The organism is Vibrio sp. AND4, assembly GCF_000171815.1.
Taxonomy (GTDB): Bacteria; Pseudomonadota; Gammaproteobacteria; order Enterobacterales; family Vibrionaceae; genus Vibrio.
The window spans coordinates 230686-276201 of sequence record NZ_ABGR01000004.1 but is presented as its reverse complement, the minus strand read 5'-3'; the positions used below and the strand labels follow the sequence as shown (position 1 = coordinate 276201).

Sequence of the window (45516 nt, the reverse complement as noted above, 5' to 3'; positions counted from 1 at the left end):
AGCGGCCAATTCCAATCTTCTACTATCAGGAGTGCCCAAGGTAAGTTGTTTGCAGTTTTGAAGTATTTACTCTGCGCAGGGTCACTGTCATCAACACCGAGGCCGAACAGGTTTTGGTCGTCAAACTGCTCTGTTGGTGCTTGGTCTGCTAAGTGTACTTCCCACGCACGACCAGGTTGGAAGGTAATGCCTTCACCATGATAAGCCCCTGGGGTCGCGAAGATAAACGGGTCATATGGCATGGCTTGTATCCCTGAGCGGTCGGAATCTTCGGTGAAGTAAACGTTGAGGGTAAAGTTAAGTGAGACACTGTCATTGCAGCCAGATTCAGTTCGGAAGTAGTCACAGCTGCTAGTGGCGTATTCACTCAGATCTTCACTGATGATGAAAATGGCTTCGTCAGAAATGCTTTCCAACCCGTTTGATGCCTGCTCTACGCCATTGAAGGACAAGGTAGTGAGGCCATTTTCTATGATGCTTCGTGAAATACCTGGTAACCGTATGGCGAAACCGTTTTTGTAACTCGCACCATAAGCAGCTAAGTTACCGGTTATGTGGATGTTTTCAACGTGACTCGCAAGGCTGGTTTCTGTGATGCGGAACTCCACTACCACGTCATTCATGTCATAATCGGCGGTATAAGGCCAATTATCCTCGTACGCGACGGTGGCGTAGTCTTCTGCGCTCGGGAAATATTCCACTGTGTAGCCGTTGCCAGTGATAGTAATTGGGTGGTCTTCCACCTCACCTGAAGTAGAGCCGCCGAAGTAATTCAAGCCAGTTTGTTGACTAAAGCGGAATCGACTCCAGCTTGCGCCTGCTGTTGCGGCGGTCGAAACCACAAATGGAAGCGGATTGTTACCAGCAGAGAGCGCCTCGTCGGTAAAGACTTGTTCGCCGGCGTCATCGAAGTCGCCATCGCGATTCCAGTCAAACCACGCAGAGAGATACCCTGATGTAGATGCGGTGACATTAATGATGGAGCTCAAACCCGGATCAAGAGCCGATACGAACCCAACCCCATCTTCATCCGCCACTCCTACAGCGTTGTCATCCGCTTGGCCATCAGCATCACCATCTGGCTCTAACGTACCTAACCAAGTGATATCGTCGATTTCATGTCTTGGGCCATTGGATGCGAGTGTGGTGCTGTAGGTGTCGGGGGCATCACCAAAATCGATAGGGTCGTCTTCATCAATGACGGGCGCATTCGCACATCGAGCACCATCATTTTGGTTTGAGCTTGGGCCGTTAGAGACAAATTCAACAGCAGGTACAATGCCCGCAGCAATGTTGGCTGCGTTGCCCGCAGACAAGTCTACCCGATAGATCTTACCGTCTTGATTTCGTGACACGTAATAGTTGCCATTGACGTCAAAATAGCCTGCACCAAATGTGCCTGTTTCGCCAGTATCGCCGACCGCGGTCGCGTTGCCGTTGCTGGGGTCAAACTCATACAGAATGCCCGAGTTATTATCGATACCGAAAAGGGAGCCATTACCCGGGTGAAAAGCAAAATCCGTGAGGGTAATGGTTGCTGTTGAAGTTATTTGTACAATGTTGAGCGTCGCATTAGGGTCTGTATCTAAAGGAGAGAGATCTATCGAAAACAGGCCCTCGCCTTTGCGGTATAAGTAGTAGACATGGTCGTAGACGTCACCTACGTAAAACGTGTAAGAGGTAGACAAGCCTGAAACATTGAGCGTCTCGGCCTGAAAGTCTTGACCCAACCTAACGATTTTCATGTTCGTCGTGTCATAGCCATAAATATATCGATCAGTGAAGTTAAAACCTACGCCGTTTATCCCCGAAGCCAATCCAGTGTCGTCCTCTAATAGGGTCGTTGAACCCGTTACCAAGTTGACGCCATAGATTTGGACTGGGGTTGACTGAAATAGGTATGCCTTGCTTGGACACGTATCGAAAGGAGCCGCCTGTGCGTAGGCGCTCGCTGCCAAAGTCCCAAGTAATAGTGATATCCTTTTCATAATCTACCCTCTAGTTATTTGATGAGATATGCAATGAAAGGAACGTGCCAGATTTTAAATTACTGATTCTTAATTGCTTTTATTTGGTGAGGGGGTGGGTTTTAATTCTGATTGTCAAAATGAGAAAGTCCAACATTGAGCTGGACTATTTGGGAAGGAGCGGAAATATTTGGCTAACGGCTAGCCACAAACCGGGCAGGCTGGCATTTTCATTAGATTCATTTCTCGCCAAGACATACACAGCGCATCCAAAATCAGAATTTTTCCTTGCTTTGGTTGCCCGAAGTTAGCAATCACTTTGATCGCTTCCATCGCTTGAACCGCACCGATAATACCGACAACAGGCGCCATTACACCGGCTTCCACACAGCTTAACGCGCCACTGCCAAAGAGCGTACTCAAACACTGGTAACATGGTTGCGAAGGCTCATCGTAAGTAAACACACTGACTTGGCCCTCCATACGAATCGCCGCGCCTGAAATTAGCGGTGTTTTGCTCTCAAAACATAAGCGGTTAAGTTGATTACGTGTGTCTACGTTATCTGATGCGTCGACGACGATAGTGTGCTGCTCTATGAGCGTTTTAAGCTCTGTATCATTAAGACGTTTGGCGATGGTGTCGATGCTAATGTATGGGTTAAGTTCATGCAGCGCCTCGGCCGCCGATTCGACTTTTTTGCGGCCGATATCGGCATCGTGATGCAATACTTGACGCTGAAGATTAGACAGCTCAACAATATCATCATCAATCAGTGTTATTTTGCCGACACCAGCGGTGGCCAAGTATTGGCTTGATGCACAGCCTAGACCGCCCGCACCAAGCATCAATATTGACGCTCGTTTGAGCGCCTCTTGCCCTTCAAAGTCAAATTGTCGAAGAATGATTTGACGGTTGTAACGCAGCATTTCCTGATCGGAAAGAATATCCACAACGATTTCCTAGTATAGGGTTGAGTTGAAGAGTTGAATCTGAACGGTCTCGCCTACTTCAACCCGGCCGCGTTCGCGTTCTAAAACGACAAAACAGTTTGCTAGGCTCATTGAGCGGAATGCGCCAGAGCTTTGGTTGCCTGTTGTCTCAACCACAAACTTGCCATCTTCTAGTGCATAGATACCACGTTGATAATCGGTACGCCCCGGTGCTTTCTTAAATGCACTTTTGCTCGTGGCAGGGATAGATTCAGGTGCTTTCCATTCAGTGTGACCAGCCAACTTTGCTAGCATTGGCTGAACAAGCACATACATGGTGAGCATGGCAGAAACAGGGTTTCCCGGCAGACCGCAAAACCAAGCAGTACTTAGCTTACCAAATGCAAAAGGTTTGCCCGGCTTGATTGCCAACTTCCAGAAGCCAATTTCACCAAGCTCTTCAAGAATGTCTTTGGTGTAATCCGCTTCGCCGACGCTGACGCCGCCAGAGGTAACAACAACATCGGCCAGCGTTTGTGCTTGTTCAAAGGTTGTTTTGAGTGTCTCTGGACAATCTGGAATGATACCAAGATCAATCGCTTCACAGCCGAAGTTTTCAATTAGTGGCTTAATACCGTAACGGTTGCTGTCGTAGATTTGGCCTTCGTCTAGCGATTCGCCCAGTGGTTTAAGTTCATCACCGGTGGAGAAAAAAGCGACTTTAGGTTTACGAACCACAATCACATGGCTGACACCGAGAGACGCAATCATAGGAATATCACGTGGCGTGAGACAGGCACCTTGTGCCAGCACGATGTCGCCTTGCTTAATATCGTCACCTGTTGGGCGGATATTGTTTCGTGGTTTCACGTCCGTTTGGAGGAACTGAATACCTGCATCCGTGACACTTGTGTTTTCTTGCATGATCACGGCGTCGCAACCCTCGGGGATTTTTGCGCCAGTCATAATACGAACACAGGTGCCTTGGGGCCATTCCCCTTCAAAAGGTTGCCCCGCGAATGATTTACCCGTCAGAGGCAGAACCGTAGACGACTCAAGATCTTGAATGCGAATGGCGTAACCATCCATTGCTGAGTTGTCGAATGGAGGCACATGGATAGGAGATAAAATATCTTCAGCCAGTACAAAGCCAAGAGCATCAGCAAGTGGAAGGGAAAGCGTCGTTTGGATAGGTTTGATTCGCGATAGCATTTTTTCCATCGCATCTTCAATTGGCATCAAGCCAGGTGCGTCGCAGCAGCCCATTGATTAAATCCTATGTTCTTTATTCTGGCGAAATTTTACCATAAAAAGGGAGGGGAGTAAGAATGCCCATCGATAAAATATGGGTGTAATTATGCAAAAATCCAAGTATCCTTGTCAGCCATCCGAAAGGGGTAAATAAACCTGCGGAGCGCAAGAAACTCAGCCTAGAGCCTTCATTTGATGTGGCTTGGTGTTAAAACACAAGCTGAGTAGCTCATAGCAGAAAGTATGAATGCAATTTTGGTTGAATTTGTGCAACAAGCTGAAGCAACAAAATTGGCTGAAGCAACAAAAGAGGAAGTGGAATGTCTGGTCTTAGCGAGTCAGCGAAGTTAGTAAAAGCAGCGCTAGAGCAACGTGGTTTGGAAACGCCAATGCGGCCAAACAACGTAAGCCGTGAAGAGAAGAAAGAAAAGATCGAACATCACATGCGTGAGATCTTAGGTTTGCTTCAACTTGACCTTACCGACGATAGTCTAGAAGAAACTCCCCACCGCATTGCTAAGATGTATGTGGACGAGATTTTCTCCGGCTTGGATTACGCCAACTTCCCAAAAATCACCGTGATTGAAAACAAGATGAATGTGAGTGAGATGGTCCGTGTGAAAGACATCACGGTGACCAGTACTTGTGAGCACCACTTAGTCACGATCGATGGCAAAGCTGCGGTCGCTTATATTCCGCGCGGGAAGATCATCGGCCTATCTAAAATCAATCGTATTGTTCGCTTTTTCGCGCAGCGTCCGCAAGTTCAAGAACGAATGACTCAGCAAATTCTCGTTGCACTTCAAACCCTATTAGAGTCTGATGACGTTGCGGTGACCATTGATGCAACGCACTATTGCGTCAAATCTCGTGGTGTTATGGATGCAACCAGTGAAACAACAACAACAGCATTGGGCGGCATTTTCAAAAGCAATTCCGCCACGCGTGCCGAGTTTCTTCATGGTTTACGGTAAGTGACGAGTCAGTCGAGTTTACGAAAATGACAAATTAATTGATAAGAGGATGGCAAACACCATCCTTTTTTTGTCGATAAATGAAGATTTCCGGGACTAGACCAAGGGATTCTATTTAGGCACCCATATTAACTTAAGCTTGGTTTTCTGGTAGGTCTTGTTGACGTAGTTTGTCGTTTTTAAGTGTACGATGTAACAACTGGCTGTAAATCGGTTGTCCACCAAGCAATTGTGCGATGATAACCGCGCCCAAGCTGGTGATTATGAGTGGTAAAATCAGGTCGTAGTTATTGGTCATCTCAATAACCAACAAGATGCCCGTAATTGGTGCACGTACTGTCGCGGCAAACAATGCCCCCATGCCCGCAATGGCAAATACACCCGGCTCGATAGTCAATGAAGGTAACAGCATGTCTGCCGTTGCGCCGAATGCGTAGCCAAACAATGTACCTAAAGCCAGCATAGGAGCGAAGATACCGCCCGGTGCGCCAGAGCCAAAACAAAGTAAGGTAGTAATGACACGGCCAACAAACAGGATCACCAAAATCGAGATTGAGTAGTTACTGTTGGTGATGTCTGGGATCAAACCAATGCCGCCACCTGTCAGCTGAGGCACGTAAAGTAGCAGCAAACCAAATACTCCGCCCAAAACGGTCCCCGTAATGAGATAGCGTTTGCGGTTGTTTCTGTGTAAGGCAACAAAGCCATCTTGTGCAACGGTGATCAGTTTATTGAATACGACACCAAATACGCCAAATAAAGAGCCGAGGAGCAGAAAAAGCCACAGGGATTGCAGCTCTGGGGATGGGTATTGTGGCATGGTGATAACGGCATTTTGGCCATTGATGGCACGAAAGACAATGTTTGCCATAATGGCAGAAATGATCACGGCGCGGATCGAAATCAATGAGTATCGAAACTGAGGACGCATCTCTTCGACCACGAACATAATGCCTGCTAACGGTGCGTTAAATGCCGCCGCCAAGCCACCTGCTGCACCGGATGCGAGTAAAGAATGACGGGTATCCTCGTCTTTGATACGAAAAATATCAGTGACCATACGACCAACGGCACCACCCATTTGAACTGTTGGGCCTTCGCGTCCTAAGACCATGCCTGAGCCAAGAGCCCCCATGCCGCCAAAGAACTTGACTGGGATCACTCGCCACCAACGAACAGGACGAATGTTATCCATCGCCCCTTCGATTTCCGGGATGCCAGAGCCTGACGCCTCCGGCGCAAAACGGTGCACAAAATAGTAACCAATGAATGCCAGGGCGCTACTGATCAAAATGGCAGCAAGCCATAAAGGCAGCATGTTACCAATTTCACTCTTTAACCATTCGGTACGAGTTTCAGAAACAAAGTGAACAGCAATTTCAAAATAAGTGCCGACAAGGCCTGCTAACGTCCCAACAATCGCCGCCAAAAAGAGAACGGAAAAGGATGTTGGCGTTGACCCTCGAGAGACAAACTGGTTAATCGCGTCTTTTGAGACGTGCGCTAACACAGATTTCACAATTCTCTCGCGTTTGGACATTAACAGGTTCTCCTAGACTACTGATTGGAAGGGGCAAAAGAATTATACGCCCAGCAGAGTCTAGACCTAATCAGTAAAGATGCAATTTAGCTTTCCACTATTGAGTGGTTGAAGTTCCTGAGGTCTAAGTATTGATCGTGGCAGTGCTATTAACTGCATATTTAACAAGATATTTTTTTGCGAAAACTTGTTTTTTGCACAAAATGAACCATGCTTTAAATGTAAAGCAACATGATTGCTTCAAAGGAGGGACGTGAGGTTTTACACACAATTTGGATGGAATCAAAACTCTACAGAAATTCCTCGTCATTTGTTTGGGATGCATCAATAGACTTCCCGATTCGCATACTCACGATTGAGTCACGAGGCAGAGGCGCACGCACATGTGCGCCTTTTTAATGCCTGATTAACCGCGAAATTTCCTCATAAACGCATGCAATATTGAGTCATATCAAGGGCATTAGCTTGTCTTTTTCTAATAATGGCTTTGACCGCTATTAAAAATAGATAGCGGTCAGAAGCACCGACAATTTTCATCCTCGACCCTCAAGGGTAACATTCAAGTGGAAGGTAAATTGGAAGGTAAATTGGAAGGTGAATAGGAAGTAGACCCGTTGAGTAAGCAGCAGAACAAGATTAGGATGAACGCAGTTGAAGAAAGGAGAGATACCTATGGTTGCGAAAGTGGTGACTGCACCAAACGGTCCAGAGTTTTCAGAGTTGGTTCAAGGATATTGGCGAGCAGCAGATTGGGGGATGACTGCGCGAGAGCGTTTGTCCTTCCTCAAGCAACACATTGAGTTAGGCATTACCACTGTCGATCATGCAGACATTTATGGTGACTACGAATGTGAGACTTTGTTTGGTGAGGCATTAGCCCTCGACAAGAGCGTTCGAGAGCAGATTCAGATCGTAACCAAATGCGATATCAACTTGTGCAGCGATAAAGCGCCAAATCGCAAGATTAATCATTATGATACGAGCGCTGCACATATCTATCAATCTGTTAATAATTCACTTGAGCGACTTAACGTCGATGAGATCGATGTATTATTGATTCACCGTCCAGATGTACTGATGGATGCCGATGAAGTGTCAGAAGCGTTTTCAGAGCTTCATAAAGTGGGTAAGGTGAAGCACTTCGGTGTGTCCAACTTCACGCCACGTCAATTTGAGCTGCTGCAATCGCGCTTGAGCAAGCCTCTAGTAACAAACCAAGTGGAAATTAACCCATTGAATTTTGAAGTAGCACACGATGGCACGTTAGATCAGATGCAAACTCTGCGTCTGCGTCCAATGGCGTGGTCTTGCTTGGGTGGCGGCTCTATCTTCTCAAATCATACCGAGCAAGTTACCCGTGTTCGTACAGAGTTAGAGGCCATCCGCGAAGAGACGGCAGCAAACAGCATTGATGAAGTGATCTACGCTTGGATACGTCGTTTACCTTCAAAGCCGATACCTATCATTGGCTCTGGTAAAATCGAACGGGTTCATGCAGCGGTGAATGCTCTTAATATCGAGTTGACTCGTGAACAATGGTACCGAGTTTGGGTCGCATCGAACGGTCATGGTGTGCCATAGAGGTTGCTTTAATCAAACAGCCACTTAAACACCGAGACACTTAGACACTTAGACACTTAGACACTTAGAAACTTAGACATATAGAAACTGGGCACTTTTAACATGGTGCCTTTTTATTTTCTGATTCCGCTGAAAAAGCAAACCACAAACAAAAGCAACCTCTTGCGTATCAGGGGCTGGATAAGTTTTCATTACTTAGGCGCAATGTCACTAAATGTGTAGGGAAATTTGGATTTTAGTGTCTGACCGGTTCACTCGTCCACTTATATTGCGTATGCTTGCACGTTAACAGTAAGAAAAACTCCTCGTCAGTTTCTTCGTATTTTATGCGGTATCAGCCAGGCCGATTCCTGAGCAGGTTGTTGAATATTAAAGGTGGTAGAATGTCGTTTCCTGTCCTCATCTGTGATGATTCAGCGTTAGCACGCAAGCAGATGGCAAGAGCACTTCCGGAAACATTGAATGCAGACGTGACATTTGCTATTCATGGTAAAAATGCGCTTGAAGAGTTAGCCCAAAAAGAATTTAAATTGATGTTTCTCGATCTCACCATGCCAGAAATGGATGGGTTTGAAACATTAGAAAACATAAAGCGATTAGGCATTCAAACCCCTGTCGTAGTTGTATCCGGAGACATTCAGCCAAAAGCGAAAGAGCGCGTCTCTGCACTCGGTGCAAAAGCATTTATTCAAAAGCCCATCGGTAAAGAGGAGCTTAAGGCTGCATTAAAAGAGCTGATAGAGCCTAGTGACCGTCCCCAAGTCATCACGCCGACAACGATTGAGTTACCAATTTTGCGTCGCCGCGACATCTATATGGAAGTTGCCAACGTCTCTATCGGTCGTGCGGCGGACGCTCTGGCCCGTCACTTCGATGTATTTGTTCACCTTCCGCTGCCAAACGTGAATATTTTTGAAGTGAGTGAACTGCACATGGCGCTGCGAGACTTAGCCTCACAGGACAATGTCTCGGGTGTTTGCCAAGGTTTTTGTGGTGAGGGTATTGCGGGAGAAGCGCTCGTCATTTTAACTGACTCCAGTGTTTCCGATCTCAAAAAACTGATGAATGTGCCAGCAGACACTGAAGAATTGGAAGAGCTTGAGCTGTTGATGGACGTCTCTAATATTTTGGTAGGTTCATTCTTAAATGGCTTGGGTGAGCAATCAGAGGTTCGCTTTTTCCAGAGCTCACCCGTACTGCTTGGTCAGCATATTTCCATTGATTCCATTATCGAATCCACCACGGGGGCATTTAGCCGTACCATGACGTTCGAAGTGAGTTACAACATAGAGGGCACATCGATCCGCTGTGATCTACTGTTTATGTTTGTGGATGAATCATTGCCATTGTTGGACAACAAACTGTCGTATTTAATGGAGGACTTTTAATGCTGAATTTACCTGCAGAATTTGAACAATTCCATTGGATGGTCGACATGGTACAGAATGTCGACATGGGGTTAGTTGTGCTCGACAGAGACTACAAGGTACAAGTGTGGAATGGATTCATGACGCATCACAGTGGCATGCAATCTCATGACGCCATTGGTCGTACGATCTTTGATATCTTCCCTGAGATCCCCAAATCGTGGTTTCAGTTAAAAACCAAGCCTGTCTATGATTTAGGGTGCCGCAGTTTCATCACATGGCGTCAGCGCCCCTATTTATTCCGCTGTCGTAACGTTCGACCAGTGACGCAACAGGCTGAGTTTATGTACCAAAACGTAACGCTTAACCCGATGCGTACCCCAACTGGGAAAATCAACTCATTGTTTTTGTCGATTCAAGATGCAACAGCAGAAGCTCTGATGTGTCCACAGCAAAACTAAAGCTGGTGGAATAAACATACAAAAGCCGAGGTTCGCCTCGGCTTTTTCGTACTCGTCAACCATACCTATTAAACCGCAGAAGATCAGTTTTGCGCCTAACCACATCCTTAAGTTCTAAACATGTGTGCCTACAGGCTGAAGATGCGCGCAATAAAATAACCAAACAGTGACGTTAAGCGCAGAAAAAACACCAATTCAAATGTGGATTGAACCCAAGATGAAGGGCTGTTTGATGTCATTTTGAGCATTTATGAGAGGTTAAACCGTTATGTGTTGTTTATCTAACGCAAAGGTTTGCGCAAAGGATTAAATAATAGAGTGGTTTAACTTTTTGATATTGTTAATAAAGTTATTAGATTAGGGCGGAGAGGGGTGTTTTTGGTATGCACTTTACAAGATGGTATCACAAAAAAAATTCAAATATCAGACTTGTAGGAAAGAAATCACAGCCTATAATGCTGAAAACCGGAGCGTCTGCCAACGCTCCGGTTTTTTTGTGTCCGAAGAACAGTGAACTCGTCTGCCAACGATGCCACTACGCAATCTGGGATGACACATATACATATGAATCAAGGAATTACACAATGCGTATCGAACAAGAACTTAAGTTAGGTTTCAAAGATGTACTGTTTCGCCCGAAACGTTCTACCCTTAAGAGCCGTTCTCAAGTAAATTTAACCCGCAATTTTACATTCAAGCACAGTGGCCGTCAATGGTCTGGTGTCCCTGTCATTGCGGCGAACATGGATTCGGTTGGTAGCTTTGCAATGGCGAAAGCGCTGGCAGAGCATGGTGTAATGACCGCTGTTCACAAACACTACACAGTAGAAGACTGGGCAGAGTTTGCAAAATCGGCAGACAAGGCAACCCTAAACAATGTCATGGTGTCGACGGGTACGTCTGAAGCTGATTTCCAAAAAACCAAAGACATCATGGCCATCTCTGATGAGTTCATCTTTATTTGTATCGACATCGCGAACGGTTACTCAGAGCACCTAGTCGAATACGTTCAACGTGTACGTGCCGCATTCCCAGACAAAGTCATCTCTGCGGGTAACGTAGTAACCGGTGACATGTGCGAAGAGCTTATCCTAGCAGGCGCAGACATCGTTAAAGTGGGTATTGGCCCAGGTTCAGTATGTACAACTCGCGTTAAAACAGGTGTTGGTTACCCTCAACTTTCTGCCATTATTGAGTGTGGTGACGCAGCACACGGCCTTGGCGGTGTGATCATCGGCGATGGTGGCTGTTCATGCGCAGGTGACGTGGCAAAAGCATTTGGCGGCGGCGCAGATTTTGTCATGCTAGGCGGTATGCTAGCAGGCCACGAAGAGTCAGGCGGTGAAGTCATCGAGCAAGACGGTAAGAAGTTCATGAAATTTTACGGCATGTCATCACAGTCGGCGATGGAGAAGCACTCAGGTGGTGTTGCTAAGTACCGCGCAGCTGAAGGAAAAACCGTACTATTGCCATATCGTGGTAGCGTAGATGGCACGATTTCAGACATCCTTGGCGGAGTACGTTCAACGTGCACATACGTAGGCGCAGCAAAGCTTAAAGAGCTAACCAAGCGTACGACTTTCATTCGTGTACAAGAGCAAGAGAACAACGTATTCGGTAAAGAGAACTAATCCGACATTTCGGAAAAACCGAACTGTTAAGAGCCGCTTTTTGCGGCTCTTTTTTTGCCTAAAATTTGGTAAGTGGCAGCAAAGTGGCAGCAGAGAAGTATTTTTTATGGCAGCAAGCTACAAATGAGTGATCGGATTATGGCTTATTGCTTCGGATAGGTGATCTGGTGCGAAGTGGGCATAGCGCATAGTCATGCTGATATCGGCGTGACCGAGAATATCCCTCAGCACTAAAATATTGCCGCCATTCATCATAAAGTGACTTGCGAATGAATGACGCAAAACATGGGAAGCTTGGCCAGAGGGCAGGGTGATGCCTAGTTTGTTCTTCAATATGTAGCAGAACGGTGTATAGCACTCTTCAAATAGCTTTTCTGAGGTTGGTTTGTATATCTCGTTGTAAAGCTCCTCAGAGATAGGTACAGAGCGGTTCTTTTTGGTCTTAGTATTGGTGAACGTCACTTTATATTTGCTTAGCTGAGAGCCTTTTAGCTGCGCGGCTTCATTCCAACGCGCCCCTGTAGACAAGCACAGTTTAACTATTTTTATCATATCAGTGCGTTGGTGTTTTTCGACTAGTTCAAGCAAAAGAGTGAGCTGCTCTTTTTGTAAGAAAGCCATGGTTCGCTCGTGGTCTTTAAATGGCTTCACTTCCTCGAGAGGGTTTGGTCCTTTCCACTCACCAATTTCCTTTAACTTACTAAACATACCTTTAAACCTAGCAAGTTCAGAATTAAGAGTCGCGATACTTGGTGGCCCTTTTTGCCAACGTGCGTCTACAAAATTAATTGCACCAGCCATGCGCTCACTTCGAAACTCGGAATAAATTCTAGAGGTGAAAACTGAAGCAATGGGATTGCCCATTGCTTCGGCCATCTTTAGAAATTTACTATAGATGTTCTGACCATTCGAAAGAGTAGCTCCGTAATGCGCAAACCAGATTTCTATTAACTTAGAAAGCCTGCGGTGATCTGGCTTTTCTGCCATCCACGGTTTTTCATCTTTCTGTTTTAATAAGTAGATTTCATAAGCAGCAGCCTCACCTTTGGTCGCAAAGCGCTTACGTATTCGTTTAGCATCTCTTCCATTCGGGAAGCACTGGCATAACCAAGGTTTCTTAGAACCATCTTTTAAGTTACGGATAGACATACTAAAGGCTTAAGTTAACTGTATATAAAAACAGTATAATTTGGCGTAAAACGTAAGACAATGTTTTATCTCGCTCGAAGGGTACAATATGTTACTTTATGCATTTGAGTTATTGGATGAGGCTTAAAGATGAATTATTGGTGGGTTAGTCAGAAACAAACTTTTAAGCAAGAGTTTGAAGGCGGCTATATGTGGTCCCCTAAACAGAATAGAAACGGCACGCAAAGCCACTATTACAACAATATGACGCTTGTTAAGCCTGGCGACGTAGTGTTTTCTTTCGCCAAAGGTTTGATCTTGTCGATAGGTATAGTTCGTTCACATGCTTACTCATACACCAAGCCAACTGAATTCGGTGCAGCAGGAGATGATTGGGCTGATGATGGTTGGAAAGTTGACCTTGAATACCACTTAGTAGAAAACAAAATTCGCCCTAAAGCGCACATAGATTCTATTCGTCCTCTCTTGCCCCAAAAGTACTCGCCATTACAGGATAACGGGAATGGTAACCAAGCATACTTATTTCTCGTCCCATTGGACCTTGCATCGAAAGTTGTTGAATTAATAGGAAGCGAAGCTGAAGAGATAATCTTTGGTTTTGCAGATACAACAGAAAATGCAACAGCTTCAGATGTAATTGAACATCAAATCTTCAATGATGCGTCTATCGATGAGACTGAAAAGCACCAAGTGGTGAAGTCGAGAAGAGGCCAAGGTATTTTCCGTAGTAGGTTAGAGCAAGTGGAGTCATTGTGCAGAGTGACAGGGGTTCAATCAAAGAATCACTTAATCGCGAGCCACATAAAACCTTGGGCAGCGTCAAGCAACCAAGAACGTCTCGACGGACACAATGGCCTCCTTCTTGCTCCTCATGTCGATCACCTATTCGATAAAGGGTATATCAGCTTTGAAGATAACGGTGAAATGATAGTTAGCAAGAAGCTCAACCTTGATGTACTTAAAGCATGGTCAATTACACAAGGTAATTATGGTCACTTCTCCAAACTCCAGCAAGAATATTTAAGTTACCATAGGTTGCATGTCCTGAAGTGATTTTAGTGAAGCTTACCTACAAACGGATGAGTCTTTTCAACAGTACCTTATCGTTCGAAGTGGGTAAATTACCCTATAACAATAGTGAGTAAAAAGAAAAAATGGAACAAATAATTCACAATTTGAAGGACCCTTCTTGGTGGTTTACAGGTATCTTCTTTATAGTTTTGGGAATTGTATTGACTTGGCTCGCACCAAAAATATCAAGATTGCTCCCATATTATAAGGTTGAGTATGGTAGATGGCAGAATTTTAGACGACTAAGTTTTATTCATAAAAATCGTCAACATAAAGTGCTTATCAATTGGCATATTGCTAGGTATTGGGCAATCGCAACACTCAGCACGTTATACATGGTTTTTGCAGCGTTGATGTACATGATTTCTCCTGAAATTATCTCAAACGGGTACAATCGACTTGCTCTTTCGGCGCTGGTCTTACCTGCCTATATATTAAACTTTATTGTTATAGAAACCAAAAAGGAAACTTTAAGTTTAGTTCAGGCGCACATAGCTTGGAATCAGCGGGGTAATAGAAATAATCTTTGAAATAGACGTTTGAAAAAATGATAAGATTGTTACGTAATATTGGGATATTTTTAAGGTGGCGTGCGGGGGCATCACAAGTGTGTTGCTTCCCGCTTTATTTTATATTTATAAGTGATGTTCTATGATTATACTCCAGCATATTATTGATTATTTACCTTTAATAAATGCGCTTTCTATTCCGTTTTTTTTACTATTTGGACAATCTTATTTTAAGAAAAAAGGTGAGCTTAAAGCTCTCAGAGAAGAGTTCCGTGAAATCCATAAACAGTTAATACAAAACACAGTGGCCACTGAAGAAATAAAATACAAAACTCAGAGGAAGGCTGATGCTAGAACAAAGGCAATGAATGAAATTTTAACAGCTTTAGCGGAGATTGATGTTACTCGAAGAAACTGGCAGTTTTTTGTTTATTTTCGTAAAAAAAAGCTTACTGAAACAAGTATTGAAGAAATCGGTATGTTGGATCTTTCAGACATATCAGAGCAATTGAATCAGTACCTTCTTGTAGTAACCAGGAATACAATTCACTTTAATGATGAGGTGAAAATGCTTGCTCTAAAATGGTTTGAGCAAGTTTATAACATCCTATATAGAATGGAAGCCGTATATCGAGCATCTGAAGACTATCACAAAGATAAAATCGTTACTGACGGTGATAAAATCACATGGATGTTGAAACTGTTAGAAACAGAAGTTTCTCCACTTGAAGATGAAATAAGTCAAACTAAAAGTGTATTAACTGAAATGATATCTGTGGATTTCAATTCCCATGTCTAAGGCTCCTTTCAAGACTATTTACTCTAACTATAGCTAATTGTAGGTGGGCCCTAACTGATGTTTTATATTGTTAAGTAATACGAGCCGAGCCCCATTTACTAAAAGGCTTGGCTTTCCCCAATCCCTGAGGTTATATCAGCCTGACCGTCATGATATCAGTACCCAAGATGAGTATTTCGATGCGCTCCGCGATTTCCGTCCCTAACCTTTATCACACTACTTACCTTTTTCGATTCACATCAGCTTTACCTCAGAATGTCCGAACAACTCGATCTAGATTTAAAGGAACAACAATCAATAAATCTTTATTAAACGATAAATAATTTCAATTGAATAAGGTTCTTAGTTTGGGTACAGTGTACGGATTGTTCATGGGGGGATAAAGAGTGATATGGTAAGCTTTATTTTTGCGGGAAGTTGTAAATGTATAAAAATCCAACCGATTTAGAGCTGCTTGAATGTATATACAACAACTATAGATCTGAGTTCGAATTGTATGATTCAGATGAAAAAATCAAGGAAAGAAGTATATATGTTCACATAGACTGCAATTTAATTGCAGAAAAATTGAGTTCAGATCCTCAATTGGTTTTTGGTCGATTGTATTACCATTTAGCAAATATATATAAATACCAGCATTCCAGAGGTGTTGAGGTTAAGTTGTTTGAGTTTAAAATAGATGATCAACACCACTGTATACATTTTCCTGTTTTGGCCTCAGCTGTAGCTAATCTAAAATCTGAATATAAACGTTATCAATACACACTTATAGCTTCGATATTAGCGGTAATAGTGGCCGTTGGCGCGGCATCAGTAACGGCATACGATGTATTGTTTTCAAAAATATAACAACGTTATATTATTGAATAAAAATTCGTTTCTTTAGGCGGTATGCCTGAATCTAAAAGGTTTCTCTGCGCCGCGTAAAATAGATTTAATAAATCTAAAACCTATTTCTAACCGAAATTATTTTACAGTAAAATTTATTCACAGTGTAATGATTGGGTTTTATTAAATCTGAAATAATTTTGATTTTTGAATAACTGATATAAACAAAATTTACCAAAATCGTAATGCAAAATACAAATAAGTATGTGCAATATGATTGTTTTATTGATATTAGGAGTTGATATGCTGGCACCAGTTATAAGTTTTATAAATATGAAAGGAGGAGTTGGGAAAACAACGCTTTGTATTAGTGTTGCTGATTATCTAGCTAACACCCTTAAAAAATCTGTTCTAGTGATAGACATAGACCCTCAATTCAATGCAACTCAATCTTTTTTGAATAAGTATGATCGTATTGAAGAGTATCTTAGTGAACTAAAACCTAATAAGAAAACGATTCGAAGCATATTTGAAGTTCCAACTCAAGTAATGGAAAGAGCTAAAACAGCAAGTAAAGATGACGTCATTATAAACCTAGCCGATAACCTTGACATGATTCTTGGTGATCTTGATATAATTTTCGATACTGGTTCTGAATCGATAAGAGTTCATAAAGTTCAACGATTCATTCAAGATCACAATCTTAGAAATCATTATGACTACATTCTTATTGATAGCCCACCAACAATATCTTTATTTACGGACGCAGCACTTATAGCATCTGATTATTATTTAGTTCCGGTGAAAATTGATCATTATTCGGTGCTTGGTGCTGCGAGTTTGATTAGTGTTGTCGAAAATTTGAAGTTCAATTACTCTCACACTATTAAACCGTTAGGGTTTGTATATACTAACACTGATAATACACTTACAGACAAGACTAAGGGTATTAAGGAAGAATTTGAGAGTATGCAAAAATCCCATAACATTAAAGATGATTTATATTATTTCACATCAAGACTATCACATGTAAGAGATCTTATGGTTGGTGTACAAGGTAATATAGCCTCTAGTTATTCTAAATCACGGACTGATATTAGATCCATTTGTTATGAACTTATTGAAAGAATAAATGTTCTAGAGGAAGGTAAAAATGGAAATCAACAAATCTAGTAATTATTTCATAATTAAGCTCAAGAGTGATAATCTTTCAAAAGAAACGTTTTTAGGTATCATCGTTCTTCTTTTGATGAACAAGTCTATCTTTGTTAAAAACTCTTATGTTTCTGAATTTATAGAGGGTATATTTGACTTTAAAGTACCTTATTATGCAACCAAATCTCGAACGTTGATGGTTGCTAAGATATGTCGAATTATAATAGGTCTTGATGACAAAAAAATAATATTAAGTCATAAAAAAGCTCTATCTTATCTAAATGAAATGTTGGATTCTGATGTTGATAGAAATATCCATAACAAGAAAAAAAGTAAAAACTCACTATCTAACATGAATAAATGGATGGGCGGAATCTTGGACAAGAATGGATGATTTCTCGTTATCCATTTGGTTCGCAGCAGGAACTTAAAGTTTTCATGATTGTAGTGGAAGATAAATTTATAGATCTTCAAGATAGAAATCTACTTGCTAGTTCTTTTAAGTTGATATTTTTTTTAAAGTTAATGGTTGAACATAATCATAATATTAATCATAAAAGAAATATTAATGGGGCTATTTATGACTCATTGAATGGAATAGTCTCTATCTTTAACTCAAGAGAAAGGTACTTGTACCTCAACCTCAGGTCACTAATTGAGCATATAGCTAGGATTGCACTTGATAAAAGATACGGTTCCAAAGATTTTGATTGTAGTGTAAGGAGAAATGACTTTTTATATTTAAAAAGTGAAGTAGCCAGTGAAAATTGGAAGTATATGCATGAAACATATAGCCGAGCATGTCATTATATACATGCTTCTCCTAAAGTAAATTTAAACATAAACGCTACATTTACTGATTTATTATATAAAGACAGTACATCAACACAGTCGAAGCAGATTCGTCTATTTCAAAAAGTGTTGTCTGAGACGATTAAAATATTCATTTCTTATTATTATATAGATATTTCAAATACATTTTTTCGGGCGCAATGGGAATTGAAATTTCTATTAGGTAATAACTTATATAAGGAATATAAAAAAATGAATAATCATTAATCTAGTTAATCTATTAAGATTTTTTGTTTGAGGTACTTTTCCCAAAAATATCTCAGTGTGACCTCGTGCTCTGAAGTGGCAAAAACACCAATCAAAAAAAGGCTGCCAATCTGGCAGCCTTTGTGGTTTGCAAGCAAAGTTGTTATTGCCCTCTCCCCGTGGGCAGAGTGATAATAATCTAGTTGAATATTCGTTCTACCCTAAACTAGAACGGCTGCGAGTCAGCTCAAAGAAAGAATTCCGCTGTTAACACTTTTCCATAACCAATGCGACTCGCCCTACAACTCTCACTTCATCTTCATCAACGGTTAACGTTGAGCCATTAAAACTGATCGCCAGCTTCTTGCCTGGCAAACGCTGAATATCGTTTAGCGAGAGTAGGCCGTCCATGTCTATAAGATATGTACCACTAATAGCTTGCTGATTCTCTTTATCGACAATATACGTATTTCCACCATCACGAATAGCCATTGGATTTGCTACTTCAATATCATTTAAATATGACTTATCGAACGTGAGGGTTTTTAGGTTTACTAGCTTTCCTCGAGTAATGTTGAACGAGTCAATATCGAACAAGAATTTTGTCTCAAGACGTTTCGATTGATGTTTTTGGGATTCTCTGTTCGGAAATGGCTCGCCTTCTCCAAGCGTAAGCCACTTTAATGATGCACCTGTGTACATGTGTGCTCTCAATACGATTTCGAATGGGCAAAGTTCACGTTTATGCCAGGTAGCTATTGTCGAGGCAGAAACGTCTAGCTTTTCTCCGAGCTCTCTTATTGTCCTAGTTCCCAATATTTCATGGAGCCTATCTGTGACAAGCTTCCCACCTTGATAATCAAAAGGGGTCATTTTGACTTGATCTGTTCGCATATACGATCAATAATCCAATTCAAATGGACTGCGAGCTGCAACTCATAAGTCCGGTGTTCAACATTCAATAACGTAAAAGGATAGCATTATGCTCTCATATCAAGTAGTCCTAAATACGCCTTTCATGACGTACGACCAATACTCTCAATTCTCTGGCATGCCAAAACGCACCATCATGGATTGGGTTGCCGATGGTCGCTTACCTATTAAAACCAAAGCAAAAGGTAAAGAAACACCGTTGATCAACATGGTGGCTTTACTCGAAATCGCGACTCGTGAAGCCATGCAGAACTTAGGTTGATAACCATGCGCTTATCTTCCCTGATTCCAACCAAAGAGTATTGCCCACTGTGGCTCAATATTCTTGGTTGGGCTTTTGTTTTCGTACCGTTTGTCTTCAATTGAGTATTGGCTATGAACAATATTGACTCAATGTGCGAATTCCGTGGCTCTAAACAAAAAGCGTTTAACGAAGCGTGTTGTGCATTTGCAAACTCGGAGAACATGACCAAGTTAGCAAAGGCCGTAGGCATGAATGCCACCATGCTGCGTAATAAGCTCAACCCAGAACAGCCGCACATACTTACCAATGTAGAACTTGTGATGATCACCAAGGCGAGTGGCAACTTCACCATTCTTAATAGTCTTTTGCTTGGCCTCGGTGTGGTGACCGCACAAATCCCTCATGATGCGAGTGAAGAGACTTTCATTAAACGTGCATTAGAAAACGCGGTGCACTCGGGTGATTTATCTCGCATGGCTTTAGAGCATGCAGGAAAAGATCGCCTTAGCCGCACGAACAAACACGCGATCATCCAGAAAGCACAAGCTGGCATCAGCAACCTTGTGCTTCTTATCAACGATATAGAAAGCCGCACGAAAGGCGTTTCCCCATTCTTAGCTATGAGTGTGGATTTGGTCGCCAATGGTTCAGCCATTCCCGGTTTAAGTTAAGGAGTTCCAATGTCAGAGGCTATCCCAGTTTATTCCGCACCGTATCACTTACCTTGTCCAGATATGGTGGCATACAGCTTAAACCAAGAGCAGAAAGCCAAAGGGCTAGAAAAGCTGCAAGAAGTAAGAGCGAGCCTAAAAGAAAAGCGCTTAGATGCACTTCTTTCTGAGCGTGCTGAGTTAGTCGCTCAAGGTGAAAGTACACAAAGTTTTATTGAGCAATCGAAGCTCAAACGAAAAATTATACTTATTGATTTAGAAGCCAGCCGCCTAAAAGAACGCTGGAGTTAGACCCCTTATATACCTAGCCATTTGGCACTTTTGCCTACGCCCTTATCCCTCTTTAGGAATATCGAGGGAGGGCTTCTTTTATCCAAAACTAGAGGAACTGAATATGAGTAAGGTACATGTAATTAAAGTCCAATCTGAACATTTTAGTGAAGTATTGGCTCACCGTAAGACAAACGAAGTTCGACTCAATGACCGAGATTATCAAGCTGGCGACTGTTTAAACCTGCGAGAAATCGATTCAAGCGGACAAATTACAGGGCAGGAAGTGAACGCAGAAGTAAGCCACGTTTTGCAAGGCGGTCAGTTTGGTGTAGCAGAAGGTTGGTGCGTCTTGTCCTTGAAGAATGGGACTAATGAATCGGCTTCTATCTTGATTTCATTACTGCGCGATCGCCTTCAAGAGACTTGTGATTGTATCGATGCTGGGCATGACATTGTCCGAAACGCTGGACACAGCACAACTGATGCAGAAAGAACCGCTAATGATGCTCGAGAATTCATCGCATTTGCTGACGACTTTCTTACCAAGATTGGTAAGGAGTAGGTATGCAAACTTACGTAGCAGTGCAGTTAGATATTGGAGGTTGCGTGGTTCGCCATGAGGAGACGGCTCAAGTTATGAATCGGCTTGTAGGTGAGTTTGCGAACTTCGATGATGCAGTAGGTGCGGCATGCGTGCAATTAGACTGTAAGCAACAGATGAATGGCGTGCTCGTTAAAGGTAATCACACCGGTGGCCACATGATTGTGACCACTCAAGAACTGGAAGCGTTATGAAGCACTCAAAACTCGCTTCGCTGGAAGTAAACGGTGATCGATTAGAGCTGTTTGAAGGACGAGCGCGTCGCCATGAAAAGTGCGTAGTCGTTTATTTTGTTGGGCCTGAAGGGTGGGGTATAACGATGAACATTCGCCCTGACAGCTTAGAAACTTTCAAAGGTGACGAACAGCTTCAAAGAGATTTTATTAGGCTTGCAAAAGATAAGTTAGGGTTGGAGTAAGTGCAAACCTATTACCAACCGCTCAAGCCACTCCGTAATATCTACATGCGCCCTCTCAATCCAATCGATGAGGGGGCTATTTGCGTTCTGCGTGGTTATCACCCTCCTACTGACGTCGAGCCAAATAACCAAAACTTCATTGAGCGTGATCTATATCAGCTCAATCCGCATGATCATGTTTGGCGTACTGAAAACAAGTTCTTTAGCGATTTACCGCTTTATCTAACCAAGTACTTTGCCAAACGCTACAAAGCTATTTTTGAATCAAATGGGCGTAATGCAGCGAATGTCTATTTGCGCACCAAAGCTAAGCCAGCGGCAGAACGCGCGCGTTTAGTTTTATCTAAATACAACAAATTACCGACAACACAGAAAGTCGCTTTGCTGAGTGAAGAGTATGAAACCACTGAGCAAAGTCACTTTAGTGCCAATCAACAGATTTACTTTGATTTTGAGCAGGCAGGGAAAAACCGTAAGCCTGTGCAATTTCGCCTAATTGCAGAGTTAGAGCAAGATGAACTCAAAGAGATGGCCAATCAAATTGCAAATGTTGTCGACGGTTATATCCAACTAGAAACTGCGAAATACCATTCAGCAACGGACTTGGGCACGACAATGGCAGTTGTTTTTACCTATGAACAAGCCGCAGACTTTGTCGCTAATAACTTTGGTATCAAGCCGCCACGTAAATATAAAGACCAATCTGAGCTTTCAGCACTTCAAGATATCTCTAGACTAATCAGCGATAAGTGGTGGCTTAACCGATTAAAGAAAGTTCGCAAGATCATGCGAGAGCACCTTGCTATTGCAATGGGCCAGGTATCGTCGAAAGCCTCTCCTTATTCGTCGTGGGATTGCATCCGAGAATATAAAGCACAACAAAAGCGCAACTGGGATGCTATTCAGAACATGCTGATACGTGATGAAGAAACCGAAGAAGAATTTGAACTTAAAGATATGGTTCTTAAAAGCGTTTCTAACCCAGCCATTCGTCGTCATGAGTTGATGGTGCGTTGTCGTGGCTGCGAAGACATTGGTAATGAGCTTGGTCTACAAGGTCTGTTTTTAACTCTGACTACGCCATCGCGTTTTCATAATAGCTATAAAAAGGGTGGTTTTATCCCTCATTGGGACGGTTCAAGCCCTCGTGATGCACAGCAATACCTGAATACTATTTGGCAACGCATACGCACGAATCTTTGTAACAAAGATATTCGTTGGTTTGGTGTACGTGTTGCTGAGCCACATCATGATGGAACGCCGCACTGGCACTTGTTGATTTGGGTAAAACCTGAGGAGAAGAAGCGTGTCACTGAAATTTTTATTGATTATGCCACTCAGGAAGATAAGCAAGAACTCTTTATTAACGGTGAGTTTGACCACAAACCTCGCTGTGATGTTGAAGAAATTGATCCTGAGAAAGGCACTGCTACTGGCTACATCGCTAAGTATATTTCAAAAAATATTGATGGATTTGCGATGGATAATGAGGTGTCTGATGAAACTGGCCATTCAGTAAGAGAAATGGCGAAGAACGTGAGTGCTTGGAAGAACCGTTGGAACATTCGTCAGTTTCAGTTCTTTGGTGGTGCACCTGTTACGACTTATCGAGAGCTACGCCGATTTGCTAACAATGATAAAGCAAGTTTCGTTAAGTACCTTACCCAGCTGGGTTACAACGAGCTATTCAACATCTATGAAGAGTTAGACCTTAAAGTCGGTAGAAAGCTTGTTGGCCCACCAGTTCCTAGCGCCGTAATCCGAAAATCGTCAAAGTACGATAGTAAATATTTGTTCACGTTACTTGGTGAGCTCTATCAACCTGATATGGAGCATGAAGATGGTACTGTGGTAGGTGTCATGAAAGCAGCTGATCATGGTAACTGGCACGGTTACATTATGGGGCAGGGCGGTCCTTTTGTTAAACGCCGTGACCTGCTGGTGAGGAACATTTATGAAGAGCTCCCATTTGCATCACCACATGGTGAAACGGTCAAAAAACTAAAAGGCTTTGATGCTTTGGGCGTGTATTTGAAAACTCGCTTAAGAGACTTTGTCATCACAACAAAAGAGAAATCAGAGCTCAAAAAACAAGTTAAGTATGAGTTCGATAAGCCGAGCTCAAACCCTGCTTCTTGGAAATTCAAAAAGCGCACCATTACATTTGTTGAAGCATCTAAAGCTGAAGCTAGCGCCCATGGGAGCGAAGCGACCGCTTTTGGAGCCTCTGGCTCCTCTCGGAGTTCTGTCAATAACTGTACGTTGGAGCCTCAGCAAGGTGCAGGTCGGGTATTAAACCCAGATATTGAATACGAAATATCGCGGATAATTCGAGAGTATGACTTAGCCAGCAGCTTTAGAAGTGACCTTTTAAACGGTAGGTGGCTGATGTTGAGTCAAACGAAGAGCATAAAACTCAGGTTCGGAGCCAATGAGCGGCAACCTGATCACCTTGTTTATCGAAATACAGAGCAGAAAGAACCGAGTTGGTTTGATGAAGTAGAGCCAATTGAATCTACACAACCCAATAAAGATGAATACATTCAACCGAACCTGTCGACTTTTTCTAGTTCTGCACCGATTTTGGTGGATGAATGGCCTCTAATTTAGAAAAGGCAGTATGAGTAAACAAATTCAGCGGTACATAACGCTGGCGTTTATCCTTGGTTTTGCGTCTACTTTGGGGTGAACTAATTCTCGTAACCGATGCCTGTAAAAAAACACCTGTTTACCACTGTATTAATATACAGTAGTATTCACATGTCGTTGTAGAGGGTATTGATATGTCTGATAAAAACCAGTTATTCCAGCAAGCACTGGAACTCATCATTGATGGAGTCGCATTAAGTACAGAGGCCGAAAGCCGAGCGCAGGTCGGAGCGTATTTGATGGGATTGGTGGTAGCAGATAATCAAGGCAAGCTTGATAGCGATAAGGTGGAAGCCATTAAGATGATCATTCAAATGGCCGATGAGGCGGATAGCCCTGAATTTAAGCTATAGCATTGAGATCTGCTGCTTCAGTTCTTTCTGTTGTTCTGGGCCTAGTGCTTTAACCAGGCTAAAGGCCATTTGCGAAGTTGTTTTTGCAGAGGGGCTAAGGGAGTGGCTAAAAGAAAGATTCATTACGAACGAGTGGCCACATTCTGGGTCACTACAACTACAATATAAGTCGCTATAATTCGCTGAAATACGGTTTGTTTTTTGAATGCGTGCTTTCTCATCACACTCTGGGCAAATCACTCTCATATAACACCATGAACCTATCTAAATGACGGGTCCATGGTACTAAATTATGGTGAGGATTTATACAGTTCGATTGTTCTATTCTACGCTAGGAAAGATCTATTATTTCTTGCAAAGTGATGGGTCAGCAGCAAACCTCTTAGCGTAAAATGGGAGGTGGCCTATCGGAGTACCCGAACACGCTTGTAGACCAGCCTTTTCATACCTGGACTCATAAATTGAAGGGGTTATTAGTATTAAAACAAAGGCAATTCCGACGAATGCTAATGAAGATAGCGGTATTGTTCCACCATATCTATCTTCCCAACGTTCCCCTGTAATGATGAAGAAAGTGCTGATTATGGTCATTACAAGTGTAAAAATACCCATAGGAATTAGGGCAAAATTGAATCTTGAGTATGTTTCTACATCACTGATAGGGTCCCAGAATTCTATGATATTTAAGCATCCCGCGTAGAGTGAATACACGGTAATTGCAGCAAAAATTAAGATTCCTGCTGTAAGGGTACAAATTGGTTTAAGTTTATTTATAATGGATCTCATATTCATATTGGTTTCAATATTAATTCGTTAATAGATTGTTTAATGAAACGTTTTAGTTCAGCCTCGATTACTTTTTTCCCAGTTTCCAGAGTTCCTTCTAGAAGCATTTCAGTAGTGTCTAGTATACCGTCATGTACTTCTTTTTTTAGCTCTCGCCCTTTCTCGACAGCTTCTTGCTGAGCTTTTTCTAGCAACTCAATAACCTGTGCTGTTATTCCAAAGTGCTCATCTAGTTCATTAAGTGCAAATGCCGCAAGAGAACCAACAATAACAACGGCAGCTAAATGAACAGCAACGAAAGATGTCGCTGTTAATGCAATTGCTCCAGCCATACCTGCAACTAACGAAGATATCCCAATTTTTACAATGTCAGTAGCTAGGGAACCGATTAGGGTAGTTAAATAGACCTCATCATTCAGTATGTAGTCAAGAACTCTGAAGCCAGCCGCGACATAAAACGTTAAGACCGTACCTGATTTTATTGAATTGGCCAGTCCGTACTTTCCTATGCCCAGTTGTACAATCTGAGGGTTGTCTAATCTGTATCGTGTTCCTGTGAGAATCCGTCTCAAGCCAGAATATCCACTCAGTTTAATAATCTCATTACCTAAGTGATTGAGAGATACTGCCGCTTTCATACCGAGGGTTGCTTTTATTCCCAGCTTAGTAGCTTTGAGGCCGTGCACATTAAACTGAGCAATTACCATGGAAGTGGTCACTACATCTTTACCATTCACACCATAATTTATCATCACTTGGGCCCCTGTCGGGGTAGTGACTGATTTCCAAGTATCCTTAGTATCTTTCCAGCCCCAGCTTTGAAGTACCTTAAACGCTTCTTCCAATGTTAAGATCATTACTTCAGTGTGATTATTCTGCAGTTCTAGTCGTAGAGTATTGTCTGGAAGTTCTTTGGTGTTGATGTACTCACCTTTAGTAAAATCATACGGTGGCCAATACATATTCTCTGGTGCGATATTTACTGTTTTAGCTGGCGCTGTTTGTTGAGCTGTTGCCGGCGCATACTTGGATTTCTTTAATGGTGGCAGAAAACCTTGACCGACTCCCGGTGTGATTCGAGATGCTCGAGCTTCATTTTGGAAGGCCATAGAGGTTTTGGGGAAGAATGAGTCTACGTTAGCATCTGAGTTTACTACAGGTGCGTTATTCATCTCTGCTTCATAAGCCATCGAACCTTCAGGGAAAATACTTTTCTTATCACTCATTATCTAGCCACCTAAATTAAAAATGATCTGTGATTCTAGGAGCGCTAGAAAAAAAATTGACCTAAATACATAGTGATTTTTACTAAACCATTGCGGTTGTGAAGGACCTCACAACTTACGAGTCACCTCTTCTTTCCAACCTTGAGGAGCGATACTCCATATAGCCACCGCACCCGGTGGCTTTTTTGTGCCTGCCACACAGCGCCACCGAAAGCATGCCCAACCCACGGAAAACGCACTACTCCTCCCCACCTGAAGCGTTTTCGATCTCATTTTTTCGCAATTCTATTTCAGCGAAATTCTGCCATCGCTAAGAAGGGTTAACGAGCCGTTAGCCCTTTTGGAATAACGGGGCTTGCCGAAAGTTAATGGTGCTCAGAATGGCTTATATTGCGTCTAATGAAATTGCGAAGAGTGCAAAAAATTGCAAGAAAGTGAAATTCTGACGATCATTGTTGATCTGATGTGGTTTGTTAAGTTGCTGAAATAAAGATGTTTTTGTGTTTTAGGTCGGTTTTTTAATGATCTTTTGTGTTTGTCTGACGATCATTTTGATAGTGCGACAGCCCTTAACAGTAAAGGGCTGAGCGCAAATCAGAGAGAAAAACAAAATTGCAAAAAATATCACTGCTCTTAAGTCGCAACGTTGTCGAGATTAAAGGCTAAATGCAGGTGTTTTGGTACCTCTGGGTCACTGTTTACGGCATCCATAAACATCTCACACGCAGGGATAACCTCGTTTTTGCAATACACGTAGTCAAACTTGATTGGATCACCACGTGTGCCTCCATTGGGGATAATTGCAGCCAGCTCAACAGGAAAGCGGTGCCCGGTGATCACCTCTTGCGCGGTCACATTCTTTATCTTTTCGTATTCATCTTTTGTGGCAATATCACCGACAGGGATAAGTTGAATCCCTTTCTCATTGCCGTTTGGGATATTAATAAACATCGAACGGAAGTTACCCACGCCGCGGCTTGAAGCCATCTTTTCCTTCAGGTCATCTTCATCTTCTTTACTCAGATTTGGGTCGGTCGCGTAAAAGATAAAGCCCATGTGCAAACCGTTCTTATAGTAACGGCGGCGAAAGGTGGTTGAGTCCTGGCTCAGGAGTGCAGATTGAACACACCCCAAGTAATCAGGCCCGCCATAAACCTGCTGAACAGGGTCATATTGCTTGATGAAAATGATGTCTTCTTTCTTGTATCGTTTTTGTTTGTTATCACGTTCTAGAAAAGCGAAGTCGCCGTTCTTACGCTTTCGCAAATACATGGTGGGTATTGGCCATAGTCCGACGACTTTCCCAAAATAGTCTCGAAGCTTAAGCAAAGCTGTATCACCAAACTCCAAGAAGTCATGCACAGCCGATTGCATTTGTTGTTTCAGCATTCCCCCTTGAGTGTAACGGCCCGCAATCATATTCCGGCGAGCCATTAAAATGGAGCCGTGATAGGCGTTGGCTCGTGTGAGTTTGTTTAAGCCAGCTCTATCAAGCGGCGGTTCCCAGTAGTCGCCATCTTCGTTGTAATACAACTCGCTGTAATCGTAATTGGTAAAATCACGATTCATGATTTCAGGCTCACCAAAGCTAAACATCAGGCTTTCATCTTTGGTGGCTGTTTCGTTTATTTGTTCAGTCATTGGTTAAACCTGCCAGGTTGATTTACGTTTCGCTGTGTGGTCGAGAGGTTCGTTTATACAGGCATGAGAGATAGCCCAAAATGCATCGGCATGACCGGTTAACTCGCTACGCTCTGCTTTGAAAGTCATGCTGTTGCCGCTGTTGGTGGTTGCTCGCTTAATGGCCATGAAGGCCATGGCAATGTCTTTGTGCTCAGCATCAAATTGAATTCGATTAGCTTCGACCACATCAATCATTTTCATCACTAATCGGTTTTTACTTTCGTTGCTGTATTGAATCGCCACGGTTTCTCGTGGGTGTTTTTTGCTGAGTAAGTCATACACACCTGCACCAATGCCTGTGGTATCAATACCTAAATAGCTGACGTTGTAACGTTCAAACACTTTGGATACCTGCTGCGCTTGGTACTGAAAGTTCAGCCCTCGCCAATAATGCTTTTCAAGGACTCTGAATTTTTCAATAGCGATAACAGGCGGGGCAACCACAACCAAACAGGCGTTGTCTCGAGTTCGGCTAGGGTCGTATCCTAACCAAACCTCACGCCGTTCGAAGGGATCGTTGTCATTGGGCTTAAAGTCCTGCCACCGGCTAATGTCTACCATGGCTTTTTCAAGTGCTGAGAACTTAAAGACTGAGCTGGCACCATCGACGAAAATACACATAAAGAGATTATCGAAGTCGTCTTTGCTGTATTCGTCTCGCAGTTCATCGATATCAAATAGCTCACAGCCTCCCGCTGCCGCGTCCTCAATAGTGACTACGTAACGCCATTGCTTGTCGGGACAGAGCCTTCCACCGTCTCGATACTCATCAAAGGTCGGAAACTCAATATTAGCGCGGGTATCTCGACCTCTTCGCCATTGGTCACCCGTCCAAAAGGTATAAGCCTGGTGCGTTTTAGCCGAAGGGGTCGAGAAGTAGGTTTTGCGCCAGTTCTTGTGAGTGGCCATGGCAGACGCGAGTTTGTTGAGTTCATCGAACTTCGGGATCCAAAAATACTCATCCACATAAACGTGTCCATGATAACTCTGAGCGGTTTTAGAGTTGGTCGATAGAAATCGAAGTTCGGCCCCGTTCGAGAGAATGATCGGGTTACCGGTTAACTCAATACCTAAGAATGATTGTGCAATCGCAATAATGTAGCTTCTGAAAACTTCAGCCTGGGCGCGGGACGCAGACAAGAATATTTGGTTGTCGCCCGTCAATATCGCATCTTCTAACGCCTCGCCGCTGAAATAGTAAGTGGCACCAATCTGACGAGACTTCAAAATATTACGCGTTCGCTGGTGCAGGTTATTACGCATCGTATGTTGATACTCAAAGAGAGATTCATGCCAGGTTGCGAAGTTCTCTTTGGTCAGCTCATCAATGTTGTTCTTCTTTTTACTTTTTTTCTTGCTTGGTTTGTCGTCAGACTTTTTGGAACGCGAGTTACTGCGATGAGTGTTATTCGCCGGTTCCTTTTCTGTTTGAGCTTTTTTCTCTTGGGTGGGTTGGGCTTGAGCGTGGAATTTTTTTAGCTGTACATGGTGCTTGATGAGTCTATCAAGCATATCGAGTTGCCCTTTGGTGGGATTTTTCAACTCAAGCAGGGTTTCAATTCTGCGCGCGATCGACTCATCAATCGTTTGTTCGCGCAGCATGTCACGCCATCCGTGTTTGTCAGCCCAGTGATAAATAATGCGGGTGCTGTTCAAACCTAATTCGGAAGCGATTTCTTTGGGTGTCCAAGCCTTTAAATACAGGGCTCTGGCTGCATGTCGTGTTTCGGGAGTATATGCCATGGGCCAATAATAAGCCCAGTTAACTCCCTAAATTGCATAGCAAAGTTCGGATGATTTCGGATAGTGCTCATATCCGAATTGGTCGGAATTGAAGTGGCTGAAACGGCCGATTCAAAGGCGTATTGTGAAAGCCAGAAACACAAACTGACCAATGAAAACTAGGTGCACACTCAAATGGCAAAAATCAGTGATTGGAAAATTGTAGCAACTGAAGGGCCAACGGTTGATGGTCGTAAGATCACCCGAGAATGGCTCACGCAGATTGCCGAAAGTTATGCCCTGAGTGAATTCACCGCGTTGATTTGGCCAGAGCATAAACGCTTTGCCGTTTACGGAAGTAACTGGCGCAAAGTACTTGAAGTCAAAGCCGAAAAATGGACACGGAAAAGTGCGCTTGTTTGCCAAGCTTGAACCTAATCAATACTTACTTGAAGCCAATAGGCTTGGGCAGAAGCTGTTTACCTCCATCGAACCAAATCCAGATTATAAAGGGCAAGGAAAGTGCTACCTAATGGGATTAGCCGTGACCGATTCCCCGGCATCATCTGGTGTTTCATTACTTCAGTTTTCACGACAAGAAGGCCAAACCACAGAGCTGAGTTGCAGCCAACTGGAAGCCATTAATCTTGATGAGTGCTACTCCAAAACTGATCGATTTTTTGCTCTGTGCAGTGCTTTTTTCAATTCTGGTGATGAACAACCAGAGCCACAACCTGATCCTGAACCAGAGGAAGAAGAAGTGACCGAAGAACAACTCAAAGCTGCACTAAAAGAGCAGTTCGGCATCATGAAAAGTGATCTCAAGGATGAACTCAAACAAGAGTTTAATCTGCAATCACTGACGCCTAGTGAAGCAGAGACCAACCCCGGTGATGAAGGAAAACCCTTCTCTTTAGAGCAATTCTCTAATGAATTATCGAAGCAGATTTCTCCAATAGCAGAACAAGTGAAAAAACTTGAAAACCAGTTCGCAGAGCTTAAGCAAGAAGTCCCTGGTCAGAAGCCAGGTGAAGAAGGCAATGGCGGTGAATCAATTGTGGAGGTCGTGTAAATGCTCAATGTAGTATCGACTCAATTTTTAGATGAATATTGCCAAGCTGTAGCAAAGGCCGCAGGTGTTGAGGATGCATCAAAGCAGTTCAACATTACACCAGTAATGGAAACCAAGTTGCGCCAAGCCATTGTTGAATCGGACGCCTTTTTAAACCGTATCTCCAATATCTCAGTTGACCAAAGTGGTAACACCTATGAGTTAACTGAAACCGACTCAGGTGCCCATATTAATTGGATTACGATGACAATTTGGGCGAACTCGGGTGGCAAAGGTCAGTGGATGAAGCTGATGAACAATGCGATCACTCGTAACTTTGCCTTAGATAAGCTGCGCATTGGTTTCCATGGGACTTCGATTGCTGGTGAAAACACCGACCCTAAAGCTAATCCGATGGGCGAAGACGTCAACAAAGGTTGGCTCCAACTTGCGAAAGATAAAGCGTCAGCTCAAGTCTTACCCGAGGTGAAACTGGACTCAACAGGAGCAACCGAGGGTTCATATCGAAACCTTGATTCCCTAGTCAATGATCTGATTAACACAACGATTCACGAAGTGCATCAAGGCGACCCTGATTTAGTGGTGTTGATTGGTCGCAATTTAGTGGCCGCTGAGCAGCATCGTCTATTGGAATCGGCAGAAGTACCAACTGAACATAAAGCCGCGCAAAGCTTAGCGAAGACCGTTGCAGGTAAAACGGTGTATACGCCGCCATTCTTCCCTCCAAATATGATTTGGGTAACGAACTTAACCAACCTGCAAATCCTGACTCAAAAGGGTACGCAGTGGCGTAAGTCTCGCAATGAAGAAGACCGTAAACGCTTCGAAACGTCATACCTACGCATGGAAGGTTATGCGGTCGGTAACTATCACAAGTTCGCTGCCATTGAAAAAGTTACGGTCGTTGAACCAGTTGCAGTTTAAGGGGAATACATGGCCAGTCCATTAGCGAAGTTGCGTCAAGAAGCCTTGGCAAAACAGCAAAAGCAATCGACACCAGATAAACAGTCTATTTCCAACCCAAACAGTTTGCATCTGCTGTTGGCCGAGCTCGACAACGATTTGAAGGTGCTTAAAACCTTTAATCGCAAAGATGAAAAGGTTAACCACAAGCGTGATGTGTTGGTACCTAAATACCGTGAAGCGATAGAAACCTATTTAGCGGGCGATAAGCAGTTCGACAACCCTCTTTTTGCTCAAATGGTGATTTGGCTTTTCGATATCGAAGATCTAGAAACCGCTATCAAGTGGTGTGATATCGCTATCGAACGCGGGCTTGATACACCTGAGCGATTTAAGCGTGACTTCGCTACTTTCTGCGCAGATGAAGTTTTAGCCTGGTCTGAGCGTATGGCTGATAAAGGGCAATCCGTTGAACCTTACTTTTCTCTGGTTTTGGAAAAAGTTACCAACGTATGGCGCATTAATGAAAAGCCGACCGCCAAATGGTTGAAATTCGCCGGCTTACATCTACTTCGAAATGAGCAAGGTAAACCACATGCCGCTTCTGTTGGAGATATCGAAACCCTGCAAAAAGCTCGTTCGCGACTTGAAGAGGCTCAAGAGCAACACAGTGCGATTGGTGTTAGCACGATGATCGATAACATCGACCAGCGAATCCGAGCTTTAGAGAGTGGCGATAATCTCTAGCGGGTAAAGACTACTACGCCACCGCGCCTCGGCTGACGAGGAAGAGCAAGTGATTCATCACCCTGCTTATTCCGTCGACTCAGTGGCAAGAGGCGCACTTATTTAAAGAAGGGATTGTGATGAGCTTTGGCGGAAAACTAAACAGTGCTGAAAATACCACTATACCCGGAGAAGGTTGGCCAGATTTATCGACCGATGAGTTTCGTCAGCTGCGCCGTATTCCGCATACGTTTGATAACGAGGCTATGGCTGCGGCTATAACGATAGCGGCATTCAATATCCAAGAGAAGCTAGCGCGTTTGTTAGTGGAAGGCTCTGCGCCCTCGCTAAGCTTCGCGAAAATCACGCTCTATAAGCGTGCTGTATATGGCCGAGCACACTCTGAGTTACTGCCAGAGTTTGCGACGCAAGACAGGCGCAAAGAGGGAGAAAACGTGGCCCTAGATGAACCACAACAGGCGGCACGATTTCTTGCTCAAAGCAACAGAGATGTTTCTCAGTTAATGGGTTTCAGTGCAAACGGCATCGATACGATATGAGTGAGTCGGCTTACAACAAGACCAAGCTGGAGCACCTGACGGATTACATTGTTCGGCACTTAAACAGCGATGTGCTTGATAACAAAATCGACGCATGGCAAGAGAACGGCTCTATTGTTCCAAGTGGTGAAGACCGAGGCAACGACGGTTACATCGCGTGTTACTGGAAATATAACGCGGTGATATCGGTAGAGGAATTTCCACACCGATTGTTAGACCCGCGCTGTTTACTTGCGCTGATGGCCTGCTGGCTAAGTGATCATGAAGAAGACCGCAACGAGCAAGAGCTCGAAGACCCAACACTTTCGGTCGATGTGATCAGCAGTGAGTTAGCTGATGTGAGCATAGAACTTGAGCTGATGGAACCTATTGAATTGGTACCGGATGCAAAGGCAGGAATGGTTACCTGGCGCGGAGTTAAATACCGAGTCCAAGCGGTAGAAATTTACACGGCAGAGGAAGCTGAGTTGGTCAATGAAACCAACAATTAATGCGAATCAAAGGGATGTGCTCAACATGCAAGAAAAGCTTGCCATGTTAGCTCTACCACCTAAGAAGCGAGTTTGGATACTGAAAACCCTAGGCCGCTGGGAAAAGACCAATACTCGCAAACGCATTCAGCAACAAAAAGATATTCATGGCCAAGCGTTAGATCCAAGAAAAGGAAAGAAGCGCGGCAAGGTGATGCGGCGCATGGCGAAAGGGTTAACCCCTTATGTGCGGAGCGCCAGAATGCTCGACCTGACTTGGGGTAACGAGCTCACCGCGAAAATTGCTGCTCGGCATCATCTTGGCCAAAAGCAAACCATGACCAAGCGCCAAATGCAAAAGCGTTGGGGAACACCCGACTATTCCGCGCCTTGCAGTAAAGGGCAAGCGCGAAAGCTAAGGGAGTTGGGTTACACGGTACCGAGAAAAAGCGGCAAGGGACGGAAAAAACCAAGCCTTCGACTGCTGATGCAAACCGTGTCTCATGGCCAAGCAGGACAAATCATTCGAGAGCTGAGCAATCAGCCCCGAGTCACTGCTTGGGATATTCCGTTAGCACAGCGACAGATATTAGGCAGTAAAGAACGCGAAGTAACCCGTCAACTCATAAAGATCTTTGAGCAGGCCAAGACGCGAAAATAAGCGAGGAAACAACCAATGGCAACCGGAAAGGTAGAGGTAAACAACCTCAATTTAGGGCAAGGCGGGATCCCAGAAATTGAACGCCATCTGCTCTACATCGGGCGAACGGATAAGGCCGAACTGCAAGGCACGGTCACCCGAGTGAACAACATGACCAACCTTGATGATGTGGTCGCTGATGATGCGCTGGGTGTGAACATCAAAGCCGCGCAGTTGAATGGCAAACAGAACTGGACGGCGGCCATCTTTGGTTTATCGGCGGATGCGACTTGGCAAGATGCCGTGGACATTGCCAACCGCACTGACTCGTTCGAAGGCGTGTGCATTGTGGATGTGGTCAGCAACAAAGCTGAGTTTCAAGCGATGCAAAGTAAAGCCTCAGAGCTGACTAGCAAGCTTGGCCGTTGGGTGTTCTTCTTGGCTGCCTGTCCAGGCATCGATAAGAGTAAGCAAACCTGGGCGAAGTATGAAACCAGCTTATTGGCGCTAGTGAATGGAGTGTCGGCCAATATGGTCACACCGGTGCCTATGCTCAATGGCAACAATATCGGAGTCCTAGGTGGTCGATTATGTGACCGCGCAGTGACGGTAGCGGATAGTCCAATGCGCGTGGCAACAGGCAGTGTTTTGGGGCTTGGTGACATGCCAATCGACAGCGCGGGAAAACCATTGGAAATGAGCACCATTTCAGCATTGGCCGATGCGCGTTATTCGCTGCCGCAATGGTATGCCGATATGGAAGGCGTGTTTTGGACAGACGCAACCACGCTAGAAACGAAAGGTGGCGACTATCAATACCTAGAGTACGTTCGCCCGGTTCACAAGCTTAATCGCCGCGTTCGCATAAAAGCCATTCGCCGTATAGCGGATCGTATTTTGAACTCAACGCCGCCAAGTATCGAACTGAATCGCACGTACTTCAGTAAAGACATGCGCGATATGTCCAAGACCACTGAGATTGGTGGCATTCCGTTCCCCGGTGAAATCATGGCACCGCGTGATGAAGATGTATCGATTCAGTGGGTGAGCAAAACCAAAGTGAACATTGGCTTAATGGTGCGCCCACATAACTGCCCTAAACACATTGTGGTCAACATTGGGCTTGATCTCTCTAACCCTTCAGATGCGGAGGCATAACCGATGAGCATGCGTATTTCTGGCAAGAACATGCACTTTTCAATGGGCGACTACAAGTTGAAAGCGCAAAAAGTCACGCTATCGATTACCGACAATTCTGCCGTGAATAAAACTTCTGGTGTGCCAGATGGTTATGTTGATGGCGATGTAGACGCAAGTGGGGAGATGGAGCTGAACACACAGCAGTTTAACCAGTTGAGCAAGGCCGCTAAACGCGCCGGTTCTTGGCGAGCTCTGCCAGCCTTCGACGCCTTGTTCTACGGCAAAATTGATAAAGACGAGCTGAAAGTTGAAGCCTTTGGTTGTCGCATCAAAATATCCGATTTGCTTGATGTTGACTCCAACGGTGGCAGTGCTCTGGTTCACAAATTGCCGTTCGAAGTCACAAGCCCAGATTTTGTGAAGATTAACGGCGTGTCCTACCTACGTCCAGATGAAACGGAAGACTTGGTTCAGTAACTTTTTGCTTAATAGATAGGAGGCGTAATGTCTGATGTTATCGACCGTGCCAGTGGCCTTGAAGCCCAATTCACAAAAGTGGCGCTTGCTAACCACCTGGCAAGGGCTAAGCAAAATGAACAAAGGGAAAGCGCACAGGAATGCGGCGAATGTGGCGACCCGATACCTCAAGAGCGCCGTCAAAAAGTGCCGGGGTGTCAATACTGCACTCGGTGCCAATCCTCAAGGGAGCGATGAATGCGCGACTGGATAGATAAAATCACCGCAGGCACAGCGTATTTGTGTTCTGTATTTGGTATCGCCTTCAGCCAAGTGACGATGGAACATTTGTATTTCCTGTCTTCTATCGTGCTCGGGGTGATCATGGCGTGCGTCAACATTTGGCATAAGCGCAACATGCAGCGCATTGCCAAGGAAAAGGGAGTGGTCATCAATGAAACTGGCTAAAAAAGTGGTGTGTTCGGTTGGTGTTGTCATTGCTTTAATCACGGGCGGGGTGACGTTAGGTTCCAACTCGGTCGCCCCGACAGGGCAAGTCGTGATTGCGAATGAAGGGTTAGGTGAGCTTCGTATCAGTCCAAAAGGTCTAGCGATTGTCGGCAATATGGAAGGGTGTCGATTAGAGCCCTACACCTGCCCGTCAGGGCTAACAACCAACGGTATTGGTAATACGCACAATGTGCCAAGTCGCACTATTAGCATGAACCAAGTCGCTAAGGATTGGGTGAAGAACTTACAAGGTGCGGAGCGATGCATCACCAGAGTAGAGAAGCAATCAGAGTTAGTTTTATCTCAGGGCCAATTTGATGCCTTTGTCTCTTTTGCTTTTAACACGGGATGCCCTCGCTTTGAACGTAACCCTGACGGCAGTCAGACTCGCATTTTTCGCGATCTACTTGCACGTCGTTATGAGCAAGCGTGTAACCAGTTACCCCGATGGGTTTACGGCGCTGGTAAGAAGTTACCAGGTTTAGTGAAACGACGGAGAGCGGAATATGAACGCTGCATGGAAGTGGATTAAGTGGGGTGGGCTTACATTGTTCATTGGTTTATTGGTCGTGCAAGGGTTGGCACTCAAGGCGAGTTATGCCGAGCAAGCTCTTCTTCAAAACAAGCTCGATGTGAAAGAGCAGGACAACCAAACCCATCAACGCACGATTGACACGCTCAAACAGGATAACCAACACATCAACCAAGTGTTGATCGCTCGCAAGCAGCGGCAAATTACACAGCGTCAGGAGCTAGAAAATGAAATGCAGCAGCTCAAACAACAAATGGAAGGTATTGAATGTGTTGTCCCTCGCTCTGTTACTGACCGCTTGCGAGAGCCGTACTAAAACGACGGTAACTGAAGTGCTCGTGAAACTGCCACCCGCAGGTCTCATTGAGCCTTGCTATAAACCAACGGTCATCGGTACCTGGCCTGAAGTGGTGACCGATGACATACCGAATTTAAAAGTCGCGCTCAGAGAGTGCGCAAAACAACCCGATGAATATTTTAAATGGCGTGCGATGCACGAACAGGAGACACAACAATGAGCAAGTCAATTGTCCTAACTGTTGGCAATACCGATCTTGAGTTTATTCCAACACCTGCAGAGTACGACGAAGCACAAAACACCATCTTACAAGGTGATGCGAGCAGCGCGGCCCACAACTTCTTGATGAGCTGTGTGAGTGAAGGCTCAAAAGATGCGCTGCGCGAACTGACTCAGCAAAACCCAGGTGCGGCAACGCAGATTTATGGCGCGGTTCTTAAAGAGTACGCACCTAAGCTTGCTATCTCGGTAAAAAAATAGATGCGCTTGTCGCTGCTATTGAGAGCAGCGACAGGCAAAAAATGTATGCGTGGCGGCGAAAGTGGCTACCCAATGAGCCGGACACTGACCAGAGCTTGGCTTACGCGATTTGGTTAGAGAAGAACCACTGGGAAAACATGCAAGCCGTCACCGCCAGCGGTGTGGCCAAAGCCTTTAGCGGTTAACGACCAAGCAATAAGAGGATGGTTGATGTTACCAGAAGCACTCAGATTTCAAGTTGGATTGATTGACCAGATATCAAAACCTCTGGGCAATATTCAACGCCAATTGAATGATGTCACCAACACCTATCGTCAAGGTACCCATACCATGATGGCAGGTGCAGCGGGCATGGTGGGTGCTGGGTTTGCATTGCAACAAGCCTTGATGCCGGCGATTGAAATGGACAGAGCGTTAGGTGAAGTGAAATCACTTGGCGTTGCCGAGGGCCAATTAAAAACCCTTGCCCAAACCGCAATGAAGTTTTCGGTTGAATACGGCAAGTCGGCCACTGAATTTGTGGCGGCCTCTTATGATATTAAATCTGCTATGGGCGATCTGACAGGTGATGAACTGGCGGGTGTCACTAGAAGCTCAGCTATTTTGGCTGCCGCGACCAAAGCGGATACCGCCACGATCACCAACTACATGGGGACCATGTACTCGGTGTTCAAAGACCAAGCCGATCGGATTGGTAAAGATAACTGGGCAGAGCAAGTTGCAGGTATGACCGCCAAGTCTGTCGAGATGTTCAAAACGACAGGTCAAGGCATGTCGGATGCGTTCAAGAGTGTTGGCGCGTTGGGTAAAACGCATGGCGTAGCCATTCAAGAACAAATGGCCGTTCTTGGTTTGTTGCAAGGATCGATGTCTGGTAGTGAAGCGGGGACTCGTTACAAAGCCTTTATGAACGGTGTGGTCAAAGCGCAAGACAAGCTAGGGATAGCGTTTACCGACAGCAACGGAAAGATGCTGCCAATGTTCGACATTATGTCGAAACTGCGCAATCAGTTTGGTGAGTTAGATTCGCTTGAAATCAACCAAATAAAACAAGCATTTGGCTCGGATAAAGCGGTGATGCTTATCACCGACTTGATCGGCAAAACAAGCGATCTTCAATCGAGTGTTCAAGACCTAAATGAGGCCAGTCACCTAAATACGGCCATTGAGATGGCGCACAGCATGACCGACCAATGGGAGAGGCTTGAGCAAGGTGTGTTTGCCGTTCGGACCGCTTTTGGTGCGGCTCTTTTGCCTTCGCTTTTACCTGTGGTTTCAAGTTTGGCCGATGGTGCGATGGAAATCATCGAATGGACAGAGCTTTTCCCCAACATTACTAAATGGATTGGCTACGCCGGCATCTCACTTCTTAGCTTTGTTGCGATAAACGGATTGCTCACGATGGCGGTCGGCATCGGTAAACAAGCCATGGCTTCGTACATCCTGGTCACTAAAGGTTTTGGCTTAGCGGTCGCAGGGGTGAACAGTATTTTGAAAATGTTCAAAGTCGCAATGTTGGCCGCCAATATTGCAATGATGGCAAACCCAATCGGTTTGGTTATTGGTGCTGCTGTCGCCGCCGTAGCTGCAGTGGGCGCATTAATTTATTACTGGGATGACCTCAAAGCCACCTTTGGTGACACAAGGTGGTTTCAAGTCTTAGAAGGCGCACTCTCGTTAATTACGATGCCATTTAAAGCCATGTTTGCGTTCATCAAAGCTGGTTGGCAATGGGTAATGAGTGGCTTTACTGATACCAGTGGTTTTGCCTTTATTGGGCAGATGGTCTCTCGTTTGAAGGGTGGGTTTGAGAGCCTGATTTTTGGTTGGAAAGCGCTAACTGCAGGAGTGGCCGACACGTGGTGGTTCAGTGTGGTCACAAGTGCGATAGAGCGAATCACTCTCCCATTTAGAACGTTTTTTCAGTTTCTTTCTGCGGGTTGGCAATGGGTGATGAGTGGCTTTACTGACACCAGCGGCTTTGCCTTCATTGGGCAGGTGGTCTCTCGTTTGAAGGGCGGGTTTGAGAGCCTAATGTTGGGTTGGAGAATGTTGACAGCAACGCTGGCTGATACTTGGTGGTGTGCCGTCATTTCTAGCGCGGTAGATCTAATGGCATTGCCATTTCATACCTTATTTAATTTCTTATCGGCTGGTTGGCAATGGGTAATGAGTGGCTTTACTGATACCAGCGGTTTTGCCTTTATTGGAGAAATGGCCGATCACATGCGCAACATATTCGGTAATGTGTTTAGTTGGTTCACTGACAAGTTGGCAGGGATTTGGAAAAACCTTAAAGAGCTGGTTGATTGGGTTCCTGGCTTCGGCGGTGATGATGAATCCATTCAAGTGAAATCCAAGTCCGTGCAAAGCGCGACCCCTTATGCGCAGGTTCAGCCAGGCGGCGCGGCTAAAAGCATTGCGAGCTACCAAACCAACTCAACCAATTACGGTGGTGTGGCGATATATCCAACTTACATGAGCAGTCCTCAAGACATGGCCAGTGAACTTGAAATGGCAGCCGGCTAATGAAGGACTACGTGTATCAAGACATCTTAATTGAAAAGGGCGACGTGGTGCTCGATGCGGGCCGTAACCCTGTGCTCATCCAAGACCGAGCGGTGATTGCTCAAGATATTAAGCACGCCATTATCGAGAGCAACGTGGCCATCCATTTAATTTCTGAGCGTAGCCCTGCCAAAAAGGCCGATGCACGCACCAAGCTTGAACTGCTTGTCGAAGAGGATGTTCGTCTGGTGCCAGGGACAGTTCGTATTGAAGAGGTGGCCGATGGCCAAATCTATATTTTTGCTGAAACGGTGCAATTTGGCGGCGTAAGTACAGAGGTGAATTTTGACTGATATTCCAAAACCGAACTTTACTGAACTGGCGAAAAAAGCGGGGTTACCGCTTGAAGCGTCACAGTGGAAAGCGGCGCTCAAAGAGGAAGCTGAAAAGCACGGCAGTACGATTGCAAACGACTCTCAGTATTCTCCATTTTGGCGCTTGATTGAAGCGATGGTCATAGGCCCAACGATGTGGCTAGTGAACCGGTTCTTGGTCGAGTACATCTTGCCGAATATGTTTGTGGCTACCGCAAAAGAAAAGTGGCTCGATTTGTGGGCATGGCAATTCAATGTAAAGAGAAAAGCGGCAACGAAAGCGGTAGGACAAGTGGTTATCCACCGCGCAGCGAAGCAAGGCCCGGCGATTGTTGTACCGAAAGGGACAATGATCCAAACCGACCCCATCAACGGTAACGTTTATCGAGTGGTTTTACGTCATGATGCCACCTTACAAGAGAACGAAGCGTTTACTTTGAGCAACGTGGAAGCAGAGCATGAGGGGGCGGCTTTTAACCTTGGTGAAGGGTATTTCCATGTATTTACCAGCGCAATCCCTGGCATAAGTCATGCGGTGAATGCATCCGATTGGTTGATCGAGGCTGGCGCAGATGAAGAAAGCGACGACCAGTTACGAGTGCGCATCCGAAATCAATTCAGTAGCGTTGCGAAATGGCACATCGATTCAGCTTATCGTTCTTTGTTGATGTTAAGGGCAGGCATCAACAGTGAAAATATATTCTTTGAGCACAATGCCCCGCGTGGGCCGGGTACCGCTAATGCATTCATCTTATTGGACTCTGGCGAGCCTTCTTCTCAAATGCTGACGGATTTAAATGCGCACATTCACCGCGAGGGCAATCATGGCCATGGCGATGATTTACAAGTATTCGCCATGCCTGGGAGAAACATTTCGTTGGTGTGTCGCGTATGGGCAAAGCGCGTGTTGTCCTCGGAGGAAAGCGTTCAGCTTACCAACAGTGTGACCCAGCTTATTGGATCAGCCTTTCGGCAAAATACCGATTATCAAGTGACCAAAACAAAACCCGCGTCTCGCTTTAGTTTTTCAAGATTAGTGCAAGAGTTACACAGCGAATTTTCAGTCCTAGAGTCGATAGAGTTTGACCATGCAGACCTGACCAACGGTATGGAAGTGCCAAGGCTTGGGCATTTGGAGGTCACCATTGAAACGGCCTAATTTCACGCTCAAGTATTGGATGGGCAAGGGGGCCATGTGTGCGTTGGGGCAAACGTTGCTGGGTTACTGGACGCGAGTTCAAGACGTTTTAGAGTGGCCGCTTAAGCAGTTAGATCCGATGGTTGCCCCGATTGAGTTTGTTGATTTGATGGCATGGCAACGCGACATTGAGCGCTTGCCCAAAGAGCCTGAACATATCTACCGCATCCGAGTGAACTTTGCGTATGCCTTTGCCACGGGCGGCGGCTCAGAGGCTGGTTGGGAAGCCATGTTTGAACAGCTAGGTTACCCCCACATCGATATCGATGAGCGATTGAGTTATTACCCTTGGGATGTGGTCAGTGTGAAAGTTCAAGACAGCGATTTGAATGACGTTCCTGGTTTAATGGATGCGCTTGTTCGTCAGTATGGCCGAACCTGTCGTCGATACAGTTTTGATGTCACGACTATTGCCTGTCCTCATATTTCAGTTGCTGAGTTCAGTCACACTCATGAAACGTACAGCGCATCAATAGGATAAGTTATGGCCGTCATTACTCTAGCGGGTGAGCAGCTGATTGCTCAAAAACAAAAAGCAAAGCAACCTTTGATCATTAGCGAGTTTGTGCTGGCGTATGTACCGGATTTAAACAACAGTGTGACGCCAAGCAGAGCTCAAGCCTTGCCGCCGGACAACAACATCGTGTTTCGCCACGCGCCAACTCGGAGTGCTTACGTCAATGATAACGAGGTGGTGTATTCGCTCATTCTCGATAACACCGTGGGCAATTTTCAATTTAACTGGCTCGGACTACTGAGCGAAGAAGGCGTATTGATTTCTGCCAATCACATGGTGGTGCAATCTAAACGCAAGAACAACCCGAGCATCCACGAGGAAGGGAACAACTTAACGCGTAATTTCTTGCTCAAATTCTCTGGTGCAAAGGCGATCACCCAACTGACAGTGACTCCAGAGACTTGGCAGTTTAATTACGAAATGGAGCTAAGAGAGATGCGGTTGCTCTTAGCTCAAAACAGTGTGGGGCTCATCACTAATCAGCGTCACTTGGTTGAGCAACAAGGTGAGAACCTACGCATTGACACGCTGCATCGAGAACTCGAGAACAAATTTGAAAAAGCACTCAGTCAGCTCAGTGACACTGCTGCTCAATTAGATGAGCGAGTGTCACGTATGAACGAGCAACGTTCGGCCATGGACATCATTTTTTTGACCGCATTACTGAAAAGTCAGCAGAGCGTCATAGTTCAAGAAGGGGAACTGATGCAATTAACACAGTTGGTAAGACAAAAGGGAGCAGAGCATTGAGCAATGTAGATATTTTATTACAGCAAGCGGTTGAAGCCTCACTGGGACAAACGCAAGCCAGTAAACAGTTGGCAGATAAAGTGAAAGAAACGAGCTCACAAATTGAAGCGACGGTTGCAAGCAAGATTGAGCAATTGGATCAGTGGAAAGCCAATGTCAAAGCCGACCAAATAAGCGGTCAAGCTCGTTATGCACATGACATTGATTTAACAGAGTTACCTGTTGACCACTTTTTCCCAGTGTGGTGGAAAATGGCGACTAATGAACAAGGTGGCTGTGACATTACCATCGCAAGGCACTACAGCAGAGATCATAATTTGAAACCATTTGGAGAGGGCATCGTTCATGTTGCAGGGCTTCTGCTACAGATTGAAGGGTGTGATAGTGGTTGGGGGGGAGACGCCCAATATCTTCAAATCAAGCGCCTGTCGCAAACGTATCGAGAGACTGTTCGCAAGGTTGCACACCGAATGATGTGCATTGTAAGACCCGTTGATGGAAGCCGACCTATTTATTCAGGTGTTACCTCTGGCAATGTGGTTGCTTGCACTGTACGCAGTGGTTGTTACTTACGGGGAGGGTTGAGATACAAAGTGCTCACGAACTGGAATGCAGACCTCAAGTATAGCCGTGAACTTGATGAGGTTGAGATTACACGAGAGACCTCTTCAAAGGATAACTGGGAGATAAAATGGACCGCCAAAGCGTATTCTATTCACGATGCATTACTTGGTGAACGTTACCCGGAAATCAGGAACGCTTTCCAGCAAACGAACGAATTACTGTTTGAAGCAAAATCATAAGGAGCACTCATGATAGAAACATTGGTACTACCAAAGACGGGTGAAACCTTAATTAATGTCCCCAGCAATTTGGAAACCTTAACTGAACTTGGTTTTTCGACAACAGAGGCCGAAGATATTTTGTCCGCGGAGAATCTGAGGCAACAGCGTGAAACGATGCTTCACAAGCGCAAAGCGGCATACAAGAAAGAATCAGACCCATTGTTTATGGAGTGGCAGTTCGATGGCTCGACGGATTCTGAGCATGCATGGCGTTCGAAAGTCGAGGAAATAAAATCTCGTTACCCATTGCCTGAGTTAACGTAATGCTCATTCTCGACGGCACCCAACTCTCACTAAAAAACCTACGCATGAGCGTTCGTCAACAATTGGCCGGACAGGATATGTCCGGCCAGACCTCGGCGACCGACCAAGCAGAAACGGGCAGTAAAGGAAAGATACTCACGGTAAAAGGCGTGATCCCCTTTACTAAAAAACAGCTCTTAACCAACCTATTCAGTATGGCGGAAGCGCAAGAAAACAACGCGCGTCAAATCTACCGCATTAGCAACAAAACGGCAGAAGCTTTGAAAATTCGCCAGGTGAAATTCCAAGGCGCAATTCGTGCTGATGAGCAAGATGCTCACAGGCAATGGAGCGTGTCGTTCGAACTGGTTGAACATCTTTCGGTACCTGAACGAGTAGAGCAGCGCCAACCGGACAAACCCGCCGCACAGCAAAAAGTGCAGGGAGTGAATACGCCAGTTGAAGCCGGAGAAAGTGATGATGTGCCGCCGGATACCGAAGTGGAATTGACTGGCGTGATGAAGGTACTCAAAGCGGTCGATAATGCCTTAGCCTAACTAAAGAAAGGCGATGATGTATGACAACAAACAACAAGTTTCTTTGCCGTGCTTACCTTGGCAAAGCCAAAACCAAGATAAAAAGCTATCGCATTGTTCTAAGTGAGAACACACCAGGACGTTGTGAACTCTCAATTCAAGGAAGCCCCCAACCCAACGCCATCATTGCTGTAGACCTTGGGTGGGGTGATGAGCTTACTCGAGTATTTCTCGGTTACATCGAACGCGTGCAACCTGCCGAAACGGGATGGTCGAAAGTTTTTTGCCGCGAATTAGCGGCGATACTTTATAAGCCACTTAACATCATCATGCGTCACCCAACACTCATGCAGCTGCTTAGCGAAGTCACCAATAAAACGGGACTTCAATTTGTGGTGCCTGAGAAAGCTTATAGCAAAACGGCCATTCCTTGCTTTTATAGCGATGGTAACGGCTATCGAGTCATTGATGAGCTCGCTCAGGCGTTCAGTATTGATGGCTTGTTCTGGCAACAACAAGGTAACGGGCAAATATACGTGGGCAGTTGGGAGGATTCATTCTGGGCAGATAGGCCAGTCACCATACCAAGTGGACTCATGACAAACCACACCGCCAATAAGTCAGTCAAGGTACCGGCGATGCCAAAGTTGAAACCGGGTGCGGTTGTGAATGGCCTGCGCTTAGTTGGTGTTGAGTTTGAAGGAACGGAGGCCAAGCTCACATGGATGTGAACACCATCAAGCGCATCATCTTTAGGTTATTTCCTGAACTCACAGGGCGATGGCATTTGCCACGTTGGGGCAAGGTTGTGGCTCTTCCTGAGTTACCAAAAGAGGGGGACTTATCCGACCGCTTTTATCCTCATTACGCCGTGGATGTTCAGTTGCTCGATGAAAAGGGCATGGAGTATGAAGATAAACCACCACTGCAGGCGGTACCACTTCCGGT

At 44.8% G+C, this 45516-nt stretch carries 55 protein-coding genes and 1 pseudogene (1 of these 56 only partly in view); 45 read left to right on the top strand and 11 right to left on the bottom strand.

Annotated features, from left to right (window positions below):
- The 3 genes from AND4_RS07990 to moeA all read right to left on the bottom strand — a co-directional run.
- Nucleotides 1-1988: LruC domain-containing protein (locus tag AND4_RS07990; RefSeq protein ID WP_009842445.1), on the bottom strand; the 1988-nt coding region annotated here is incomplete at its 3' end.
- Nucleotides 1989-2168: 180 nt separating this feature from the next.
- Complete coding sequence (moeB, locus tag AND4_RS07985) at nt 2169-2918, bottom strand: molybdopterin-synthase adenylyltransferase MoeB (protein WP_009842444.1); 750 nt, start codon at nt 2916-2918, stop codon at nt 2169-2171.
- 9 nt (nt 2919-2927) lie between these two features.
- Nucleotides 2928-4163 (bottom strand): molybdopterin molybdotransferase MoeA, encoded by a 1236-nt coding sequence (gene moeA / locus AND4_RS07980; RefSeq protein WP_009842443.1) that lies wholly within the window; start codon nt 4161-4163, stop codon nt 2928-2930.
- A 305-nt stretch (nt 4164-4468) separates the two neighbouring features.
- Between moeA and folE the strand changes: the two genes are divergently transcribed.
- Entirely contained in the window at nt 4469-5122 is a 654-nt protein-coding gene (folE, locus tag AND4_RS07975) for a GTP cyclohydrolase I FolE (protein ID WP_009842442.1), read from the top strand.
- 133 nt (nt 5123-5255) lie between these two features.
- Here folE and clcA read toward each other — a convergent pair whose 3' ends face one another.
- Nucleotides 5256-6662 (bottom strand): H(+)/Cl(-) exchange transporter ClcA, encoded by a 1407-nt coding sequence (clcA, locus tag AND4_RS07970; RefSeq protein WP_009842441.1) that lies wholly within the window; start codon nt 6660-6662, stop codon nt 5256-5258.
- Between the two features lie 672 nt (nt 6663-7334).
- Here clcA and AND4_RS07965 point away from each other — a divergent pair.
- The 4 genes from AND4_RS07965 to AND4_RS07950 all read left to right on the top strand — a co-directional run bounded on the left by AND4_RS07965 (nt 7335) and on the right by AND4_RS07950 (nt 11702).
- Nucleotides 7335-8243 carry an aldo/keto reductase family oxidoreductase gene (locus AND4_RS07965; protein ID WP_009842440.1) on the top strand — a complete coding sequence of 303 codons (909 nt, stop codon included), beginning with the start codon at nt 7335-7337 and terminating at the stop codon, nt 8241-8243.
- 383 nt (nt 8244-8626) lie between these two features.
- Nucleotides 8627-9631: a response regulator gene (locus AND4_RS07960; RefSeq protein WP_009842439.1), complete on the top strand. Its 1005-nt coding sequence runs from the start codon at nt 8627-8629 to the stop codon at nt 9629-9631.
- Entirely contained in the window at nt 9631-10071 is a 441-nt protein-coding gene (locus tag AND4_RS07955) for a PAS domain-containing protein (protein WP_009842438.1), read from the top strand. The genes AND4_RS07960 and AND4_RS07955 overlap by 1 nt, the downstream gene beginning before the upstream one ends.
- A 584-nt stretch (nt 10072-10655) precedes the next feature.
- Nucleotides 10656-11702 (top strand): GMP reductase, encoded by a 1047-nt coding sequence (locus tag AND4_RS07950; protein ID WP_009842437.1) that lies wholly within the window; start codon nt 10656-10658, stop codon nt 11700-11702.
- 117 nt (nt 11703-11819) lie between these two features.
- Here AND4_RS07950 and AND4_RS07945 read toward each other — a convergent pair whose 3' ends face one another.
- Nucleotides 11820-12851 (bottom strand): tyrosine-type recombinase/integrase, encoded by a 1032-nt coding sequence (locus AND4_RS07945; protein WP_009842436.1) that lies wholly within the window; start codon nt 12849-12851, stop codon nt 11820-11822.
- Between the two features lie 129 nt (nt 12852-12980).
- On the opposite strand from AND4_RS07945, the gene AND4_RS07940 reads away from it, so the two are divergent.
- From AND4_RS07940 to AND4_RS07910, 7 genes are all read left to right on the top strand, one after another.
- Nucleotides 12981-13904 carry an HNH endonuclease gene (locus AND4_RS07940; protein WP_009842435.1) on the top strand — a complete coding sequence of 308 codons (924 nt, stop codon included), beginning with the start codon at nt 12981-12983 and terminating at the stop codon, nt 13902-13904.
- A 101-nt stretch (nt 13905-14005) separates the two neighbouring features.
- Nucleotides 14006-14452, top strand: a complete 447-nt coding sequence (locus tag AND4_RS07935) for a hypothetical protein (protein WP_009842434.1) — start codon at nt 14006-14008, stop codon at nt 14450-14452.
- Between the two features lie 121 nt (nt 14453-14573).
- Nucleotides 14574-15230, top strand: coding sequence for a hypothetical protein (locus AND4_RS07930; RefSeq protein ID WP_009842433.1), 657 nt, complete (start codon nt 14574-14576; stop codon nt 15228-15230).
- A 423-nt stretch (nt 15231-15653) separates the two neighbouring features.
- Nucleotides 15654-16079 carry a hypothetical protein gene (locus AND4_RS07925; RefSeq protein WP_009842432.1) on the top strand — a complete coding sequence of 142 codons (426 nt, stop codon included), beginning with the start codon at nt 15654-15656 and terminating at the stop codon, nt 16077-16079.
- Between the two features lie 282 nt (nt 16080-16361).
- Nucleotides 16362-17231: an AAA family ATPase gene (locus AND4_RS07920; RefSeq protein WP_009842431.1), complete on the top strand. Its 870-nt coding sequence runs from the start codon at nt 16362-16364 to the stop codon at nt 17229-17231.
- Entirely contained in the window at nt 17212-17607 is a 396-nt protein-coding gene (locus AND4_RS07915; protein WP_009842430.1) for a hypothetical protein, read from the top strand. The genes AND4_RS07920 and AND4_RS07915 overlap by 20 nt, the downstream gene beginning before the upstream one ends.
- Nucleotides 17604-18272 (top strand): hypothetical protein, encoded by a 669-nt coding sequence (locus AND4_RS07910; protein ID WP_009842429.1) that lies wholly within the window; start codon nt 17604-17606, stop codon nt 18270-18272. The genes AND4_RS07915 and AND4_RS07910 overlap by 4 nt, the downstream gene beginning before the upstream one ends.
- A gap of 246 nt (nt 18273-18518) precedes the next feature.
- Here AND4_RS07910 and AND4_RS07905 read toward each other — a convergent pair whose 3' ends face one another.
- Entirely contained in the window at nt 18519-19145 is a 627-nt protein-coding gene (locus AND4_RS07905; RefSeq protein ID WP_009842428.1) for a helix-turn-helix domain-containing protein, read from the bottom strand.
- Nucleotides 19146-19233: 88 nt separating this feature from the next.
- On the opposite strand from AND4_RS07905, the gene AND4_RS07900 reads away from it, so the two are divergent.
- From AND4_RS07900 to AND4_RS07865, 8 genes are all read left to right on the top strand, one after another.
- Nucleotides 19234-19446, top strand: a complete 213-nt coding sequence (locus tag AND4_RS07900; RefSeq protein ID WP_005530092.1) for a hypothetical protein — start codon at nt 19234-19236, stop codon at nt 19444-19446.
- Between the two features lie 113 nt (nt 19447-19559).
- The gene (locus AND4_RS07895) at nt 19560-20099 is read left to right on the top strand and encodes a phage regulatory CII family protein (RefSeq protein WP_009842427.1); all 540 of its coding nucleotides are present in this window, start codon (nt 19560-19562) and stop codon (nt 20097-20099) included.
- A 9-nt stretch (nt 20100-20108) separates the two neighbouring features.
- A complete protein-coding gene (locus AND4_RS07890; RefSeq protein ID WP_009842426.1) occupies nt 20109-20390 on the top strand; it encodes a hypothetical protein in 282 nt (93 codons plus the stop codon).
- A gap of 97 nt (nt 20391-20487) precedes the next feature.
- Nucleotides 20488-20934: a DUF3850 domain-containing protein gene (locus tag AND4_RS07885; protein ID WP_144017049.1), complete on the top strand. Its 447-nt coding sequence runs from the start codon at nt 20488-20490 to the stop codon at nt 20932-20934.
- Nucleotides 20935-20936: 2 nt separating this feature from the next.
- Nucleotides 20937-21167 (top strand): hypothetical protein, encoded by a 231-nt coding sequence (locus AND4_RS07880; RefSeq protein ID WP_009842424.1) that lies wholly within the window; start codon nt 20937-20939, stop codon nt 21165-21167.
- Entirely contained in the window at nt 21164-21391 is a 228-nt protein-coding gene (locus tag AND4_RS07875) for a hypothetical protein (protein WP_009842423.1), read from the top strand. The genes AND4_RS07880 and AND4_RS07875 overlap by 4 nt, the downstream gene beginning before the upstream one ends.
- Before the next feature lie 45 nt (nt 21392-21436).
- Nucleotides 21437-24001, top strand: coding sequence for a replication endonuclease (locus AND4_RS07870; protein WP_043991561.1), 2565 nt, complete (start codon nt 21437-21439; stop codon nt 23999-24001).
- Between the two features lie 173 nt (nt 24002-24174).
- On the top strand, nt 24175-24393 hold the full coding sequence (locus AND4_RS07865) for a hypothetical protein (RefSeq protein ID WP_009842421.1): 219 nt from the start codon (nt 24175-24177) through the stop codon (nt 24391-24393).
- Here the strand turns inward: AND4_RS07865 and AND4_RS07860 are convergent.
- The 5 genes from AND4_RS07860 to AND4_RS07840 all read right to left on the bottom strand — a co-directional run bounded on the left by AND4_RS07860 (nt 24388) and on the right by AND4_RS07840 (nt 29831).
- Nucleotides 24388-24639 (bottom strand): ogr/Delta-like zinc finger family protein, encoded by a 252-nt coding sequence (locus AND4_RS07860; protein ID WP_009842420.1) that lies wholly within the window; start codon nt 24637-24639, stop codon nt 24388-24390. The genes AND4_RS07865 and AND4_RS07860 overlap by 6 nt on opposite strands.
- 99 nt (nt 24640-24738) lie before the next feature.
- The gene (locus AND4_RS07855; protein ID WP_009842419.1) at nt 24739-25185 is read right to left on the bottom strand and encodes a hypothetical protein; all 447 of its coding nucleotides are present in this window, start codon (nt 25183-25185) and stop codon (nt 24739-24741) included.
- Complete coding sequence (locus AND4_RS07850; protein ID WP_009842418.1) at nt 25182-26405, bottom strand: hypothetical protein; 1224 nt, start codon at nt 26403-26405, stop codon at nt 25182-25184. The genes AND4_RS07855 and AND4_RS07850 overlap by 4 nt, the downstream gene beginning before the upstream one ends.
- Nucleotides 26406-27038: 633 nt before the next feature.
- On the bottom strand, nt 27039-28046 hold the full coding sequence (locus tag AND4_RS07845) for a phage portal protein (RefSeq protein WP_009842417.1): 1008 nt from the start codon (nt 28044-28046) through the stop codon (nt 27039-27041).
- A gap of 3 nt (nt 28047-28049) precedes the next feature.
- Nucleotides 28050-29831 carry a terminase family protein gene (locus tag AND4_RS07840; RefSeq protein WP_043991543.1) on the bottom strand — a complete coding sequence of 594 codons (1782 nt, stop codon included), beginning with the start codon at nt 29829-29831 and terminating at the stop codon, nt 28050-28052.
- A gap of 174 nt (nt 29832-30005) precedes the next feature.
- On the opposite strand from AND4_RS07840, the pseudogene AND4_RS07835 reads away from it, so the two are divergent.
- The 25 genes and pseudogenes from AND4_RS07835 to AND4_RS07720 all read left to right on the top strand — a co-directional run.
- Nucleotides 30006-30882 (top strand): annotated as a pseudogene (locus AND4_RS07835) (GPO family capsid scaffolding protein).
- Nucleotides 30883-31806: a phage major capsid protein, P2 family gene (locus AND4_RS07830; protein WP_009842413.1), complete on the top strand. Its 924-nt coding sequence runs from the start codon at nt 30883-30885 to the stop codon at nt 31804-31806. It abuts the pseudogene before it with no gap.
- A gap of 9 nt (nt 31807-31815) precedes the next feature.
- A complete protein-coding gene (gpM, locus tag AND4_RS07825) occupies nt 31816-32532 on the top strand; it encodes a phage terminase small subunit (RefSeq protein ID WP_009842412.1) in 717 nt (238 codons plus the stop codon).
- 119 nt (nt 32533-32651) lie between these two features.
- Nucleotides 32652-33071 carry a head completion/stabilization protein gene (locus tag AND4_RS07820; protein ID WP_009842411.1) on the top strand — a complete coding sequence of 140 codons (420 nt, stop codon included), beginning with the start codon at nt 32652-32654 and terminating at the stop codon, nt 33069-33071.
- Nucleotides 33068-33562 carry a phage tail protein gene (locus AND4_RS07815; RefSeq protein ID WP_009842410.1) on the top strand — a complete coding sequence of 165 codons (495 nt, stop codon included), beginning with the start codon at nt 33068-33070 and terminating at the stop codon, nt 33560-33562. The genes AND4_RS07820 and AND4_RS07815 overlap by 4 nt, the downstream gene beginning before the upstream one ends.
- Nucleotides 33546-34202, top strand: coding sequence for a virion morphogenesis protein (locus AND4_RS07810; RefSeq protein WP_009842409.1), 657 nt, complete (start codon nt 33546-33548; stop codon nt 34200-34202). Before AND4_RS07815 ends, AND4_RS07810 begins: the two co-directional genes overlap by 17 nt.
- A 15-nt stretch (nt 34203-34217) precedes the next feature.
- Nucleotides 34218-35339: a DUF2586 domain-containing protein gene (locus tag AND4_RS07805; RefSeq protein ID WP_009842408.1), complete on the top strand. Its 1122-nt coding sequence runs from the start codon at nt 34218-34220 to the stop codon at nt 35337-35339.
- Nucleotides 35340-35342: 3 nt separating this feature from the next.
- Nucleotides 35343-35798 carry a phage protein gene (locus tag AND4_RS07800; RefSeq protein WP_009842407.1) on the top strand — a complete coding sequence of 152 codons (456 nt, stop codon included), beginning with the start codon at nt 35343-35345 and terminating at the stop codon, nt 35796-35798.
- A gap of 27 nt (nt 35799-35825) precedes the next feature.
- Nucleotides 35826-36035, top strand: a complete 210-nt coding sequence (locus tag AND4_RS07795; RefSeq protein ID WP_043991542.1) for a TraR/DksA C4-type zinc finger protein — start codon at nt 35826-35828, stop codon at nt 36033-36035.
- Entirely contained in the window at nt 36036-36245 is a 210-nt protein-coding gene (locus tag AND4_RS07790; RefSeq protein ID WP_009842405.1) for a hypothetical protein, read from the top strand.
- Nucleotides 36232-36819, top strand: coding sequence for a lysozyme (locus AND4_RS07785; RefSeq protein WP_009842404.1), 588 nt, complete (start codon nt 36232-36234; stop codon nt 36817-36819). Before AND4_RS07790 ends, AND4_RS07785 begins: the two co-directional genes overlap by 14 nt.
- Entirely contained in the window at nt 36794-37135 is a 342-nt protein-coding gene (locus tag AND4_RS07780; protein WP_009842403.1) for a hypothetical protein, read from the top strand. Before AND4_RS07785 ends, AND4_RS07780 begins: the two co-directional genes overlap by 26 nt.
- Complete coding sequence (locus AND4_RS07775) at nt 37047-37337, top strand: hypothetical protein (RefSeq protein ID WP_241210251.1); 291 nt, start codon at nt 37047-37049, stop codon at nt 37335-37337. The genes AND4_RS07780 and AND4_RS07775 overlap by 89 nt, the downstream gene beginning before the upstream one ends.
- The gene (locus tag AND4_RS07770; RefSeq protein WP_009842401.1) at nt 37334-37597 is read left to right on the top strand and encodes a putative phage tail assembly chaperone; all 264 of its coding nucleotides are present in this window, start codon (nt 37334-37336) and stop codon (nt 37595-37597) included. Before AND4_RS07775 ends, AND4_RS07770 begins: the two co-directional genes overlap by 4 nt.
- 41 nt (nt 37598-37638) lie before the next feature.
- Nucleotides 37639-37782 (top strand): hypothetical protein, encoded by a 144-nt coding sequence (locus AND4_RS20250; protein WP_009842400.1) that lies wholly within the window; start codon nt 37639-37641, stop codon nt 37780-37782.
- A 25-nt stretch (nt 37783-37807) separates the two neighbouring features.
- The gene (locus tag AND4_RS07765; RefSeq protein ID WP_009842399.1) at nt 37808-40126 is read left to right on the top strand and encodes a phage tail tape measure protein; all 2319 of its coding nucleotides are present in this window, start codon (nt 37808-37810) and stop codon (nt 40124-40126) included.
- The gene (locus AND4_RS07760) at nt 40126-40458 is read left to right on the top strand and encodes a DUF2590 family protein (protein WP_009842398.1); all 333 of its coding nucleotides are present in this window, start codon (nt 40126-40128) and stop codon (nt 40456-40458) included. Before AND4_RS07765 ends, AND4_RS07760 begins: the two co-directional genes overlap by 1 nt.
- Entirely contained in the window at nt 40451-41638 is a 1188-nt protein-coding gene (locus AND4_RS07755) for a baseplate J/gp47 family protein (RefSeq protein ID WP_009842397.1), read from the top strand. The genes AND4_RS07760 and AND4_RS07755 overlap by 8 nt, the downstream gene beginning before the upstream one ends.
- Nucleotides 41625-42158, top strand: a complete 534-nt coding sequence (locus AND4_RS07750) for a hypothetical protein (protein ID WP_241210250.1) — start codon at nt 41625-41627, stop codon at nt 42156-42158. Before AND4_RS07755 ends, AND4_RS07750 begins: the two co-directional genes overlap by 14 nt.
- 3 nt (nt 42159-42161) lie before the next feature.
- Entirely contained in the window at nt 42162-42944 is a 783-nt protein-coding gene (locus AND4_RS07745) for a phage tail protein (protein WP_009842395.1), read from the top strand.
- A complete protein-coding gene (locus tag AND4_RS07740) occupies nt 42941-43747 on the top strand; it encodes a hypothetical protein (RefSeq protein ID WP_009842394.1) in 807 nt (268 codons plus the stop codon). The genes AND4_RS07745 and AND4_RS07740 overlap by 4 nt, the downstream gene beginning before the upstream one ends.
- A 9-nt stretch (nt 43748-43756) precedes the next feature.
- Complete coding sequence (locus AND4_RS07735; RefSeq protein ID WP_009842393.1) at nt 43757-44053, top strand: hypothetical protein; 297 nt, start codon at nt 43757-43759, stop codon at nt 44051-44053.
- A complete protein-coding gene (locus tag AND4_RS07730; protein ID WP_009842392.1) occupies nt 44053-44589 on the top strand; it encodes a hypothetical protein in 537 nt (178 codons plus the stop codon). Before AND4_RS07735 ends, AND4_RS07730 begins: the two co-directional genes overlap by 1 nt.
- 20 nt (nt 44590-44609) lie before the next feature.
- Complete coding sequence (locus AND4_RS07725) at nt 44610-45299, top strand: hypothetical protein (protein WP_009842391.1); 690 nt, start codon at nt 44610-44612, stop codon at nt 45297-45299.
- Nucleotides 45290-45516, top strand: the 5' end (the start) of a protein-coding gene (locus tag AND4_RS07720) for a hypothetical protein (protein WP_009842390.1). The gene runs 472 nt beyond the window's last position; only the first 227 of its 699 coding nucleotides appear in the window; it begins with the start codon at nt 45290-45292; its stop codon lies off the right edge, out of view. Before AND4_RS07725 ends, AND4_RS07720 begins: the two co-directional genes overlap by 10 nt.

Excerpts from the sequence above, each read along its gene's own strand:
- moeA (WP_009842443.1), bottom strand. The coding sequence starts at position 4,163 with ATGGGCTGCTGCGACGCACCTGGCTTGATGCCAATTGAAGATGCGATG.
- folE (WP_009842442.1), top strand. The coding sequence starts at position 4,469 with ATGTCTGGTCTTAGCGAGTCAGCGAAGTTAGTAAAAGCAGCGCTAGAG.
- clcA (WP_009842441.1), bottom strand. The coding sequence starts at position 6,662 with ATGTCCAAACGCGAGAGAATTGTGAAATCTGTGTTAGCGCACGTCTCA.
- AND4_RS07965 (WP_009842440.1), top strand. The coding sequence starts at position 7,335 with ATGGTTGCGAAAGTGGTGACTGCACCAAACGGTCCAGAGTTTTCAGAG.
- AND4_RS07960 (WP_009842439.1), top strand. The coding sequence starts at position 8,627 with ATGTCGTTTCCTGTCCTCATCTGTGATGATTCAGCGTTAGCACGCAAG.
- AND4_RS07955 (WP_009842438.1), top strand. The coding sequence starts at position 9,631 with ATGCTGAATTTACCTGCAGAATTTGAACAATTCCATTGGATGGTCGAC.
- AND4_RS07950 (WP_009842437.1), top strand. The coding sequence starts at position 10,656 with ATGCGTATCGAACAAGAACTTAAGTTAGGTTTCAAAGATGTACTGTTT.
- AND4_RS07945 (WP_009842436.1), bottom strand. The coding sequence starts at position 12,851 with ATGTCTATCCGTAACTTAAAAGATGGTTCTAAGAAACCTTGGTTATGC.
- AND4_RS07940 (WP_009842435.1), top strand. The coding sequence starts at position 12,981 with ATGAATTATTGGTGGGTTAGTCAGAAACAAACTTTTAAGCAAGAGTTT.
- AND4_RS07935 (WP_009842434.1), top strand. The coding sequence starts at position 14,006 with ATGGAACAAATAATTCACAATTTGAAGGACCCTTCTTGGTGGTTTACA.
- AND4_RS07930 (WP_009842433.1), top strand. The coding sequence starts at position 14,574 with ATGATTATACTCCAGCATATTATTGATTATTTACCTTTAATAAATGCG.
- AND4_RS07925 (WP_009842432.1), top strand. The coding sequence starts at position 15,654 with ATGTATAAAAATCCAACCGATTTAGAGCTGCTTGAATGTATATACAAC.
- AND4_RS07920 (WP_009842431.1), top strand. The coding sequence starts at position 16,362 with ATGCTGGCACCAGTTATAAGTTTTATAAATATGAAAGGAGGAGTTGGG.
- AND4_RS07915 (WP_009842430.1), top strand. The coding sequence starts at position 17,212 with ATGGAAATCAACAAATCTAGTAATTATTTCATAATTAAGCTCAAGAGT.
- AND4_RS07910 (WP_009842429.1), top strand. The coding sequence starts at position 17,604 with ATGATTTCTCGTTATCCATTTGGTTCGCAGCAGGAACTTAAAGTTTTC.
- AND4_RS07905 (WP_009842428.1), bottom strand. The coding sequence starts at position 19,145 with ATGCGAACAGATCAAGTCAAAATGACCCCTTTTGATTATCAAGGTGGG.
- AND4_RS07900 (WP_005530092.1), top strand. The coding sequence starts at position 19,234 with ATGCTCTCATATCAAGTAGTCCTAAATACGCCTTTCATGACGTACGAC.
- AND4_RS07895 (WP_009842427.1), top strand. The coding sequence starts at position 19,560 with ATGAACAATATTGACTCAATGTGCGAATTCCGTGGCTCTAAACAAAAA.
- AND4_RS07890 (WP_009842426.1), top strand. The coding sequence starts at position 20,109 with ATGTCAGAGGCTATCCCAGTTTATTCCGCACCGTATCACTTACCTTGT.
- AND4_RS07880 (WP_009842424.1), top strand. The coding sequence starts at position 20,937 with ATGCAAACTTACGTAGCAGTGCAGTTAGATATTGGAGGTTGCGTGGTT.
- AND4_RS07875 (WP_009842423.1), top strand. The coding sequence starts at position 21,164 with ATGAAGCACTCAAAACTCGCTTCGCTGGAAGTAAACGGTGATCGATTA.
- AND4_RS07870 (WP_043991561.1), top strand. The coding sequence starts at position 21,437 with ATGCGCCCTCTCAATCCAATCGATGAGGGGGCTATTTGCGTTCTGCGT.
- AND4_RS07865 (WP_009842421.1), top strand. The coding sequence starts at position 24,175 with ATGTCTGATAAAAACCAGTTATTCCAGCAAGCACTGGAACTCATCATT.
- AND4_RS07860 (WP_009842420.1), bottom strand. The coding sequence starts at position 24,639 with ATGAGAGTGATTTGCCCAGAGTGTGATGAGAAAGCACGCATTCAAAAA.
- AND4_RS07855 (WP_009842419.1), bottom strand. The coding sequence starts at position 25,185 with ATGAATATGAGATCCATTATAAATAAACTTAAACCAATTTGTACCCTT.
- AND4_RS07850 (WP_009842418.1), bottom strand. The coding sequence starts at position 26,405 with ATGAGTGATAAGAAAAGTATTTTCCCTGAAGGTTCGATGGCTTATGAA.
- AND4_RS07845 (WP_009842417.1), bottom strand. The coding sequence starts at position 28,046 with ATGACTGAACAAATAAACGAAACAGCCACCAAAGATGAAAGCCTGATG.
- AND4_RS07840 (WP_043991543.1), bottom strand. The coding sequence starts at position 29,831 with ATGGCATATACTCCCGAAACACGACATGCAGCCAGAGCCCTGTATTTA.
- AND4_RS07830 (WP_009842413.1), top strand. The coding sequence starts at position 30,883 with ATGCTCAATGTAGTATCGACTCAATTTTTAGATGAATATTGCCAAGCT.
- gpM (WP_009842412.1), top strand. The coding sequence starts at position 31,816 with ATGGCCAGTCCATTAGCGAAGTTGCGTCAAGAAGCCTTGGCAAAACAG.
- AND4_RS07820 (WP_009842411.1), top strand. The coding sequence starts at position 32,652 with ATGAGCTTTGGCGGAAAACTAAACAGTGCTGAAAATACCACTATACCC.
- AND4_RS07815 (WP_009842410.1), top strand. The coding sequence starts at position 33,068 with ATGAGTGAGTCGGCTTACAACAAGACCAAGCTGGAGCACCTGACGGAT.
- AND4_RS07810 (WP_009842409.1), top strand. The coding sequence starts at position 33,546 with ATGAAACCAACAATTAATGCGAATCAAAGGGATGTGCTCAACATGCAA.
- AND4_RS07805 (WP_009842408.1), top strand. The coding sequence starts at position 34,218 with ATGGCAACCGGAAAGGTAGAGGTAAACAACCTCAATTTAGGGCAAGGC.
- AND4_RS07800 (WP_009842407.1), top strand. The coding sequence starts at position 35,343 with ATGAGCATGCGTATTTCTGGCAAGAACATGCACTTTTCAATGGGCGAC.
- AND4_RS07795 (WP_043991542.1), top strand. The coding sequence starts at position 35,826 with ATGTCTGATGTTATCGACCGTGCCAGTGGCCTTGAAGCCCAATTCACA.
- AND4_RS07790 (WP_009842405.1), top strand. The coding sequence starts at position 36,036 with ATGCGCGACTGGATAGATAAAATCACCGCAGGCACAGCGTATTTGTGT.
- AND4_RS07785 (WP_009842404.1), top strand. The coding sequence starts at position 36,232 with ATGAAACTGGCTAAAAAAGTGGTGTGTTCGGTTGGTGTTGTCATTGCT.
- AND4_RS07780 (WP_009842403.1), top strand. The coding sequence starts at position 36,794 with ATGAACGCTGCATGGAAGTGGATTAAGTGGGGTGGGCTTACATTGTTC.
- AND4_RS07775 (WP_241210251.1), top strand. The coding sequence starts at position 37,047 with ATGAAATGCAGCAGCTCAAACAACAAATGGAAGGTATTGAATGTGTTG.
- AND4_RS07770 (WP_009842401.1), top strand. The coding sequence starts at position 37,334 with ATGAGCAAGTCAATTGTCCTAACTGTTGGCAATACCGATCTTGAGTTT.
- AND4_RS20250 (WP_009842400.1), top strand. The coding sequence starts at position 37,639 with ATGTATGCGTGGCGGCGAAAGTGGCTACCCAATGAGCCGGACACTGAC.
- AND4_RS07765 (WP_009842399.1), top strand. The coding sequence starts at position 37,808 with ATGTTACCAGAAGCACTCAGATTTCAAGTTGGATTGATTGACCAGATA.
- AND4_RS07760 (WP_009842398.1), top strand. The coding sequence starts at position 40,126 with ATGAAGGACTACGTGTATCAAGACATCTTAATTGAAAAGGGCGACGTG.
- AND4_RS07745 (WP_009842395.1), top strand. The coding sequence starts at position 42,162 with ATGGCCGTCATTACTCTAGCGGGTGAGCAGCTGATTGCTCAAAAACAA.
- AND4_RS07735 (WP_009842393.1), top strand. The coding sequence starts at position 43,757 with ATGATAGAAACATTGGTACTACCAAAGACGGGTGAAACCTTAATTAAT.
- AND4_RS07730 (WP_009842392.1), top strand. The coding sequence starts at position 44,053 with ATGCTCATTCTCGACGGCACCCAACTCTCACTAAAAAACCTACGCATG.
- AND4_RS07725 (WP_009842391.1), top strand. The coding sequence starts at position 44,610 with ATGACAACAAACAACAAGTTTCTTTGCCGTGCTTACCTTGGCAAAGCC.